53 protein-coding genes, 3 tRNA genes and 1 other annotated feature (2 of these 57 cut by a window edge) are annotated in these 55,221 nt (G+C 66.9%); of the genes, 15 read left to right on the forward strand and 41 right to left on the reverse strand.

Features of this window, described 5'->3' with window-relative positions; translation table 11 throughout:
• On the reverse strand, positions 1–533 hold the start of the coding sequence (locus ACFQRC_RS01575) for a pyridoxal-dependent decarboxylase, exosortase A system-associated (RefSeq protein WP_379957060.1). The gene continues 706 nt to the left of window position 1, outside the view; the window shows 533 of its 1,239 coding nt (coding positions 1–533); the start codon lies at positions 531–533; its stop codon lies beyond the left edge, outside the window.
• The gene (locus ACFQRC_RS01580) at positions 530–2,041 is read right to left on the reverse strand and encodes an acyl-CoA ligase (AMP-forming), exosortase A system-associated (RefSeq protein WP_379957062.1); all 1,512 of its coding nucleotides are present in this window, start codon (positions 2,039–2,041) and stop codon (positions 530–532) included. Before ACFQRC_RS01580 ends, ACFQRC_RS01575 begins: the two co-directional genes overlap by 4 nt.
• Before the next feature lie 50 nt (positions 2,042–2,091).
• On the opposite strand from ACFQRC_RS01580, the gene ACFQRC_RS01585 reads away from it, so the two are divergent.
• The 4 genes from ACFQRC_RS01585 to ACFQRC_RS01600 are packed head-to-tail and all read left to right on the forward strand — an operon-like array spanning position 2,092 to position 4,849.
• On the forward strand, positions 2,092–3,096 hold the full coding sequence (locus tag ACFQRC_RS01585) for a GNAT family N-acetyltransferase (RefSeq protein WP_379957064.1): 1,005 nt from the start codon (positions 2,092–2,094) through the stop codon (positions 3,094–3,096).
• A gap of 27 nt (positions 3,097–3,123) precedes the next feature.
• A complete protein-coding gene (locus ACFQRC_RS01590) occupies positions 3,124–3,396 on the forward strand; it encodes an acyl carrier protein (protein WP_379957066.1) in 273 nt (90 codons plus the stop codon).
• Positions 3,393–4,058 carry a hypothetical protein gene (locus tag ACFQRC_RS01595; RefSeq protein WP_379957068.1) on the forward strand — a complete coding sequence of 222 codons (666 nt, stop codon included), beginning with the start codon at positions 3,393–3,395 and terminating at the stop codon, positions 4,056–4,058. Before ACFQRC_RS01590 ends, ACFQRC_RS01595 begins: the two co-directional genes overlap by 4 nt.
• Complete coding sequence (locus ACFQRC_RS01600) at positions 4,043–4,849, forward strand: hydrolase 1, exosortase A system-associated (protein WP_379957071.1); 807 nt, start codon at positions 4,043–4,045, stop codon at positions 4,847–4,849. Before ACFQRC_RS01595 ends, ACFQRC_RS01600 begins: the two co-directional genes overlap by 16 nt.
• Here the strand turns inward: ACFQRC_RS01600 and trxB are convergent.
• Positions 4,835–5,800, reverse strand: a complete 966-nt coding sequence (trxB, locus tag ACFQRC_RS01605; RefSeq protein ID WP_379957073.1) for a thioredoxin-disulfide reductase — start codon at positions 5,798–5,800, stop codon at positions 4,835–4,837. The genes ACFQRC_RS01600 and trxB overlap by 15 nt on opposite strands.
• Positions 5,801–5,946: 146 nt before the next feature.
• On the opposite strand from trxB, the gene hppD reads away from it, so the two are divergent.
• A complete protein-coding gene (gene hppD / locus ACFQRC_RS01610; RefSeq protein ID WP_379957075.1) occupies positions 5,947–7,017 on the forward strand; it encodes a 4-hydroxyphenylpyruvate dioxygenase in 1,071 nt (356 codons plus the stop codon).
• Positions 7,018–7,145: 128 nt separating this feature from the next.
• Here hppD and ACFQRC_RS01615 read toward each other — a convergent pair whose 3' ends face one another.
• The 3 genes from ACFQRC_RS01615 to ACFQRC_RS01625 all read right to left on the reverse strand — a co-directional run bounded on the left by ACFQRC_RS01615 (position 7,146) and on the right by ACFQRC_RS01625 (position 8,642).
• Entirely contained in the window at positions 7,146–7,760 is a 615-nt protein-coding gene (locus tag ACFQRC_RS01615; RefSeq protein ID WP_379957077.1) for a flavodoxin family protein, read from the reverse strand.
• Between the two features lie 34 nt (positions 7,761–7,794).
• A complete protein-coding gene (locus ACFQRC_RS01620; RefSeq protein ID WP_379957079.1) occupies positions 7,795–8,493 on the reverse strand; it encodes a type 1 glutamine amidotransferase in 699 nt (232 codons plus the stop codon).
• 72 nt (positions 8,494–8,565) lie between these two features.
• Positions 8,566–8,642 (reverse strand) — tRNA-Met (locus tag ACFQRC_RS01625).
• Positions 8,643–8,793: 151 nt separating this feature from the next.
• Between ACFQRC_RS01625 and ACFQRC_RS01630 the strand changes: the two genes are divergently transcribed.
• A complete protein-coding gene (locus ACFQRC_RS01630; protein WP_379957081.1) occupies positions 8,794–9,228 on the forward strand; it encodes a DUF3775 domain-containing protein in 435 nt (144 codons plus the stop codon).
• A gap of 97 nt (positions 9,229–9,325) precedes the next feature.
• A complete protein-coding gene (gene trmFO, locus ACFQRC_RS01635) occupies positions 9,326–10,663 on the forward strand; it encodes a methylenetetrahydrofolate--tRNA-(uracil(54)-C(5))-methyltransferase (FADH(2)-oxidizing) TrmFO (protein ID WP_379957083.1) in 1,338 nt (445 codons plus the stop codon).
• Positions 10,664–10,809: 146 nt separating this feature from the next.
• Here trmFO and ACFQRC_RS01640 read toward each other — a convergent pair whose 3' ends face one another.
• The 4 genes from ACFQRC_RS01640 to ACFQRC_RS01655 all read right to left on the reverse strand — a co-directional run bounded on the left by ACFQRC_RS01640 (position 10,810) and on the right by ACFQRC_RS01655 (position 14,105).
• Complete coding sequence (locus ACFQRC_RS01640) at positions 10,810–11,238, reverse strand: EF-hand domain-containing protein (RefSeq protein ID WP_379957085.1); 429 nt, start codon at positions 11,236–11,238, stop codon at positions 10,810–10,812.
• A 41-nt stretch (positions 11,239–11,279) separates the two neighbouring features.
• The gene (locus ACFQRC_RS01645) at positions 11,280–11,939 is read right to left on the reverse strand and encodes a hypothetical protein (protein ID WP_379957087.1); all 660 of its coding nucleotides are present in this window, start codon (positions 11,937–11,939) and stop codon (positions 11,280–11,282) included.
• Positions 11,940–11,949: 10 nt separating this feature from the next.
• A complete protein-coding gene (locus tag ACFQRC_RS01650; RefSeq protein ID WP_379957089.1) occupies positions 11,950–12,666 on the reverse strand; it encodes a 6-phosphogluconolactonase in 717 nt (238 codons plus the stop codon).
• An 86-nt stretch (positions 12,667–12,752) separates the two neighbouring features.
• On the reverse strand, positions 12,753–14,105 hold the full coding sequence (locus ACFQRC_RS01655; RefSeq protein ID WP_379957091.1) for a sulfatase-like hydrolase/transferase: 1,353 nt from the start codon (positions 14,103–14,105) through the stop codon (positions 12,753–12,755).
• Positions 14,106–14,241: 136 nt separating this feature from the next.
• On the opposite strand from ACFQRC_RS01655, the gene ACFQRC_RS01660 reads away from it, so the two are divergent.
• Positions 14,242–14,430, forward strand: a complete 189-nt coding sequence (locus ACFQRC_RS01660; protein WP_379957093.1) for a DUF3008 family protein — start codon at positions 14,242–14,244, stop codon at positions 14,428–14,430.
• 16 nt (positions 14,431–14,446) lie between these two features.
• On the opposite strand, the gene ACFQRC_RS01665 is transcribed toward ACFQRC_RS01660, so the two are convergent.
• From ACFQRC_RS01665 to ACFQRC_RS01675, 3 genes are all read right to left on the reverse strand, one after another.
• Positions 14,447–14,626, reverse strand: a complete 180-nt coding sequence (locus ACFQRC_RS01665) for a hypothetical protein (protein WP_379957095.1) — start codon at positions 14,624–14,626, stop codon at positions 14,447–14,449.
• A gap of 121 nt (positions 14,627–14,747) precedes the next feature.
• Positions 14,748–16,082 carry a hypothetical protein gene (locus ACFQRC_RS01670; protein WP_379957097.1) on the reverse strand — a complete coding sequence of 445 codons (1,335 nt, stop codon included), beginning with the start codon at positions 16,080–16,082 and terminating at the stop codon, positions 14,748–14,750.
• A 198-nt stretch (positions 16,083–16,280) separates the two neighbouring features.
• A tRNA-Arg gene (locus ACFQRC_RS01675) sits at positions 16,281–16,357 on the reverse strand.
• An 81-nt stretch (positions 16,358–16,438) separates the two neighbouring features.
• Here ACFQRC_RS01675 and ACFQRC_RS01680 point away from each other — a divergent pair.
• Positions 16,439–16,987 (forward strand): hypothetical protein, encoded by a 549-nt coding sequence (locus ACFQRC_RS01680; RefSeq protein ID WP_379957099.1) that lies wholly within the window; start codon positions 16,439–16,441, stop codon positions 16,985–16,987.
• Here ACFQRC_RS01680 and ACFQRC_RS01685 read toward each other — a convergent pair.
• The 4 genes from ACFQRC_RS01685 to hemB are packed head-to-tail and all read right to left on the reverse strand — an operon-like array spanning position 16,974 to position 21,370.
• Positions 16,974–17,516 (reverse strand): gamma carbonic anhydrase family protein, encoded by a 543-nt coding sequence (locus ACFQRC_RS01685; protein WP_379957101.1) that lies wholly within the window; start codon positions 17,514–17,516, stop codon positions 16,974–16,976. The genes ACFQRC_RS01680 and ACFQRC_RS01685 overlap by 14 nt on opposite strands.
• Positions 17,513–18,049 (reverse strand): GNAT family N-acetyltransferase, encoded by a 537-nt coding sequence (locus tag ACFQRC_RS01690; RefSeq protein WP_379957103.1) that lies wholly within the window; start codon positions 18,047–18,049, stop codon positions 17,513–17,515. Before ACFQRC_RS01690 ends, ACFQRC_RS01685 begins: the two co-directional genes overlap by 4 nt.
• Positions 18,050–18,074: 25 nt before the next feature.
• A complete protein-coding gene (locus ACFQRC_RS01695) occupies positions 18,075–20,312 on the reverse strand; it encodes a spermidine synthase (RefSeq protein WP_379957105.1) in 2,238 nt (745 codons plus the stop codon).
• A gap of 59 nt (positions 20,313–20,371) precedes the next feature.
• Positions 20,372–21,370, reverse strand: a complete 999-nt coding sequence (hemB, locus tag ACFQRC_RS01700; RefSeq protein WP_379957107.1) for a porphobilinogen synthase — start codon at positions 21,368–21,370, stop codon at positions 20,372–20,374.
• A 191-nt stretch (positions 21,371–21,561) separates the two neighbouring features.
• Between hemB and ACFQRC_RS01705 the strand changes: the two genes are divergently transcribed.
• Both ACFQRC_RS01705 and ACFQRC_RS01710 read left to right on the forward strand, forming a co-directional pair.
• On the forward strand, positions 21,562–22,008 hold the full coding sequence (locus ACFQRC_RS01705; RefSeq protein ID WP_379957109.1) for a hypothetical protein: 447 nt from the start codon (positions 21,562–21,564) through the stop codon (positions 22,006–22,008).
• Positions 22,009–22,070: 62 nt separating this feature from the next.
• Positions 22,071–22,982, forward strand: a complete 912-nt coding sequence (locus tag ACFQRC_RS01710; protein ID WP_379957111.1) for a YegS/Rv2252/BmrU family lipid kinase — start codon at positions 22,071–22,073, stop codon at positions 22,980–22,982.
• A gap of 114 nt (positions 22,983–23,096) precedes the next feature.
• On the opposite strand, the gene ACFQRC_RS01715 is transcribed toward ACFQRC_RS01710, so the two are convergent.
• The 5 genes from ACFQRC_RS01715 to ACFQRC_RS01735 all read right to left on the reverse strand — a co-directional run bounded on the left by ACFQRC_RS01715 (position 23,097) and on the right by ACFQRC_RS01735 (position 29,306).
• Positions 23,097–25,898, reverse strand: a complete 2,802-nt coding sequence (locus ACFQRC_RS01715) for a valine--tRNA ligase (protein WP_379957113.1) — start codon at positions 25,896–25,898, stop codon at positions 23,097–23,099.
• A 204-nt stretch (positions 25,899–26,102) separates the two neighbouring features.
• Positions 26,103–26,522, reverse strand: coding sequence for a DUF2497 domain-containing protein (locus tag ACFQRC_RS01720; protein WP_379957115.1), 420 nt, complete (start codon positions 26,520–26,522; stop codon positions 26,103–26,105).
• Positions 26,523–26,539: 17 nt separating this feature from the next.
• Positions 26,540–27,985, reverse strand: a complete 1,446-nt coding sequence (locus ACFQRC_RS01725) for a TolC family outer membrane protein (protein WP_379957117.1) — start codon at positions 27,983–27,985, stop codon at positions 26,540–26,542.
• A 14-nt stretch (positions 27,986–27,999) separates the two neighbouring features.
• Positions 28,000–28,650: a protein-L-isoaspartate O-methyltransferase gene (locus ACFQRC_RS01730; protein WP_379957119.1), complete on the reverse strand. Its 651-nt coding sequence runs from the start codon at positions 28,648–28,650 to the stop codon at positions 28,000–28,002.
• A 233-nt stretch (positions 28,651–28,883) separates the two neighbouring features.
• Entirely contained in the window at positions 28,884–29,306 is a 423-nt protein-coding gene (locus ACFQRC_RS01735; protein WP_379957121.1) for a GFA family protein, read from the reverse strand.
• Positions 29,307–29,460: 154 nt separating this feature from the next.
• Between ACFQRC_RS01735 and ACFQRC_RS01740 the strand changes: the two genes are divergently transcribed.
• Positions 29,461–29,534 (forward strand) — tRNA-Cys (locus ACFQRC_RS01740).
• 16 nt (positions 29,535–29,550) lie between these two features.
• Here the strand turns inward: ACFQRC_RS01740 and ACFQRC_RS01745 are convergent.
• The 4 genes from ACFQRC_RS01745 to ACFQRC_RS01760 form a co-directional block, all read right to left on the reverse strand.
• Positions 29,551–30,528, reverse strand: coding sequence for a hypothetical protein (locus ACFQRC_RS01745; RefSeq protein WP_379957123.1), 978 nt, complete (start codon positions 30,526–30,528; stop codon positions 29,551–29,553).
• Positions 30,529–30,630: 102 nt separating this feature from the next.
• On the reverse strand, positions 30,631–31,392 hold the full coding sequence (locus ACFQRC_RS01750; protein WP_379957125.1) for a CsgG/HfaB family protein: 762 nt from the start codon (positions 31,390–31,392) through the stop codon (positions 30,631–30,633).
• Between the two features lie 153 nt (positions 31,393–31,545).
• Entirely contained in the window at positions 31,546–32,394 is an 849-nt protein-coding gene (locus ACFQRC_RS01755; RefSeq protein ID WP_379957127.1) for a universal stress protein, read from the reverse strand.
• Between the two features lie 11 nt (positions 32,395–32,405).
• Positions 32,406–33,890 carry a SulP family inorganic anion transporter gene (locus tag ACFQRC_RS01760; RefSeq protein WP_379957129.1) on the reverse strand — a complete coding sequence of 495 codons (1,485 nt, stop codon included), beginning with the start codon at positions 33,888–33,890 and terminating at the stop codon, positions 32,406–32,408.
• A 65-nt stretch (positions 33,891–33,955) separates the two neighbouring features.
• Positions 33,956–34,009, reverse strand: a sequence feature (sul1 is cis-regulatory element that is thought to sense ions involved in sulfur or methionine metabolism; They are found in Alphaproteobacteria).
• Between the two features lie 146 nt (positions 34,010–34,155).
• On the opposite strand from ACFQRC_RS01760, the gene ACFQRC_RS01765 reads away from it, so the two are divergent.
• Positions 34,156–36,087 carry a S9 family peptidase gene (locus ACFQRC_RS01765; RefSeq protein WP_379957131.1) on the forward strand — a complete coding sequence of 644 codons (1,932 nt, stop codon included), beginning with the start codon at positions 34,156–34,158 and terminating at the stop codon, positions 36,085–36,087.
• A gap of 23 nt (positions 36,088–36,110) precedes the next feature.
• Here the strand turns inward: ACFQRC_RS01765 and addB are convergent, their stop codons facing one another.
• The 8 genes from addB to ACFQRC_RS01805 form a co-directional block, all read right to left on the reverse strand.
• On the reverse strand, positions 36,111–39,101 hold the full coding sequence (addB, locus tag ACFQRC_RS01770) for a double-strand break repair protein AddB (RefSeq protein WP_379957133.1): 2,991 nt from the start codon (positions 39,099–39,101) through the stop codon (positions 36,111–36,113).
• Between the two features lie 22 nt (positions 39,102–39,123).
• Positions 39,124–39,888: a nucleotidyltransferase family protein gene (locus ACFQRC_RS01775; RefSeq protein WP_379957135.1), complete on the reverse strand. Its 765-nt coding sequence runs from the start codon at positions 39,886–39,888 to the stop codon at positions 39,124–39,126.
• Positions 39,885–40,877: an aminoglycoside phosphotransferase family protein gene (locus ACFQRC_RS01780; protein ID WP_379957137.1), complete on the reverse strand. Its 993-nt coding sequence runs from the start codon at positions 40,875–40,877 to the stop codon at positions 39,885–39,887. Before ACFQRC_RS01780 ends, ACFQRC_RS01775 begins: the two co-directional genes overlap by 4 nt.
• Positions 40,874–41,320, reverse strand: a complete 447-nt coding sequence (tsaE, locus tag ACFQRC_RS01785) for a tRNA (adenosine(37)-N6)-threonylcarbamoyltransferase complex ATPase subunit type 1 TsaE (protein WP_379957139.1) — start codon at positions 41,318–41,320, stop codon at positions 40,874–40,876. The genes ACFQRC_RS01780 and tsaE overlap by 4 nt, the downstream gene beginning before the upstream one ends.
• Positions 41,321–41,323: 3 nt before the next feature.
• Positions 41,324–43,681, reverse strand: coding sequence for a PAS-domain containing protein (locus tag ACFQRC_RS01790; protein WP_379957141.1), 2,358 nt, complete (start codon positions 43,679–43,681; stop codon positions 41,324–41,326).
• 158 nt (positions 43,682–43,839) lie between these two features.
• Positions 43,840–46,845 carry a TonB-dependent receptor plug domain-containing protein gene (locus ACFQRC_RS01795; RefSeq protein ID WP_379957143.1) on the reverse strand — a complete coding sequence of 1,002 codons (3,006 nt, stop codon included), beginning with the start codon at positions 46,843–46,845 and terminating at the stop codon, positions 43,840–43,842.
• A 178-nt stretch (positions 46,846–47,023) separates the two neighbouring features.
• A complete protein-coding gene (ahcY, locus tag ACFQRC_RS01800; RefSeq protein ID WP_379957145.1) occupies positions 47,024–48,436 on the reverse strand; it encodes an adenosylhomocysteinase in 1,413 nt (470 codons plus the stop codon).
• Between the two features lie 111 nt (positions 48,437–48,547).
• Positions 48,548–49,108 (reverse strand): YqgE/AlgH family protein, encoded by a 561-nt coding sequence (locus tag ACFQRC_RS01805; RefSeq protein ID WP_379957147.1) that lies wholly within the window; start codon positions 49,106–49,108, stop codon positions 48,548–48,550.
• Between the two features lie 82 nt (positions 49,109–49,190).
• Between ACFQRC_RS01805 and ACFQRC_RS01810 the strand changes: the two genes are divergently transcribed.
• Positions 49,191–49,673, forward strand: coding sequence for a peroxiredoxin (locus tag ACFQRC_RS01810; RefSeq protein ID WP_379957149.1), 483 nt, complete (start codon positions 49,191–49,193; stop codon positions 49,671–49,673).
• A 118-nt stretch (positions 49,674–49,791) separates the two neighbouring features.
• Positions 49,792–50,100 carry a hypothetical protein gene (locus ACFQRC_RS01815; RefSeq protein WP_379957151.1) on the forward strand — a complete coding sequence of 103 codons (309 nt, stop codon included), beginning with the start codon at positions 49,792–49,794 and terminating at the stop codon, positions 50,098–50,100.
• 74 nt (positions 50,101–50,174) lie between these two features.
• On the opposite strand, the gene ACFQRC_RS01820 is transcribed toward ACFQRC_RS01815, so the two are convergent.
• The 7 genes from ACFQRC_RS01820 to ACFQRC_RS01850 all read right to left on the reverse strand — a co-directional run.
• Positions 50,175–50,720, reverse strand: coding sequence for a YbjN domain-containing protein (locus tag ACFQRC_RS01820; RefSeq protein WP_379957153.1), 546 nt, complete (start codon positions 50,718–50,720; stop codon positions 50,175–50,177).
• 91 nt (positions 50,721–50,811) lie between these two features.
• The gene (locus tag ACFQRC_RS01825) at positions 50,812–51,207 is read right to left on the reverse strand and encodes a type II toxin-antitoxin system VapC family toxin (protein ID WP_379957155.1); all 396 of its coding nucleotides are present in this window, start codon (positions 51,205–51,207) and stop codon (positions 50,812–50,814) included.
• A complete protein-coding gene (locus tag ACFQRC_RS01830; RefSeq protein ID WP_379957157.1) occupies positions 51,204–51,458 on the reverse strand; it encodes a type II toxin-antitoxin system VapB family antitoxin in 255 nt (84 codons plus the stop codon). The genes ACFQRC_RS01825 and ACFQRC_RS01830 overlap by 4 nt, the downstream gene beginning before the upstream one ends.
• 88 nt (positions 51,459–51,546) lie before the next feature.
• Positions 51,547–53,400, reverse strand: a complete 1,854-nt coding sequence (locus ACFQRC_RS01835) for a M2 family metallopeptidase (protein WP_379957159.1) — start codon at positions 53,398–53,400, stop codon at positions 51,547–51,549.
• A 64-nt stretch (positions 53,401–53,464) separates the two neighbouring features.
• Positions 53,465–54,232 (reverse strand): alpha/beta fold hydrolase, encoded by a 768-nt coding sequence (locus ACFQRC_RS01840; RefSeq protein ID WP_379957162.1) that lies wholly within the window; start codon positions 54,230–54,232, stop codon positions 53,465–53,467.
• The gene (locus ACFQRC_RS01845; RefSeq protein ID WP_379957164.1) at positions 54,213–54,659 is read right to left on the reverse strand and encodes a GFA family protein; all 447 of its coding nucleotides are present in this window, start codon (positions 54,657–54,659) and stop codon (positions 54,213–54,215) included. Before ACFQRC_RS01845 ends, ACFQRC_RS01840 begins: the two co-directional genes overlap by 20 nt.
• Before the next feature lie 22 nt (positions 54,660–54,681).
• Positions 54,682–55,221, reverse strand: partial view of an aspartate-semialdehyde dehydrogenase gene (locus ACFQRC_RS01850; RefSeq protein ID WP_379957166.1) — the 3' portion only. It continues 489 nt past the right edge of the window; 540 of the gene's 1,029 nt are visible here — the last part of the coding sequence; the start codon falls outside the window, past its right edge — the gene reads right to left on this strand; the stop codon is at positions 54,682–54,684.

Raw genomic sequence — 55,221 nt, forward strand, 5'->3', positions numbered from 1 at the left:
ACGCCGAACGGCTTGGCGCCGCCGCCCATCCGCATGCCGCTGCCCTTGATCTCGAAATCGGGATTGACCCGCACGGCGAGCCGCGGCCGGACGCCGAGCCGTCTGGCGATGGCGAGCGCGCGAGCGGCCTCGCCTTCGGATTCGCAATTGAGCGTTACGCCGGCCGCGATCGCGCGTTCGAGGTCCGAGTCGCGCTTGCCGGGGCCGGCGAAAGAGATGTCGGCGGCCGGCATTCCCGCCGCCAAAGCAAGGTCCATCTCGCCGGCCGAAGCAATGTCGAGCCCGTCCACTTGCTTCGCGACATGTGCAAGAAGTGATCCGTAGCTATTTGCTTTTATGGCATAATGGAGCTGCGTCGACGGAAAGGCGGCGCGGAAGCGGGCGATCCTGCGATCGACCATGCCGAGATCGTAGACGAACAACGGCGTATCGCCAGCCTCGGCGATCAGCGCGTCGACGGTCCGGCCACCGACCGTCAGCATCGGACCGTCCGCGGCGAACTCCACGGGGATGGCGCCCATCGGCTTGCTCATGCCGTCAACTCTTGCCGGAGGGCTTCGCGGTCGAGCTTGCCGTTGGGGCTCTTCGGCATCTCCGCGCGCCACAATATATGAGTCGGCTGCATAAAATTCGGTAACTCGCGCTTCAGATAATTTCTGAGGTCCGCCTCGCGCCGCTCGCCGACCGGCCGCGCGATCAGCGCGATCGCCTGGCCGAGCCGGTCGTCGGGCACGCCCATCGCCACCGCTTCGGCGACCAGCCCGCTCGCCACCGCCGCTTCCTCGACCTCGGTCGGGCTGACGCGATTGCCCGACGTCTTGATCATCGCATCCTCGCGGGAGACGAAATAGAGAAGCCCCGCTTCGTCGCGTTTCGCCGTGTCGCCCGACCAGACCGCGACGCCGCCATAATGCGAACCCGGAGGCGCGGCCCTGAACCGCTCGGCGGTGCGGGCCGGATCGTTCCAATAGCCTTTGGCGACCAGCGGGCCGGCGTGGACCAGCTCGCCCGCCTCCCCCGGCGCGGCCTCGCTTCCGTCGGATCGGGCGACGATGATCTCGGCGAACGGGACAGCGGTGCCGATCGAACCGGGATGCTCGTCGACCAAAGACGGATCGAGATAGGTCGAACGAAACGCCTCGGTGAGGCCGTACATCGGATAAATTTCGGCCGCCGGGAACATCTCGCGCATCCGCCGGATGACCGAAGCGGGGAGCCTGCCGCCCGAATTGGTCAGGCGGCGGAGGCGATAGGCCGTGCCTCCCCATTCCGCCTCGATCAGCTGGACCCAGAGCGGCGGCACTCCGGCGAGCGTGGTGACGTCATGACGCTCCACCGCGCGGATCACGTCGCGCGCCGACAGATAATCGAGCGGAATGACCGATCCGCCCGCCGCCCAGGTCGAGAGCAACTGGTTCTGGCCATAGTCGAAGCTCAACGGCAGCAAGCCGAGGACGCGGTCGTCGGGGCTCAGGCGCAGATAATGCGCGACGCTGATGGCGCCGAGCCACATGTTCGCGTGGCTGAGCATAACCCCCTTGGGGCGGCCGGTGGAGCCCGACGTGTAGAGCAAGGCGGCGAGGTCGTCGGGATCGGCCGACGAGGGCGCCAGGATTTCGGAGGAGCCCAGCATTGTTGCCCCCTCCTCTTCCTCGACCGGCGCGCAATCGCCCGGGAGGTCGCCTCCCTCCAGGGTCGCCAGCCTCGCCGCGCCTGTGATGAGCAGGCCGGCGCCGCTGTCGGCGAGAATATGGGCGACCTGGGCATGTTTGAGCAAAGGGTTGACCGGAACGTGGACGAGGCCGGCGCGGGCGCAGGCGAGCGGCAGCAGGCTGGTCATCCGCGTCTTGGGCAGCCAGCCCGCCACGCGGCTGCCCGGAAGGAGCCCTTTTCCCAGCAACGCGCCCGCCAGCGCGCCAACCAACCTCTCCAGCCCGGCATAATCGAGCGCGCCCTCCCGAGTGACGAGAGCCGGCGCGTCGGCGGCGCCGCGGAGCGCCAGATGATCGAGCGGCTTCGGGGTCGGATCGGGGGCTTGCACCTTGGCTCCTCGCTGCGCCATCAAGGCGTTGGCTGCCGGGGGATAGCGCGTTGGCGCAAGAGGTAAAAGAATATGATGATCTGGACGCGGCCGGGGAGGACGCGGCCGGCGCGCTGGACCGGGAGACGCGGCCGTCGCTGTTCGACCGGCTGAGCTGGTTCCGGCTGATACAGGCTTATTGCCCGCCCTCAGGAAGGCCGCTGATCCTGCGTGCGCGGGACGGCGAGGCGCGGGCCTGGCTGTTTCTCTCGCGCCGCGGCCGCCATGCCGAGGCACTCGCGAGCTGGTATACATTGCGCTACGGCGCGATCGTCGACGGCGAGGCCCCTTCCCTGCCGGCGGCGCTCGCCGGCGCGCTTCGCGAGCGGGTCGCCACGGCCGATCTCTATCCGCTGGCGGAGGGCGACGGCCTGGCCGAATCCTTTCGGCGCGCCGGCTGGCTGACCATCGTCGAGCCCGCCGGCACGTCCTGGCGCATCGCCACCTACGGCATGACCTTCGCCGCTTACTGGGCCGGGCGCCCGTCGCGGCTGCGCAACACCGGCGAACGCAAGGCGAAGGCGGCGAAGCTCGATGTGGCGGTCCACACCGTCTTCGACGAAGCCGCCTGGGCCGATTACGAGAAAGTGTACCGGGCGAGCTGGAAGCCGGAGGAGGGCTCCGCCGCCTTCCTCCGCGCTTTGGCCGAGCAGGAAGGCGAAGCCGGGACATTGCGGCTCAGCATCGCCAGCAAGGACGGCGAGCCGCTTGCGGCGCAGCTCTGGCTGATCGAGAATGGAACCGCGACCATTCACAAGCTCGCTTATGTGGCGGAAGCCAAAGCCATGTCCCCGGGGACGGTGCTCAGCATGGCGATGTTCCGCCACGCGCTCGATGTCGACCATGTCCGGCTCATCGATTTCGGGCTCGGCGACGACGGCTACAAGGCCGAGTGGATGGAAGAAAAGCGCCCGGTCTTGCGTCTGCGCGCGTTCAACCCCGCGACGATGAGCGGCCTTTATCTGTTCGCGCGCGCCAAGGCCTCGGCGCTTGTCCGCCGACGGCGAACAGATTAGGCGCAGGGGAAACCAAGGGGGAATGAAGTGCCGCTGACGGATGCCGGAGATGTGGACGCGACCTTGCGGGCGGTGCTGGTCGATGTGCTGGGCCTCTCCCGCGAGCGCGTCGGTGCGTTCACCGAGACGACCGCCTTGTTCGGCGCGCTGCCGGAATTCGATTCGATGGCGGTGGCGGGGCTCCTGACGGAGCTCGAGGAACGGCTCGGTATCCTGATAGAGGATCATGAAGTCGATGCGGACATGCTTGAAACTTATGGGAATCTGCTGACATTCTCCAGGGCCAAGACGCTGCGGTGACGGGCCCGGGGCTCGACTACGACCGCTACCGCACGAACGGCTTCGACGAATGGCTGACGCGCGTGGGCGACGCAGCCGCTCCGCCCATCCTGTTCGTGCCGCCCTTGTTCGAGGAAATGAACCGCACCCGCGCGCTGATCGTGGCGACGATGCGCCGGCTGGCGGAGCGCGGCTTCGGATGCTGGCTGCCCGATCTGCCCGGCACCGGCGAGAGCGAACGGGCGCTCGAGGAGTGCGGCTGGGACGACTGGCGCGGCGCCGTCCGCGATGCCGCCGCCCGGATCGGCGAGGCGCCGGCGGTCGTCGCCTTGCGCGGCGGCTGCCTGATCGACGACTCGGCGGGGGGAGCGGCCTTCTGGCGCTTCGCTCCGGTGGAGGGAGCCTCGCTGGCGCGCGACCTGGCGCGCTCCGGGCTGGTCACGGCCGGCGGGAGCGCGGGCTATCCGCTGGGAGACTCGCTCTCCGCCGGTCTACGGGCCGCGACCCTGCGCCCGGTGGCCCCGCTCCGCACCGCGCGGCTGGCGACCGATCTTGGCGAGGCCGACGCCAAGCTGGAGGGGCCGGCTTTGTGGCGCCGCTCCGAGCCCGGCAGCTCCGCCCAACTCTCGGCCGCCATGGCCGCCGACATCGCGGACTGGATCAAGCGATGCGGCGGCTGCTGAGCCTTTCTTGCGAGGGCGCCATGCTCGGCGCCAGCCTCGACGAGGGGGCGGGCAGCACCGGCGTGCTGATGGTCACCGGCGGCAGCCAGACCCGGATCGGCTCCCACCGCATGTACGAGCGGCTCGCCGCCGGCCTCGCCGCCGCCGGCCACAATGCCATGCGTTTCGACCGGCGCGGCACCGGCGACAGCGAAGGCGAGGATCCCGGCTTTCGCGGCAGCGGCCCCGACATCGCGGCCGCGGCGGCGGCCTTCCGGCGGGAATGCCCGGCGGTCGAGCGGCTGATCGGCTTCGGCCTGTGCGACGGCGCCACCGCGCTCGCCTTGTTCGGCGCCGAGGCAGGGCTCGACGGGCTCATCCTGGTCAACCCCTGGCTGGTCGAGGCCGAGGCCGGCCAGCCCCCGCCCGCCGCTGTCCGCCGCCACTATCGTGATCGCCTGCTCAGCCGGAAGGGTTGGCGAAAACTGCTCAGCGGATCAATGTCGTATCGGAAGCTATTCAAAGGGATTGCGAGCATCCTGCGACCGGCCGATCCGAAAGGTCTGGCCGCCGAGACGGCCGAGGCGCTGGCTGCCTCCGGGCTTCCCGTCGCGCTGGTGCTGGCGCGGGGCGACGCGACCGCCATTGCGGCGGAGGCGGAATGGAAACGCCCGATGTTCGAGGCGATTCGCGGGCGAAGCGGTTCGCCACTTTATGTGGAGAGCGATTCGCACACCTTCGCGCGGCGGGGCGACGCGGAAGCGTTGCTCGCCGCCTGCCTCGCCGCGATCGACGCCTCAAGCCGCCGCTGACGTCTCGAAATCGGCCTCGGCGAGGAATTTCTCGGCGTCGAGCGCGGCCATGCAGCCGGTGCCGGCGGCGGTGACCGCCTGGCGGTACACCTTATCCATCACGTCGCCGCAGGCGAAGACCCCGGGGATGTTGGTGCGGGTGCTGCCGGTCTCGACCTCGATATAATTGTCGCCGTCCAGCGCGAGGTGGCCCTTGAACAGCTCCGTCGCCGGCGAATGGCCAATCGCGACGAAGCCGCCCTCGACGTCCAGGCTCGACACCTCTCCGGTCACGGTGTCGCGCAGGGACAGCGCCACCAGCCCCTCCGGCGCGCCCGCGCCGACGAACTCGGCGACCTCCTTGTTCCACAATATCTTGATGTTGGGGTGCGCGAACAGCCGCTCCTGCAATATCTTCTCGGCCCGCAGCGAATCGCGGCGGTGGATCAAAGTGACGTCATGACTGTGGTTGGTCATGTAGATCGCTTCCTCGACGGCGGTGTTGCCGCCGCCGATCACCGCCACCTTCTTGCCGCGATAGAAGAAGCCGTCGCAGGTCGCGCAGGCGGAGACGCCCTTGCCCTGGAGCCTTTCCTCGCTCGGTAGCCCCAGCCAGCGCGCCTGGGCGCCGGTCGCGATCACCACCGTGTCGCCCGAATAGACGGTGCCGCCGTCGCCGATCAGCCGGAACGGGCGCTGGGAGAAATCGACCTCGGCGATCGTGTCCCACATCATTTGCGCGCCGACATGCTCCGCCTGCTTCTGCATCTGCTCCATCAGCCACGGCCCCTGGATGACGTCGGCGAAGCCCGGATAATTCTCGACATCGGTGGTGATGGTGAGCTGGCCGCCGGGCTGGATGCCCTGGACGACGATCGGCGCGAGGCCGGCGCGAGCGCCATAGATGGCGGCGGCGAGCCCGGCCGGGCCGGAGCCGAGGATGAGCATACGTGAGGAATGGGTGGCGGCCATGCGTGTCTTTCTGCCCCGGAAGAGGAATCGAAGGCGAGATAGGGTCTGGCCCCCGCAAAGCGCAACCTCCGCCATGCATTTGCGGCGCGGCGGCGGCGCTGTTAAGGCGCGGGGACACCCCAGACCCGCATCCAGAGGCCCGCTTCATGACCGCGCACGACAATCCCCTCGGCCTCGACGGTTTCGAATTCGTCGAGTTCACCGGCCCCGATCCCGACGCGCTGGCCGCGCTGTTCACCGCGCTCGGCTTCACCCACATGAGCAACCACCGCTCGAAGAATGTGCGCCATTATGCGCAGGGCGACATCAACTTCATCCTGAACATGGAGCCGGCCGGTCAGGCATCCTCCTTCCGCAGCGCCCATGGGCCTTCCGCCAACGCCATGGCTTTCCGAGTCAAGGACGCGAAGAAAGCCTTTGAAATGGCTGTCGAACGGGGCGCCACGCCGGTCGAGATTCCGCGCGGGCCGGACGAGCTCGACATTCCGGCGATCGAGGGCATCGGCGGGTCGTTGCTCTACCTCGTCGACCGCTATGGCGCCGACCGCATCTACGATGTCGATTTCGAGCCGGTCGAGGGCGCGGTCCGCGACGCCGACGCGGCCGGGCTGCACACGCTCGACCACCTCACCCACAATGTGAACCGCGGCCGGATGGACCATTGGGCGAAATTCTACGAGACGATCTTCAACTTCCGCCAGATCCGCTATTTCGACATCGAAGGGCAGCAGACCGCCCTCGTTTCACGCGCGATGACCGCTCCGGACGACAAGATACGGATTCCCTTGAACGAATCCCAGGACGAGCACAGCCAGATCGAGGAGTTCCTGAAAGAATATAAGGGCGAAGGAATCCAGCATATCGCGCTCGCCACCGACGATATTTTCGCGACTGTCGATGCGCTCCGCGCCAATGGTATCAAGTTCCAGGACAGCCCCGACACCTATTTCGACCTGATCGACCAGCGCCTCCCCGGCCACGGCCACGATGTCGCCGAGATGCGCAAGCGCAGGATATTGATCGACGGGTCGCCCGAGACCGGCGAGGGCCTGCTGCTCCAGATCTTCACCGAGAATATGGTCGGCCCCATTTTCTTCGAGATCATCCAGCGCAAGGGCAATGAAGGCTTCGGGGAAGGCAATTTCAAGGCTTTGTTCGAGTCGATCGAACTCGACCAGATCCGCCGCGGCGTGCTGCCGGCGAAAGCGGAGGCCTAAGCGAGGCGGGACGAACGGCGGCGGCGGCGCCACCTCTTCGTCATTCCACGAAAGCTGGAATCTCCCTTCTTTGCCGACGTGAAGAGGAAGGAGTGAGATTGCGGCTTTCGCCGGAATGACGAGTGAGCTCAGGACATACCCGGATAGGGCTCCTCCTTCAGCAGCCGCGCCAGATGCGCCGCGTTCGAGGCGAGCATGTCGGCGGTCTGTTGAACCTTCTCAGGAACCTGCGGCAAGTCCTTGAAATCGATCTTGCCCATGGCCTCGCCGACCCAATAGCAGGCGCCGCCGGCCGGAATCGTCCAGCCCATGTCGCCCAGGCCCTGATAGAGGTGGGCGGTGATGCCGTGGGCGCCGTCCTCATTGCCGACGATGCCGACCACTGCGACCTTGGAGAAGCTCGGCATCCGCCCCTTGTCGTCGGTCTCGCCGAGGAAGGCGTCCATCCGTTCGAGCACCCTTTTGGCGACGCTCGACATCTGGCCGAGCCAGACCGGCGTGCCGAGGATCAATATGTCGGCTTCCAGGATGCGGCGGCGGATGTCGGGCCAGGCATCCCCCTCCCCTTCGTCCGACGTGACGCCGGGCAGGACGTTCTGATCGACGATGCGGATCGTCTCGCTCAAGGTGACGTCATGACGCCCGAGCGCCTCGGCGACGAGGCCGATCATCTCGTCGGTCGAGGACGATTCGTCCGACCCTCCCTTGAGGCTGCAATTGAGGGCGATGGCGGTGAGCGGCATATCCTTCTCCTTCGAGAAGAAGACGCGCGCGTCCTCAGATGCGTTCCGGCGGACCTTCGAGGAAGCGGCCGATCCAGCGCGCGAGGCGGAGCCGGTCGTCCGGCTCGTCGAGCGAGGCGATGGCCGCGTCGGGCTCCGGCAGGCGATCCCGCCGCGCCTCGATCAGCGCCCTGGCGAATTCCGGCTCGAATTCGGGGTGGCACTGGCAGGAGATGGCCGGCTGGTCCCCATATTCGAGGAGGCCGAACGGATTGAAGGCGCTGCCGGCGAGGGTACGGCTGTTGGGCGGCGCGACGACGACCTGGTCCTGGTGGGAGACCGGAATGGCGACGGAGGGTGCGTCGTCCATCCACGGCGCGCGGTGTCGAACCTCGTAGCGATGAAGCCCGATGCCCCACCCCTTGTCGGATTTGGCGACCCGCCCGCCGAACGCCTCCGCCATGATCTGGTGGCCGAAGCAGATGCCGACCAATTTGGTCCTGCCCTTCGCGGTCCTCAACCAGTCCGCCAGCGCGGCGATCCAGGGCCGGTCGTCATAGACGCCGGCGGGAGACCCCGTGATCACATAGGCGTCCTGCTCCTCCACCGCCGCGGGCAGCTCGCCGGCCTGGACGTCGTAGGTCGTATAGGCATGGCCCTCGCCGAGGAGCGCGCGGACCATCCCCGGATAGCGCCCGAACCGCTCCGCCAGGCCCGGCGGCGGTCCGCCCGTTTCGAGAATTCCGATCTTCATGGCGCCGCCTCTCTAACGTCGCTCCGCCGCGTGTGGAACGCTCGGCTCCGCGGCGACGGAAAAGTGAGGAAATGGTAGCGGAGGAGGGACTTGAACCCCCGACACGCGGATTATGATTCCGCTGCTCTAACCAGCTGAGCTACTCCGCCCCAAGGGCGCGGCGGCGGCCGCCGCTCTCGCGAAGCGGCGCTATAAGCAGCGCCGCTGCACCGGTCAACCGCGCCGACGGGTCCTCCGGAACCCGCCGCGCTTCCTGTCGTTCACGAGGCAACGGGCTTCGCCCCCGACCGGAGACAAGACATGGAATTGCTGACCCCATTGGAGACATTCTGCCGGCTGATCCTCCGTTCCAAGGAGAATGAGGCCCAGGTGCCGGCCGTCGATCCGGACGAGGATGCCGACAATGTCGACGACCTCGACGACGACGACGATGAAAGCGGCGAGGCCTTGTCGGTGCTGGAGGACGAGCTGAACTCCAGCGTCGAGGAGGAGATCCGCGCGACGCTGGACGATCTCGCCGACGATCAATTGGCCGAAACGCTGGCGCTCGCCTGGGTCGGCCGGGGCACCTATGATTCGAGCGAATGGGACGACGCCTTCCAGGAAGCGACCGACGGCGTCGAGGAGGATAGCGAGAGCGTCATCGACGAGCTGATGGAAATGCCCTTGCTGGCCTCGCATCTCGAAGCGGGCCTGGCAGCGTTCGACTATAGCTGCGAGGGCGCGGCCTCATAGGCGGCGGGGGCTCGCGCGTGGCCCGGTGTTGCCGCGCAGGCGCCATCGGGCACGTCCTTCTCGCATCCCGTGCGGAGACCGTATATCGGACGCCCGCATGACCTATCAGATCCAGATCATCGGCGGCGGGCTCGCCGGGTCCGAGGCCGCGTGGCAGCTCGCCGAAGCGGGCGTCAAGGTGCGACTGTCGGAGATGCGGGGAGTCGAAGGCACCCCCGCCCACCATACGGACGGATTGGCCGAGCTGGTCTGCTCGAACAGCTTCCGCTCCGATGACGCCGAGAGCAATGCGGTGGGCCTGCTCCATGCCGAGATGCGCGCGCTGGGCTCGCTCGTCATGGCCGCCGCCGACGCCCACAAGGTGCCGGCGGGCTCGGCGCTGGCGGTCGACCGCGACGGCTTTTCCGCCGAGGTCACCGCGCGCATCCTGGCGCACCCCAATATCGAGCTGGTGCGCGAGCGGATCGACCGCCTCCCCGCCTCCGGCCTTGCCATCGTCGCGACGGGGCCGCTGACCGCCGCGGCTTTGGCGGAGTCGATCGGCGCCGCGACCGGGAGCGACCATCTCGCCTTCTTCGATGCCATCGCGCCAATCGTGCACCGCGATTCGATCGACATGGACATTTGCTGGATGGCCTCGCGCTGGGACAAAGTGGGGCCTGAAGGTGACGGCAAAGATTATATCAACTGCCCGATGACCAAGGACGAATATCTCGCTTTCCACCAGGGCCTGATCGACGGCGAGAAGACCGAGTTCAAGGATTGGGAGAAGGACACGCCCTATTTCGAGGGGTGCATGCCGATCGAGGTGATGGCGGCACGCGGGCTCGACACGCTGCGCTACGGCCCGATGAAGCCGGTCGGGCTCGACGACCCCAGGACCGGGCGCTGGCCCCATGCCGTCGTGCAGCTCCGCCAGGACAATAAGCTCGGCACCTTGTGGAACATGGTCGGGTTCCAGACCAAGCTTAAACATGGCGAGCAGGTGCGGCTGTTCCGGACCATTCCCGGGCTGGAGAAGGCCGAGTTCGCCCGGCTCGGCGGCCTCCACCGCAACACCTTCATCAATTCGCCCGAACTGCTCGACGGCCAGCTCCGGCTGCGGAAGGCGCCGCACATTCGCTTCGCCGGCCAGATCACCGGCTGCGAAGGCTATGTGGAATCGGCCGCCATGGGGCTGCTCGCGGGCCGCTTCGCCGCCGCCGAGATCCAAGGCGGCGAGATGGCCCCGCCGCCGCCGGCGACGGCGTTCGGCGCGCTGCTCGGCCACATCACCGGCGGCGCCGACGCCAGGACCTATCAGCCGATGAACGTCAATTTCGGCCTGTTCCCGCCGATCGAGGGCAAGACGAAGAAGAAGGACCGCAAGGCGCTCTACACGTCGCGGGCGCGGGAGGCGCTGAGCGAATGGCGGGCGCAATCAGGGCAGCTTTGACCTGGGGAACCAGTACTTATGTTCCAAGGAATAGGGGTCAACGCGTTTCAGGGTCCACCTACCCACCCAATGTGTGGCTCGGATATGGATGCTGAAACAAGTTCAGCATGACGAGATGGTGCAATCCACTCATTATGCCCTAAGCCTTAGCACGCGCATTTCTTCGGCTTCGTGACCCGCTTTGTCGTCAGGAATTCGGCCGCGTTGAGGGCGCCCGAGCGGTCCTTGTCGGCCTCGGCGAACTTGTCCGACGTGGTCACCGCCCATTCCTCGAAATCGAGGCGGCCGTCCTTGTCGGTATCGAGCTTCTCCCACGCATTCCGGCGGCTGGCCATCATCTCGGCCCGGGTGATGGCGCCGTCCTCATTGTCGTCATAGCGGCCGAAGCGCTTCTGCTCGGCGGTCTTGTCGGCGGCGGGAGGCGCCGAGGGCGGTTGCGACAGCGGCGCGAACAGCGGCTGCGCGGAGGGCGCGGGCGGCACCGGATCGTCGGCCCCGGCGCGGCTGGTCCAGATCACGAAACCGGCGGCGACCAGCAGCAAGGCCGAAGCGGCGCCTGCGAGATAGCGGAGCATGTCCCCCTCCCCTGCGATGGAGGGCCGAGCCTAGCGCAGAATCAGCGGCCGGTGAACCGGTGGCGCAACATCCGCGCCATGCGCTTTGGCGAGCCTTGCGGCTCCATTGGCTGGAGGCCGCGCGCGGCATCGCGGCGGGCGAGCGCGTGGAGCATGCCCAGCGGCCGCAGCCGGGCCGGCCAGCGTCCCTTCCCGGCGGCGGGCAGTCGCCGCCGGGCCGCATCCAGGGCCGAGGCCGCGTCGGGCGCGCCGCTATGCCGGGCCAGATCGACCAGCGCCCAGACCTCCCCGGCCCGCTCGACCTCGACGCCAGGGCCGTCGCCGAGCAACGCAGCGGAGAAGCGGAAAAGCAACCGTCCCCGGCCGGCATAGAGATCGAGATCGTCGGACGAGAGCGGATCCTGCCCGGTCAGGACCGACCATCCTTCCTCCAGCCCGGCAAGGTCCGCGCCGGAGACCGTCGGCACCACATGCTCCGCCAGCGCCTGCAAGGTTGGTTCGGCCGGCGCCTTTTCCCGATCCAGCTTCTCCAGCGCCTCGCACCACCAGGCGAGCTTGATCCGCGCGATCAGCGGCTCGGAGCCGCCGCCCAAGGCCGCGCCGAGCGCGGCATCGAGCCGCCAAAGGGCCTCGACGGCGGCGCGGCGGCGGGCGGGAACGTAGCTGAGCGCGAGAATGCGGTCGGGGTCGAGCGGCGTCATGCGCGCGCCTTTATTCCGCGGCGCTCCAGAAGATGTCGATGGGCACGTCCATCCCGGCGATGACGCGCCCGATCGGCGTTGACGATAGCGGGCCTTCCTCGATCGCCCGTTCGAGGAGCGCGCGTTTGCCGTCGCCGGCGATGGCGATCATCACCGCGCGGGCGGAGGAGAGAGCCGGCGCGGTCAGGGTCACGCGGTCGACGGCGGCGAATTCGGGCATCGGATCGGGACGGACGCCGATCGCCCGCCGCTCGCGGGGGCCGTTCACCGCCCGGTCGAAATCGGGGCCGGGGAAGATCGAGGCGGTGTGGCCGTCCCGGGCCATGCCGAGGAGGACGAGATCGAGCGGCCAGTCGACGCGCTTCAGCCGCTCGTCGGCGAGCCGTCCGGCTTCGCGATAATCGCCCAGCGCCGATTCGTCGACCAAAGGCACGACTTCGGCGCCGACCGGATCGAACCAGCGGCGGAGCTGGCGGACCATGCTGGTCTCGTCGTCGTGGCCGACCAGCCGATCATCGGTCGGGACGACCGTCACCTTCGACCAGTCGAGGTCGTCCCTGGCGACGAGCGCTTCATGGATATGGTCGCGCCTGGGGCCGCCGGCCAGGGCGAGGCGCGCATTGCCATGGGCCTCGATCGCGCTTTCGATGACGAAGGCGATATCGCCCGCCGCCTGCTCGGCCAGGTCCTTGGGCGAATCGAACTCCCACCATTCCACTTCGTCCATCTGCGGCATCTCCAACGGCTTCGCCCCACGCGGGGCCACGCGCCCCCATAGCGGCTATGGCCGCGCGGGCAAACCGGGAGCGGCGGCTAGAGCGGCGGGCGCGGCTTGTGGCGGAGCAGGAACCAGTCGACCTCGCCGAGCCGGAACCGGCTCTTGGCCGACCGCTCCCAGAGCGGGGTGTGGTGATCGCCGACCAGCAGGATGTCGGTCGGCGGAAGCGCCGGGTCGGCGGCGATGGCGGCGACGCGGTCGAAGATATCGGCCCAATAGCCGGAGAGCTGGCAGACCGTCTCATTGTCGATGCGCGGCGCGTCGGACAGGCAATCGAGCCGCCCGCCCTGCTTCGGCACGAACGGGATGTGGGAGTTGAGCGTGAGCCAGTAGACGAGCTTCGGCCGGTCCGAGGACGCCAGCAGCTCGGCCCGCACGACCCGGGCGAGCTCGTCGTCGCACAGGCCGTCGAACACGCTGCCGCAATGCGACGGCACCAAGGCGGGATGTTCGCGGCGTATGTCCGGCTCGAAATGCGAGCGCGCGAAGCCGATCCGCGGATACCAGGCGTCGCGGCTGAACATTTGGGCGGTGAAGCCGTGATAGGAAATCGTGTCATAGCCCCGCGCGGCGAGCCGGCGCGGCAGGCAGTCATAGTCGCCCGGCGTCAGATAATGGAGATAGTCGGCGCGCCTGCCGCACAGCTCCCGGGATTCGGCGGCGGTCGTCGAGCCGGAATAACGCGTCGTGCCGGTCTCATAATCATAGCCGCCGCGAGAGGCGAGGCGCTCCAGGCTTCGCGACACCAGAGCCCCGTCCCTCGGCTCGGCGAAGGCGCCCATCCCTTCGACCATCACGATGAGCAGATTATGGCCCCGCTCGGCGACCGCGTCGGCGGTGAGGCCGGCCTTGCCGACCGCGCTCTCGAACGGGGCGGCCGTTCCCGTCTCGGTAAAAGGGAGGTTGACCTTGTAATCGAGCAGAACCAGCGCGAAGGCGAGCAACGCCGCCGGCGTCGGCGAGGCGCCGCGCAGGCTGGATCGATGGCGGATCGTCAGCCAGGCGGCGAGCAGCGCGCTCGCCGCGACCGCCGCCGCGATGAAGATGTAGAAAGCGGAGGCGGCGGGATCGATCGCCGCCATGAAGCGCAGGGAATCGACCGCGGTGGCGATCGGCAGGTGGAAGGCGATGGCGACGATGAGGCCGAGGTCGATGACCGCCGCACCGAGGAAGAGCGGCCACGCCGTCCACCGCGGCAGCGCCAGCGCGAGCAATCCGGCCGCAAGGTAGAGCAGAGGCGAGAGCAGACGCTCGGCGATGTAGAAGGGCATGGTCGCCAGGAACAAGGCGTTGGGGAGGATGCCGAGGATGAAGGCGAGGCCCAGCGACCGTCGATCGAACGGAGTGAAGCGCCGTTCGGCCAATCCTCGCATCGCCAGCTCAGCCACCCCGCCATTCTCCCCGCGCCAAGGGGGAGACCCTGGCCCGGAAAGCTTAAATTAACGATAAACCCTGGCGAGCCCGCGCCGGAACCGCCGCCCCGGGCAAGGGGTTCATCCGGGACCGGAAACACGGAGAAAAGCCATGCCCGCCAAATCCCAGGCCCAGCAGAAGGCGGCCGGCGCCGCCCTTTCCGCCAAGCGCGGCGACACCAAGAAGAGCGAGCTCAAGGGCGCGTCGAAATCGATGGAGAAATCGATGAGCGAGAAGGAGCTGGAGAAGATGGCTTCGACGAGCCGCAAGGGCAAGCCGGAGCATAAGAGCAAGGATTGAGCCGGCCTCCGGCTCCTCAATCCGGCGGGAGGATGACGCGCGGATGGGCGACGTCGTCTTCGTCTCCGCTCTTCATCCGCGCCGCGTCGCTCTCGCTTTCGGGCGGCGTGTGGCCGTCGGCCTCGGTTTCGCCCAGGATGGTCCCGCCGCGCCATGTGTGGCGCTTCGGGTCCCGATCCTTCCAGTCGTCGGTCATGATCCGCGCCTCGCCTGTTCCGGCCCCAACGAGCGCCGTCGCGCCCGCGTTCCGCCGGCCTCGCGACGCGCGAACAAAAAAAGGGGCGCCCGGAGACGCCCCTTTTCTCAGTCGAGCCCGTTCAGGCGCCGACGTGGACGACGACCTCGTTCACGGCGACGAGCGAACCGCTCACCGCGTCATAGGCGCTGATCCGCACATTGAATTCGGCGTCGCCGAAGCCGTAATGCTGCGTGCCGGCCGTGCCCGGATCGAGATCCACGAACGCGACGTTGAACGAATTCTGGAAGGTCGAGCCATCCCCGGTGTCGGTGTCATGGGGATCGTCGGTCGAATGGATGGTGACGTAGTTCACGCCGTCCGTGGCATCGATGTCGAGCTCGACGACATAGGTGAAATCGTCGTCGGCGCTGTAATCGGTCGCCGCGAAATCGAAATTCCACTCGGCCCGGTTGGGATTGCCCGGCTGGGCGCCCGCGAGCACCTCGTAATGGGCGACCCCGTCGGCATCGATCGACGCCTCGGCATATTCGTCGCCGCCGCGATGCTTGACCTTGAGCCCGAGCTCGACCCCGGCGCCCTCGTGGCGGACGACGTTCCAGTCGTCGATCGTGTTGCCGTCGCCATAATACATCTCGGCCCCGTCGCGCGCGAGCGGATCGATGTTGGCGCTGTAGCTTCGGTCGAGATAGTCGGGCCGGTCCCAGCCATGGTCATAGTCGAAGGCGCGGACGGCGTCGTGCTTGGGGCCGCCGACCTGGGACTCATTGCCTTCATACACCGGCCGCTGGCCATATTCGTCGGGCACCAGGGCCAGGAGCTCCGATTCCACGGGATCGCTGAAGCGGCCCTGGATCACCGCGTCGTTGAGATTGCCGAGCAGATTGTCGTGCATCGACTGCTCGCGCTGCGGAATGCCGTTGGCATTGCTGTCGGCCGAGAACTTGGCGGTCACGTCGGTGAACGGCTCGCCGCCGGCTTCCAGATATTCGACATATTCGACGCCAAGGCGCACGAACCTCTCGTTCAACACCGCGTCGGACGGACCCGCGCCAACATAGGCGTCGTCGAGATAATCCCAGACGGCCTTGAAGGTGTCAGCCAAGCTGCCGTTGATGGACAGATGATCCATCGTATAGGCGACGCCATGGGTCGAGATCATGGTCTCGATAAGTTCGTCCAAATCATGGCTGATCTCGAACGAGCCGCCGGCGTCGGCGCCGCTGAAAGTAACGCCCGAGACATTGACGTCGCCGCTGATTGTGGCGCCCTCGACGAAATCGAAGGCCGTGATCGCGGCATATTCGGAAGCCTTCATGACGAAGCTGTGGCCGCCATCGACCTTGATCTTGACGTTCCCCGACGGGAGATATTCGATCGTGTAATTTCCCGGCTGCGTGAAAAGAAGCGTCGTGCCGTCGATGATGACGGTCGCTTTGGATGCGGGTTTGGGCATGTGTAATCCTCCCCTCAAGATGGGTTTTCGCCAATAAAGCTAAGCAGATTACCGTAGTCGGCCCCACCGACTCATGGCGAAAAGAGAGAACAGGCCCGCCGGAGAGTCAATGGCAAGGCCGGGCATTTCAGGTATGCGCCAGAATGGGACAGCGGCCGCGCGGCGGCCGAGGTGCTTGAATCCGCAGAAGGGGAAGACTGGCGCGCCCGGAAGGATTCGAACCTCCGGCCCCCAGATTCGTAGTCTGGTGCTCTATCCAGCTGAGCTACGGGCGCGCGGTGGGCTGGCACATAGGCGACGGTTTCGGAGGGCGCAAGCCCGTTGCTCGCGAAAGCCGCCGCGCATAGGGAGGATGGATGACGCCCCCTCGCCTCCCCTTGCTCGCCGCCGTCGCCGCGCTTGCCGCCGGCTGCGCCGCGCAAGGGCCATTTCCCTCGCTCGCTCCGCGCGCGGTCGAATATGAGTTTTCGGGCGAACCGCTGCCACCCTGCCTGCCCGGCGCCGATCCGACCAGGGCCGCGCCCGCTCCACCGCCCGCCGTCGAACTCGCCCGCGATGCCGCGCTTCCCGCCCGTATCGCCCGCCTCAAGGCACAAGCCGCCGAGGGCGACAGGGCGTTCGGGGCCGCGCTGAACGGCGCCGGAGCGGCGGTCGCGGGCGCGGGCGCGGCGGGATCGGACGGCTGGATCGAGGCGCAGCTCGCGATCTCGCGAGCCGAGACGGCGCGAGCGTCCACCACCGATGCGCTGGCCGACCTTACCGCTTTGGCACTGGAGGAATCGCTGCGGCCCGCCCATCCGCTCGATCAGCAGGCGGTCGAGGCCGCCGTCGGGGAGATGCGGGCGCTCGCCGACAGCCAGGTCGCGCGGATCGAGGCGCTGAAGGATTCGCTCAGCGATCTTTGAGCGCGGCGGCGTGCGCCTTCGCCAGCGCGACATAATGGGCGACCCCGGCCCGCATCCCCTCCAGTTCCTCGGCCGTCAGGTCGCGCACATATTTGGCCGGGCGGCCCGCCCATAATTGCCCGCTCGGGATGCGGCGGCCCGGAGTCAGCATCGCCCCGGCGGCGAGCATGGCGTCGCTCTCGATCGTGCAGCCATCCATGACGATGGCGCCGAGACCGACGAAGGCGCGGTCGTGGAGGATACAGCCATGGACCATCGCCATATGGCCGATCAGCACCTCCTCGCCGATGATCGTGGGGTGACCGCCGGGAGAACCCGGCTTGGGCGAATCGCAATGGATGACGGTGCCGTCCTGGACATTGCTGCGGGCGCCGACGCGGATGCGGTTGACGTCGCCGCGCAGCACGCAATTATACCAGATGCTGGCTTCGGCACCGATCTCGACCCGGCCGATGAGGACGGCGCCGGGCGCGACGAAGGCCGTCGGATCCACGTCCGGTTCGGTTCCGCCGAACGTCACCCGGGTCATTGCCGCCATCCTTCCGCGTCGATGGCATAGACGATGATGGGATTGAGGTCTCCCCAGCGCGGCTCGTGATAATCGAGGTCCGCCCGGCGGGTCATTCCCAGCCGCTCCATCAGGCGCCAGCTCGCTTCGTTCTGCATCATCGTCAGCGCGACGACGCGCGGCGCATCAAGAGTGCCGAAAGCGAAATCGAGCGAGGCCGTAGCGGCCTCCTTCGCGTAACCCCGTCCCCAGGCGTCCTCGCGCAGGCGCCAGCCGATCTCGATGTCGCCGGCGACGCTGCTTCCCTCGCCGTCGGCGACCTTGAGGCCGCAAAAGCCGAGAAACGCCTCGTCTTCCTTGCGCTCGACGACCCAGAATGTGAAACCGCGTTCCTCCTGCCAGCGCGCCAGGCGATCGGATATCTCGCGGAGCTCGTCGGCAGTCTTGACCCCCCCGAGCCAGCGCATGACCGCCGGATTGTTGGTGTGGCGGTAGAAAAGCTCGGCGTCGCCTTCGCGCCAGTTCCTCAAGGCGAGCCGTTCGGTTTCGATCATGTCGGGCGGATTAGCGCCCGGGCACTCATTCCGTCCAGCCTTCGATCAACGGCAGGATGCTGGCATAATCGTCGGTCCAGCCGGCAAAGCCCGGGCGCGGCTCCAGCGTCTCCCAGATGCTGACCATGCTATTGGCGAAAATCATGTCGTCGAGCGAGTCGCTGCTCCGGGACATGGCGACCCAGACCGAGGCGGTGGCGTTGCCGGCTTCGGCCTCTTCGCCGGGCTGATAGCGGAGCATGGCCGCCGTCCACCCGCCGCTGCGCGCCGCCGCCGCGACCACCGGTTCGAGATCGAGATAGCGATTCGAGATGTGGACCAGCAAGATGCCGCGCGGTTGCAGGGCCCGCCCATAGACGCCGAACGCCTCGCGGGTGAGGAGGTGCATCGGCACCGAGTCCGACGAGAAAGCATCCACCGCGAGCAGGTCGAGCGCGCCGGCACGCTGCCCGGCGAGGGTCAGGCGCGCATCGCCGAGAATGATGTCCGCGTCCGGCGCGCACTCCCGAAGGAAAGTGAAATAGCCGCTGTCGCGGGCGATGCTGACCACCGCCGGGTCGATTTCGAAGAAGCGCCAGTCCTGCCCGGGCCGGGCGTAGCAGGCGAGCGTACCGGTGCCGAGCCCGACGACACCGATACGGGCGTCGGGCCCGAACAAGCGAGGCGCCAGCGTGAAGGCGCGGCCGACGCCGGATTCGCGGACATAATAGCTGGTCGGCTCCAGCCGCCGGTCCGGCTCGCTGTTCTGCAGGCCGTGCAGGGTGGTTCCATGGGTGAGCGAGACCGCGTCGCGCTCGGGCGTGGAAGCCACGGTATAGATACCGAAATAGCTGCGCGTCCGGACGTCGTGCCAGGAGAGCTTCAGCGTGCCCCAGCCGCCATGGCTCATCATCAAGGCGGCGAGACAGGCGGCGAAGACCCAGCGCCGGCCGAGGCTGAACAGGGCCATGAGCCCGATCGCGGCAATCGCGGCGTAAGCGAGCATCGGCGGCACGTCGGAATGGAAGCGCCTGTCGCCGACGAGCGAGAGCAGCAAGGCGATGACCGGCAGCCAGAGGCTGAGGCGGCGTCTCCAGGCCGGATCGGCCCAGACGCGCTCGACGGCGGCGAGGTAATTGCGTTGCGGGATCAGCAAAGCGGCGGCGAGGATCAGCAACGGATGCTCATAGGCCCAGTCGAACAGGGTCGGCGCGACGATGGCGCAGAAGGCGCCGCCGAGGACGCCGCCGACCGACATGGCGAGGTAGAAGCCGGTCAGCCGGTCCGCGGGCGGACGAAGGCGGTACATTTCGGCGTGGAGCGTCACGGCGACGAAGAAGAGCAGGCTGAGGCCGAGCGTGGCCGAGAAGAGCGGGCGCTGGGTGCCGCTGGCGAAGGCGAGGCCGCCGGCGATCAGGATGACGAGCGGCGCGACCTGGGTGATGAAGACGGCGGCGGCGCGGCGGTTGGCGAAGGCGATGGCGAAGCTCAGCAGATAGAGGCCGAGCGGCAGCGCCCAGAGCAGGGGCATGGCGACGATGTCGGTGGTGAGGTGCGTCGTCGTCGACAGCATCAGGCCGGACGGCACTGCGGCGAGCGCGATCCAGAGCGCTATCCTCGGCCGGGCGGGCGCGGGCGAGCGTTCCTCCGGCGCGGCCTCGCGCGGCCGGCGGGGGATGGTGAGCGCGCAGCCGGCGACCAGCAGCACCAGCAAAAGGAACCCGCCGGTCCAGACCCGGCTCTGCTCCTCGAGGGTGAGCAGCGGCTCGACGAACAGGGGATAGGAGATGAGGCCGGCGAAGCTGCCGAGATTGGAGGCGGCATAGAGGGCATAAGGCTCGCCCCGCGCCGTCTCCAGCGCATACCAGCGCTGCATCAGCGGCGCCTGGGCGGATATGATGAAGAAGAGCGGCCCGATCGAGGCGACCAATAGCCACGGCACCCAGAAAGTGGGCGTGGTCCCTGCCGACGGGACGGCGCCGGCGAGGCCGATCGGCAGCCACAGAGCCGCGATCGCGAACATGGCGAGGTGAAGCCCGGCCTGGGTCCGGGGCGCGAGCCGGGAAAGCCAGTGGGCATAAGCATAGCCGCCGAGCAGCAGCGCCTGATAGACCAGCATGGCGCTGTTCCACACCGCCGGCGCGCCGCCGAGCCGCGGCAGCGCCATCCGCGCCACCATCGGCTGGGTGAGGAAGAGCAGGAACGAGCCGGTGACGATGGTCGCCAGGAAGAGCGGCTTCGCGTAGCGTTCGCGGGAGGAAGCGGCACTCACGGACTGATGCAATGCCGGTCTCCAGCCTGATCCCCCGCGCCCTCGTCTAATGCGACATGGCTAATGGCGCGTTAACCGTCGATGAGCAGCCGCGCCGCGTGGGCGGCGTGGTAGGTGAGAATGCCCGAGCAGCCGGCGCGCTTGAAGGCGATCAACGTCTCCAGGACAAGGGCGTCGCGATCCCCCGCCCCGGCCGCCGCCGCGGCTTCGATCATCGCATATTCGCCCGACACCTGGTAAGCGAAGACAGGGGCTTGGAAACGATCCTTCACGCGCCGGACGATGTCGAGATACGGCAGGCCCGGCTTCACCATCACATAATCGGCGCCCTCGGCGAGGTCGAGCGCCACTTCGCGCAGCGCTTCCTCGGCATTGGCCGGATCCATCTGGTAGCTTTTCTTGTCCCCCTTCAGCAGCCCTCGGCTGCCGACGGCGTCGCGGAACGGGCCGTAAAAGGCGCTCGCATATTTGGCGGCATAGGCCATGATCGCGACGTTGACATGGCCGTCGCGCTCCAGCGCCGCGCGGATCGCGCCGACGCGGCCGTCCATCATGTCGGAAGGCGCGACGATGTCCGCCCCCGCTTTCGCCTGGACCAAAGCCTGCTCGACGAGGATCGCCGTCGTCTCGTCATTGACGACGTAGCCGGCCGCGTCGGTAATCCCGTCATGGCCGTCCGCCGTATAGGGATCGAGCGCGACGTCGGTGAGGATGCCGACCTCCGGGACCGCATCCTTCACCGCGCGGATGGCCCGGCACATCAGATTGTCGGGGTTGAGCGCCTCGCTCCCGCGCTCGTCGCGCAGCCCGAGCGGCGTGTTGGGAAAGAGGGCGATGCAGGGAATGCCGAGATCGCGCGCTTCGCGGGCGCGGTCGACGATGCGGTCGACGGACCAGCGCGACACGCCGGGCAAAGCGGAGACCGGCTCTTCCACCCCCTCCCCCTCGGTCACGAACAGGGGCCAGATCAGGTCGGACGGCGTCAGCACCGTCTCGGCGACCAAAGCCCGGCTCCACGCGGAGGAGCGGGCACGGCGAAGGCGGAGGGCGGGAAAGGAAGCGGAAGGCATGGCGGCAGGGCTTAGCGCGGCGGAGCGCGGACGCAAAGCGGATTGGGCGCGCGGATTGGCGGCGCGGATTGGGGAAGCGCGTGGGTGGAACCCGCCTTGAAGACGCAGCCGATCGGTGACATTCTCGCCCTTTCCAACTCGTACGGAAATTCGTGGCGTTCGATTCTTCCCCTGGGATGAAAGGACAGTCGATGAAGCGCATCCAGTCTTTCGCATTGGTCTCGGCGAGCCTGGCGATGGCGGCGGGTTCCACGCCCGCGCTCGCCCAAACCGCGCCGCCCAATCCGATGCTCTACTTGCTGGGGCAGGAGCCCTACACGGCGAATGGCAGGAACTTCGTCCGCTATCGCTACGACGTTCTCAACAAGGCCGATTATCCAGCCGCGATGTTCGCCGCCGCGCCCGGCCTGCCGCCCTGCGGCACCAACGCCAATGCGTCCCGCACCTGGGTCGATTTCTTCGACGAGGCCGGCCGCCGGCTTTACGGATTTTGCGCGCTGAACAGTCCCGACAATCTTGGTTCGCTCTGGTTCGCCCTTGAGGAAGGCACGGTCCCGCCTTCCTGGGTCTATGTCGAGATGACCGATCGCCAGACGAATACGAAATACAGGTCCAACCTGGCGGATTCGACGCTTTAGGTCCGCCGATCGGTCGGACAGGGCCGATGGACATTCTGACGCCACTCGGCTGTTGTCGGCGCGTGTCCATCGATCAACCGGTCCCACGCGAAGCGATTCTCGTCGTCAACGCGCATTCCCGACGGGGCCGGGAGCTGTTCCGCGAGGCCAGCGCCAAGCTTGAAATGTCGGGCGTGCGGCTGATCGCCGCCCATGCGGTCAAGGATCCGGCGCGGCTGGTCCCAACCATGCGCGAGGCGGTGGCGAGCGGCGCGCCGATGGTGATCGTGGGCGGCGGCGACGGCTCGCTTTCGTCCACGGTCGACGATTTGGTCGACAAGGATTGCGTGTTCGCTTTGCTCCCGCTCGGCACCGCCAACAGCTTCGCCCGCACATTGGGCATTCCGCTCGACCTCGACGGCGCGATCCACACCATCGCCACCGGCCGCCGCCGCCGGATCGACCTCGGCATGATCGACGACGATTATTTCGCCAATGCCGCCGCGATCGGCCTGTCGCCGATGATCGGCGATTCGGTGCCGCACGGGCTCAAGAAATATCTTGGCCGTCTCGGTTATCTGCTCTGGGCGATCCGCTGCTTCGTCAGGTTCAGCCCGTTCCGCCTCACCGTCGACGACGGCGCGCGGGTGCATCGGTTGTGGACGACCGAGGTCCGCATCTTCAACGGCCGCTTCCACGGCGGCGTCGAGCTGATCGAGACCGCCGATGTCGACAGCGGCGACATCGTCGTCCAGGCGGTGACCGGCCGCAGCCTCGCCCGGCTGGTGTGGGACTGGTACGCCAAATTCTTCAAGCTCCGCTCGCGCGGCGACACGACCCGCGAGTTTCGCGGCCAGAGCCTGCGGATCGACACCAGGCCCCACCACCGCATCTCGATCGACGGCGAGATCCTGGCGCGGACCCCGGCCACGGTCTCGGTCGCGAGCAAGGCGATCGAGGTGGTGGTGCCGCAGGAGACAGAGCCAGCCCCCTGATCCCGTTCGTCCCGAGCGAAGGCTCTCCTGAGCGACGCCGAGGGGTCGAGGGGCGCGCGTGATGAGTCCGTGCCAGCGCCCCTCGACTACGCTCGGGACGAACGAGTCTCTAGCTCATCCCAAGCGGGCCAGCGCCGCCGCGTAACGTTCCGCGTCCGATGCCTTTTCGGCATGGTCCGCCCTAGCCTTCTCAACCGCTTCGGGCTTGGCGCGTTCGACGAAGCTGGGATTGTTCAGGCGCCCCGCCAGCGAATCCCGCTCCTTCTCCGCCGCCTCGAGCGCTTTGGTCAGGCGGATACGTTCGGCGTTGAGATCAACAAACCCCTCCACACTCGAGATGAAAGTGTTGGCCCCGGCAGGGAATTGCAGCGCTGTGAAGCTAGTGCGATCGACCTGGTCGGCCATCCCATACTCGTCGGCTACCGTATCTGCCCTGAAGACGAATTCGCCATGGTCTTGGCGGACAATCTGCGCAGGGCGAAGGCGAGCCAAGCGGTTTAGGATTGTTTGATGCCGATTGATCCGCCTCAATTCCTCATCCGAACTCACGAGCAGAGCCGTAGGTAGAACCGCTGATGGCGGAATATTCGTTTCGATACGCTGCGACCTCAGCGTTTGGACCGTCTCGATTAGCCACTCGATCTCGGCGCTTGCCTCAGGATCCAGCGCCCGGGCGTCAGGCATCGGCCATTTGGCAAGGATGATCGGATAGGACCGCTCGCCCATCGCATGCCAGAGTTCCTCCGTGATGAAGGGCATGAACGGGTGGAGCATGACCAAAATCTGGTCGAGCACCCAGGCGGCGACCTCGCGGGTTTCGGCGGCTTCACTCCCCTCCCGCTTGCGGGAGGGGTCGGGGGAGGGGCTGTCGGGTTGCTGAGAATCGTCAACAGGCCCTCCCCCTGCCCCTCCCACTTGCGGGAGGGGAGAAAGGACAGGCTTGATCAGTTCCAGATACCAGTCGCAGAAGGTGGCCCAGGTGAAGTGGTAGATGGTGTTGGCGCTCTCGTCGAAGCGCAGCTCGGCCATGGCGAGGTCGAGCGCCTGGACGGTCTTCACCGTCTCGCCGACGATCCAGCGGTTGACGGGGAGCGTGGCCTCGGGCGGCTCCAGCGTCCTGCTCGCGCCGATGCCGTTCGACTGGCAGAAGCGGGCGGCGTTCCAGAGCTTGGTGGCGAAGTTGCGATAGCCTTCGACGCGCTTCTCATCCAATTTGATGTCGCGGCCCTGGCTCTCCATCGCGGCCAGGGTGAAGCGCAGCGCATCGGCGCCATATCGGTCGACGAGTCCGAGGGGATCGACGGTATTCCCCTTCGACTTGGACATCTTCTGCCCCTTGGCGTCGCGGACGAGGCCGTGGAGGTAGAGCGTGTTCCACGGCTTCTCCTTCATGAACTGGAAGCCCTGCATCGCCATGCGGGCGTCCCAGAAGAAGATGATGTCGAAGCCCGAGATGAGGACGTCGTTCGGATAATGGCGCTTCAGAAGCTCCGTCTCGTCCGGCCAGCCGAGCGTCGCGAAGGGCCAGAGAGCGGATGAGAACCAGGTGTCGAGCACGTCCGGATCGCGGCGGAGCGGCCGATCGCCAGTCTCGCGCCGCGCCTCCTCTTCCGTCTCCGCGACGAAGACGTTGCCTTCGTCATCATACCAGGCCGGGATCTGATGCCCCCACCAGAGCTGGCGGGAGACGCACCAGGGCTGGATATTCTCCAGCCAGTTGAACCAGGTCTTCTTCCAGGATTCCGGCACGACGCCGATGTCGCCGTCGCGGACGGCGGCGATGGCTGGCTTGGCCAGGGTCGCGGCGTCGACATACCATTGGTCGGTGAGCCATGGCTCGATGACCGCGCCGGAGCGGTCGCCGAACGGCGTCTGGACGACGCGGTCCTCGACGTTCTCCAGGAAGCCTTCCGCCTCCAACCGGGCGACGACCTTGTCGCGCGCCTCGAAACGGTCGAGGCCGAGCAGCTCTTGCGGGATCAGCCCGTCCGCCGTCTGCACCACACGCGCCTGAGCGTCGAACATGTTGAGCATGTCCACCGGCTTGAAGCCGGCGCGCTTGCCGACCTCGAAATCGTTGAAATCGTGGCCGGGCGTGATCTTGACCACGCCGGAGCCCAGCTCCGGATCGGCATGCTCGTCGGCGACGATGGGGATGAGGCGGCCGGTGATCGGGTGCTTCAGCTTCTTGCCGACGAGAGCGGTGTAGCGCGCATCCTCGGGATGGACCGCGACGGCCATGTCGGCGAGCATCGTCTCGGGCCGCGTGGTGGCGACGTGGATGAAGCCGGAGCCATCCTCCAGCGGATATTTGAGGTGCCAGAATTTGCCCTGCATCTCGCGCGTCTCGACCTCCAGGTCGGAGATGGCGGTGCCGAACTTGGGATCCCAGTTGACTAGCCTCTTGTCGCGATAGAGCAGACCGTCGCGGTAGAGATCGACGAACACCTTGAGGACGGCGCGGGAGAAGCCCTCGTCCATGGTGAAGCGTTCGTTCGCCCAGTCCATCGAGCAGCCCAAGCGGCGGAGCTGGCGGGTGATCTGGCCGCCGCTTTCATCCTTCCACTCCCAGACCCTGGCGACGAACTCCTCGCGGCTCATGTCGGCGCGGCTTTTTCCTTCGGCTTCGAGCTGGCGTTCGACCACCATCTGGGTGGCGATGCCGGCATGGTCGGTGCCGACCACCCACAGCGCATCCTTGCCCTGCAAGCGGGCATGCCGCGTCAGAATGTCCTGCAGCGTGTTGTCGAGCGCATGACCGATATGGAGCGAGCCGGTGACGTTGGGTGGCGGATTGACGATCGTCCAAGGCTCGGCGTCGGGCCGCTCGGGGCGGAACAGGCCATTCTCCTCCCAATAAGGATACCAGCGGGCCTCGATGGCGCCCGGATCGAAAGTTTTCGGCAATTCGGTCATAGGGGCGCGCTTAGACGAAGCGCGGGCGACGGGCCAAGGAGAAATGCCGAGCGCGGGTGGACGTGGTTCCGACTGAAGCTGGAGGTCGTCATTGAAGCTGAGAGGGAGTCGTCATTCCAGCGGAAGCTGGAATCTCACTTGTTCTTCATCGAACTCAGACAAGGCAATGAGATTCCAGCTTTCGCTGGATTGACGGGTTTTGCCTCAGAGGCTCTTGCCGGTGATCCGGGCGATTTCGCGGGCGACCATGTCCTCGACCATTTCGGGGAGGCGCTGGTCGAGCCAGTCCTTGAGCATCGGGCGGAGCATCTCGCGGACGGCGGCGGCCAAAGCGGCGTCGGAGACAGCGGGCATTTCGCGCCCCTCCGGCTGATGCATCGCCGCCAGCGCGGCCAGTTTCTGGCGGGTGGCGGCGGTCGTATCCTCGGACGTCAGGCCGTCCGCTTCGGAGACGGGATCGCTGAGTTCGAGGACATCCTCCTCGACGCGCTCCTCGGACGGCGGCTCGGCCCGCCCGCCGCCGCGCGCTAGACGCGAGGGCGACGCGCGGCCATCGTCCGCGATGACGCGTTTGATGGAAGCGAGTATCTCCTCCATCGACGGATCCTGGTTAATATCCCCCATGATGAGGGCCTTATTACCTATTCGCTCGGCGGTGTCACGGGGGTCTGTGCGACCGGACCGTAGACCGTGCGCGTCGCCACCGGCTGCGGCACCGGATCGTCCGACCAGTCCGAGGCGCGGCGCGACACGCGGTCGTAATTCGCCACCGGGTCGTAGATGTAGCCGCCGTCCAGGTTCAAGTCGCCGACCTCGGCCTGGCCCATCGCGTTGAGCAAGGCGAAGCCCGCGACATAGGCGTCGCGGCGCGCGGTGACGAGCAGGACCTGGCTGTTCAGTAGTTCCTGTTCGGCGTTGAGCACGTCGAGCACGTTGCGGGTACCGACGCTCTGTTCGGCGCGGGTTCCTTCGAGCGCGAGGCTGTTGGCGGCGACGGCGACCTCGTTCGATGCGATCGCGTCGAGCGACGCCTGATAGCTGGAGAAGGCCGCGCGGGTGTTGGCGACCACCAAACGCTCGACCGCGACGCCCTGTTCGAGGAGCTGGCTTTGCAACGCCTGCGCCTGGCGCACGCGAGCGCCGACGAGGCCGCCCTGATAGAGCGGGATGCTCGCCTGGACGCCGATGCCGGTGGTGGTCTCGGTATTGGGGAGCGTGCCCGGATCGGCGCCAAAGCGCTCGTCGTTCGAGCCGAGGAAATTGGTGTAGCGGCCGGAGCCGATGGCGTTTACGCTTGGCAGGCGGTCGGCGCGCGCGACCGAGACGTCAAGGCCGGCGGCGCGGACCTGCGCCGCGATCGAGATCAGATCGGCATTGTTGGCGAGCGCGATGTCCACAGCCTGCTCGGGCGTCGTCGGCAAGGGCGGCAAGGGCGGCGGGGGCTGCAGCTCGCCCGGCAGATCGCCGATCACGCGGCGGTAATTCTCTTCGCTCCCCGTAAGCGCGCCCTCGGCGAGGGCGAGATTGCTCTGGGCGAGCGCGAGGCGCGCTTCGGACTGGGCGACGTCGGTACGGGTCAGGTCGCCAACCTCGAACCGGTCGCGGCTCGCCTGCAAATTGGTCTCGAGCACCTCGACCTGGTTGCGATTGAGGGTGACGATCGAACGGTCGCGGATGACGTCCATATAGGCGCCGACGGCTTCGGTGAAGATGTCGCCCTGGGTGGCGCGGAGGTCGGCGCGGCCGGCGAGGACGCGTTCATCGGCGGCGCGGATCGAATTGCGGACCCGGCCGCCCTGGAACAAAGGGTAGCTGACGTCGATCCCGGCATTGAGGTTGCGACCATTGCCGCCGCCGGTACGGGTCAAATCCTGGTTGACGCCGGCGGTGGCCGAGATTTGCGGGCGGCCCAAAGCGCGGGCGATCGCCACGCCCTCGTCGAGCGTGCGGACCTGCGCGCGCTGTCCAGTGATGGTCGGATTGCTCCGATAGGTCTGGACCAGCGCGTCGCGCAATGTCTCGGCCTGTCCCGCGCCGGCGACAAGCAGCGCCCCCAGCCCCGCCGCAGCCAATAACCCTCCCCGCATTACGCCCTACTCCGTTAGAATGTGAATGTGCGGGGCCTGACGAACCCCGGAAGAATGGCCGAAGCGACGTCCGCCACCGCCACCGTGCCGAAGCCGCCGCCCCCGCGCCGGCCGATCGAAATGCGCGCCACTCCATTATCGAGGATGGCGGCGACGAGCCTGCCGTTGTCGGCGAGCTGCTCGACGATCGCGTCGGGCACGAACTCGACCGCGCCGTCGATCAGGATGAGGTCGTAGGGCGCCCCGCGCGCATAGCCCTTGGCGGGCGGGCCCTCGATCAGCTTGACGCTTGTGCCCTTGAGCGCCGACATCGCTGCCGAGGCGAGCGCCGGATCCTGCTCGACGGCCACGACCGAGGCCACCAGCCGCGCCAGCACCGCCGCCGCATAACCGGTGGCGGCGCCGAGCACCAGCGCGCGATCCTCCCCGCGCGGCCGCGCCTCGGTGAGCATCCGGCCCAGCGACATCGGCGTGTTGAGATCGCGGCCGCCGCCGAGCGGCACCAAAGCGTCGGCATAAGCCGTGGTCGCACGATCCACCGGCACGAACCGCTCGCGCGGCACGGCGCCCATGGCGGCGACGACGCGGGGGTCGCTGACGCCAGTCGTGCGCAGCTGGCTGGCGACCATCGCGCGGCGCATATGCTCGAAATTCTGTTCCGTCATGAGAGCCCTATTCGCACAACTGTCTTAGTAGCGCAATACACCAAGTTCCGTCCCCGGCTTCTAGCCACTAGGCAGCCCGAGGCCAAGCGGGAAGTCCCGCCGCCTCATCGGTTCGGGAGGAGCAAGAGCCGTGCCACGCCGGTCGCGGGGACTGGAGCCGCTTTTCCTGCGGGCGCACCCGCCGCCGATTGTCCGATTCCGGACAGTCGTTGTTCGCTGCCGGACAGCGAGGTCTATCCGGCCGGGGTGAAGCGCAGAATTCCGGCGAGACGGGGCCCCTCGCCGTCCGAAGGATGGTTGATGCCGTCATTCACCGGCACCTCGTCGAAGTCGAAGGGGCTGATCCCGGCGAGGCAGGCGACGTTGACGCCATATTGGCTGGAGTCCGAACGGCGCTGGTGGTGCGTGTAGATGCCGCAATGCGCGCAGAAATAATGCTTCGCGGTCATTGTGTTGAAGCGATAGACGCTGAGCGCGTCCTCGCCGGCGTCGATCGTCAATCCGTCCAGATCCGCCGATACCGCGATCGCGCCGCGCATCCGGCAATAGGAACAGGTGCAGCGGCGGGCGCTGTGAAGCCCGTCCGTCAATGTCACGCTGAATCGTATGCGGCCGCAATGGCAGGCACCGCTCATCCGCTCGATATCCTTGTCCATCCGCCTTCGCCTCATCTTTTCCCCGAGAGCCCGGCCCGCCGCCCGAAAGCCGATGGGACGAGCCGCCGCGGGGGCTTTTACAGGGCGGGACCGAGCCGGCCACGCCTTTTAGACATTGACCCTTCCGCCAAAACCGCACAAATGCGCGGCCGGCGGCCCGATGGCGGAGTGGTTACGCAGAGGACTGCAAATCCTTGCACGCCGGTTCGATTCCGGCTCGGGCCTCCATCCTATCGCCGGCGATTCAGTCCCGCGTAAGCGAGCCGCCGAAGATGATCGGAACCGTCGCCTCGGTAACGCCCTCCCCCGCGTCGAAACGAAGAGCACCGATCCGCTCCATGAGTCCGTCCGCGAACGTCCGGACGCAAGCGCCGTCGGGGCGGACGAGGCGATCGACGAGTATACACGCGTCGCGCGTTTCTCCCGAGGGCGCGATATCCAGCCGCACCGTCAGCGGCCCATGGAGATTGTCCGCTCCGTCGGTCCCGGCGAGCGTTTCCGCGACCGCCGCCTTCACGGCCGTCGAGACGATTGCCGCCGGCACCGGACCGGTCGCGAAAGCGCCGCCTTCGCCGATATGGCCGTGGAGGACGATGCGGCACTCGGCCGGGTCCATCGACCCTTCGACCCGCTGGACGCCGTGCGGCATGCGATCGTCGAAGATGGCGAGCCGGTTGAAATTCGGCGCGATGAGGTCGTAGAGCCCGCGCCCCGCCGCCGCGTTGGCCAGATTGGTCCGGAACAGGTCGCCCTCGCGCAGCACGATCGTCTCGCCGCCCCGGCTCCGGCGGTCGTCGAAGGTGAGCGAATAGACATAGCCGAAACGGCCATTGGTCGAATCGTTGTGCAGGCCCTGAACGCAGCCATCGACATAGAGGCTGAGATAGGGCCAGGTGACGTGGGCGAGTCCGAGCGTGCGGCGCGCCCAGCCGGTCAGCGTTTCGTGGAAGCGGACGAGGGACTCACGGTCGATCACCTTCTCCGGCGCGGTGCGCAGATAGGTGTAGAGTTGCGGGACGTGCCAATAGTTCCAGATCTGATGACGGTCCGCCTGGTGCTTGTGGGGGTCGGCGAAATGGGCGTCTACGTCCTTGCGGAGCCGTTGCGCCTCAATCGCGGGAAGGAAGTCGTCGATCGCGAGATGCGGCGCACACATCGGCCCGGCCGGCGCCTCGCGCTTCATGTTCGCCGGTGCCGCGCCCGCGCCCAGCCATTGCCGCATCGCCCAACCCTCTGCCTGTGGCGGTGATATTCCTGTTCTGGGCACAAAAAAAGGGGCGACGCCGCTGGTCCACGACGCCGCCCCCCTCAGGACCGGCAAACCCTAGCGCGCTTGGGGGGCCGCCGCGCTCGGGTCCGCCGGAAGGCCGCCCAATTGTGTCACCATGTCGGTGTAGGCGTTCAAATAGGCCAGCACGATCACCTGGCCGATGTCGGTATCGGTGTAGCCGCCGCCGCCGATGCCGGCGAAGCCGCCCCAGAAGCCGCCGGCGCCGCCGCCGAAGCTCCAGTCGGAACGGCGGGCATAGCCCTCGGTCATCCGCTCCTGCTCGGTGGTGCGGGAATTGACGAGCGTGAGAAGGACGTTGGCTTCCTTCTTGTTGACGCTGAGGCCGCCGACGATGCCGCCGAAAAAGCCGCCGCCGAGCGCGCCGCCCAAAGCCGCGCCGAGGCCGCCGCCGCCCGACCGCTCGTTCTTCGAGACGATGTCGGGGACGATGAAATAATCGGCGGCCTTGACCTGCGCGCGCCCGATATTGGAGCCGTCCTGCAATTCGCCCGAATCGGCCAGCGCCCGCTCGATATTGCGGTTCTGGAGTCCCCGGCCGCGGTCGACCAGGCCGAAGCAGCCGGATTTCATCACGAACAGCTTGATCACCGCTTCCGGGCTGCCGAGGCCCAGCGACTGCCACCAATTGTTGTCGGGCTCGACGATCGCGATGGTGCCGAGCTTGCGGGTGCAGACCGGAATCTGCGCCTGGCCCTTCTCCTGCGCCTTGCGGCCTGAGGACTTGCCTTGGGCAAGCGCCGGCGTCGAGGCCAAAGCGATGGCCGAAGCCGCGATAAGCGAAACGATCTTGCGCACGTTCATTCCCCCAGTCGAATATTGTTGTTGCGATGATGGGGATGCGAACGATGCCGCCGCGTGTCGCGGGCGTTGCGCCCGAACCGGCCTATGCCGCTGCCAATCGGCGCTGGCGCGACGAAAGCCGCGATTTTGTCGACGAGGGGACGGCCGCTATCGGAACAGCAGCACCGGCACCTGGCAGGTGCGCATCATCGCCGTGGTGGTGCTGCCCACGATCATGGCCCGCAATGCCGAATGGCCGTAAGCGCCCATCACCAGCATGTCGCGCTCGCGCATCGCATCGGCGATGCCATCCTCGGCCGAGCTCTGGACCAGAGCCGAAGACGTTTCGATGCCGCCCGTCCGCAGGGCGCGCACAGCCCCGGCCAGGCGCTCCTCGTGGCTCTCGTCGGCCGCGCCCGCCATCACGACATGGACCTTTGCGTCGCGAAAGAGCGCCGAGCCGGCCATGAAGTGCACCGCCTTTCGCGCGCTCTCGCCGCCGTCATACGCAAGGACGACCTCGCGGATCGGCCGGAAAGCACGCGAGGCGACGAGCACGGGCCGGGTGCTGGAACGGACGACGCGCTCGACCTTGCTGCCGAGATGCCCCCTGGCGAAATCGGCGGATGCGCCGCGCTTGCCGATGACGACCATGTCCGCCTCGGCTTCGCGCTCGACGACGGTCTCGACGATGCCGCCGTGGCGGTGGACCACAGTGACGTCCTCGACGCCCGCTTCGCGGAGCCGCTGCTCCGCCGCGCCGAGCAGCGCCTTTCCCTGCTCGCGGGCGAGCCGCCCCTCGCTCTCGCCGATGCGGGTCAGCTCTTCCAGCAGCGTGCTCTTGGCGCCGAGCCCGACCGCGCCGCTGAGGTCGTGGCGGGCGGCGACCGCGTCCTTGCGCTGGATGACGTGCAGAATTTCGACCGAGGCGAACAGCCGCGTCGCCACCCAGGCGGCATGGTCGCAGACGCTGGTGGCGTAAGCGGAAGCGTCGATGCAGGCGAGCAGCTTGGTCATTCCCGTCTCCGTCAGTGGCTCCCGAGCGCATCCTCCGCGCCGGGTTTATCGTGGATTCCGAAGCGGTCGATCATCGTGGCGCTGGCTTCGTTGAGACCGATAATCTCGACGCTGGTGCCTTCGCGGCGGAATTTGAGCACCGCCTTGTCGAGCGCGGCGACGGCCGAAATGTCCCAGAAATGCGCGCGGCTGACATCGATCCGCACGGTATCGAGCACCTCGCGGAAATCGAAGGCCGCGGCGAATCGCTCGACCGACGCGAAGAAAATCTGGCCGGTGAGGACATAGGTGCGGGTGGCGCCGTCGTCGGAGAGGCTGGAGGCGACGGCGAACAGGCGCCTGACCTTGCTGGCGAAGAACACGCCGCTCAGCAGCACGCCGGCGAGCACTCCCTGGGCGAGATCGTGGGTCCAGACCACGACTATCACGGTCGCCGCCATCACCACCGAGCTGTGCCAGGGATGGCTGCGAAGGTTCCTGATCGAAGTCCAGCTGAACGTGCCGATCGAAACCATGATCATCACAGCGACCAAAGCTGGCATCGGAATCCGGGCAACCCACGGGCCGAGCACCACGATCAGGAACAGCAATACGCAGCCGGCCGTCATTGTCGAAAGCCGCGTCGAGCCGCCGGATTTCACGTTGATGACCGACTGGCCGATCATCGCGCAGCCGCCCATGCCGCCGAGGAAGCCGGTCGCGAAATTGGCGATCCCCTGCCCCTTGCACTCGCGGCGCTTGTCGCTGGGCGTGTCGGTCAAGTCGTCGACGATCTGGGCGGTGAGCAGCGATTCCAGCAGGCCGACGGCCGCCATGGTCAGCGAATAAGGAAGGATGATCCCCAGCGTCTCCAACGTGAACGGCACGTCGGGGATGAGCAGATAGGGCAATGTCGAAGGCAGCTCGCCCATGTCGCCGACCCTGTTCACCGGCAGGACCAGCCACATGGACAAAGCGGAAAGGATGACGATCGCGACCAGCGGCGACGGCACCGCGCGGGTGAGGCGCGGGAACAAATAGATGATGGCGAGGCCGCCGGCGACCATCGCATAGGTGTGCCACGAAACGCCGGTCAGCTGCGGCAATTGGGCGATGAAGATGAGGATGGCGAGCGCATTGACGAAGCCGGTGATCACCGAGCGCGAGACGAACTGCATCAGCAGGTCCAGCCGGAGATAGCCGGCGGCGATCTGGATGATGCCCATCAGGATCGTCGCGGCGAACAGATATTCGAGCCCGTGATCGCGGATCAACGGCACGACCAATACGGCGATGGCGGCGGTGGCGGCGGAGATCATGCCGGGCCGCCCGCCGACCAAAGCGGTGATCACCGCGATCGAGAAGGAGGCGTAGAGGCCGACCTTGGGGTCGACGCCGGCGATGATCGAGAAGCCGATCGCCTCCGGGATGAGCGCGAGCGCGACGACGATGCCGGCGAGGATGTCGCCTCGCGGATTGGACAGCCATTCGCGGCGAAGCGCGGCAGCGGAGACCATTGTTGTAAACCTGAACCGAAATCCCGGCGCGAGCGATACGGATGCTCGAAGCGCCGAAGAGATGCAATTGTCCGGGGGATAGGCGCCCGGCCGAGCCACCCGGAACATCCGGGTCCGACGGAAGCCGGACCTATGGCGAAGGCGGGCGTTGGCCGCAAGCGTCAATGACCGGCGACGATCGCCAGCGGCTAGCTCGTAATCACCGCACTATTCCTCACCCGTCGGCCATGCCAAGCTGGCGAGGTCCAGCTGGAAGGGAATCCCGATGCGCCAAGCCTTGTTCGCCGCTCTGTTGCTCGCCACCGCCGCGCCTGTCCTCGGCCAGACCGCAACGGTCGCGACGCGGCAGGTTGGATCGGCGACCTTGGAGAATGTGCCGGCGATCCCCGACGATGTGCGCGCGGCGGTGCAGCTCTACCAGAATTACCGCGACGCCACCTTCCGCGATTGGCTGCCCGACGGATCGATGCTGGTGACGACGCGCTTCGGCGCTACCAACCAGCTCCACCGCGTCGCGGCGCCGGGCGGGGCGAGGACGCAGATCACCTTCTTCGAGGAGCCGGTGGCGGGCGCTTATGCGATTCCCGGGTCGGACAATTTCCTCGTCCGGCGCGACACCGGCGGCGACGAATGGTTCCAGCTCTACGCGATGGGATTGACCGGCGCACCGACGGCGCTGACCGAGCCCGGCACCCGCAACCAGTCGCCGGTGTTCAGCAAGGACGGCGCCTTGGTCGCCTGGTCGCGGGCGACGAAGGGATCGCCCGATTACGCGATCCTTGTCGCCGATCCTTCCGATCCGGCATCACGGCGCGTGGCCTATCAGGGCACGGGCTCGATCGCGCCGGTCGACGTGTCGCCGGACAAGACCCGGCTTCTGCTCGCGCGCACCCTCTCCAACCGCGAGACGCGGCTTTCCTTGCTCGACCTCGCCAGCGGCAAGGCCGAGGAGCTCGCCTTCACGCACGAGCCGGCGCGGTACGAGGAGGCGCGGTTCACGCCCGACGGCAACAGCATCATCGTCATCACCAACGCCGACGCCGATCTGCGACGGCTGGTCGAAATCGACCTGGCGAGTGGCGAGAGGCGTGTGCTGGCGCCGGACCTGGAATGGGATGTCGAGACGTTCGATCTTTCCGACGACGGGCGCATCCTTGCCTATTCGATCAATGAGGACGGTTACTCGCGGCTCGTCGTGCAGGATCGGGTGACGAGGCGGGCGCTGCCGCAGCCCGATCTGCCGAAAGGCGTGCTGACCGGCCTTGGCTTCTCGCCGGACGGAAAGCGGCTGGCGCTGAGCCTGTCGACCGCGACTTCGGCCGGCGACATATGGTCCTGGGACGTGGCGGACGGGGCCCTCGCGCGCTGGACGCAATCGGAACTGGGCGGCCTCGATCCCGCCACCCTCGCCGAGCCGCGCCTCGTCCGCTTCGAGTCGTTCGACGGGCTGTCCGTGCCCGCCTTCGTGTATCGGCCGACCAACGTCGCCGCCGGTGTGCGCACCCCGGTGGTCATGGACATTCACGGCGGCCCCGAATCGCAGACTCGGCCCGGCTGGAATCCCGGCGCGCAGCTGATGGCGGACACATTGGGCGCGACCATCATCCTGCCGAACGTGCGCGGCAGCGACGGCTACGGCACGCAATATCTGAACCTCGACAATGCCGAGAAGCGCGAGGACAGCGTCAAGGATATCGGCGCCCTGCTCGACTGGATCGCGGCCCAGCCCGATCTCGATAAGGACAGGGTCGCCGTCTACGGCCAATCCTATGGCGGCTATATGTCGCTGGCGGTGATGACCCATTATTCGGATCGGCTGGTCGGCGGAGTCGAGCGCTACGGGATCAGCGACTTCACCACCTTCCTCACCAACACGGAGGCCTATCGCCGCGACAATCGCCGCGCCGAATATGGCGACGAGCGCGACCCTGCCATGCAGGCCGTGTTCGCGCGCATCAACCCGCTCGCCAACGTCTCCAGGATTTCCAAGCCGATGCTGGTCATGCAGGGCGCCAACGATCCGCGCGTGCCCCAATCGGAAAGCGACCAGGTCGTCGCCGGCATCAGGCGCAACGGCGTCGAAGCCTGGTACGTCGTGTTCGCCGACGAAGGCCATGGCTTCCAAAAGAAGCCGAACAACGACCTCCGCCGGGAGGTCGAGACGGTATTCCTGCGCCGTCTGTTCGGGGCCGACTGACGTTCAGCCCGTCGGGCAACCACTTATTCCCCCGGAGGAAGCTGCCCGTCTCCCCGGGACGCTGGCGAGGATTCGCGGCCATACCATTCGTCGAGGCGCATCAGCTGGTCGTAATCGCCATAGGGCGCATATTCGGGGTGGAGCTTGGCGGTGAAGGGCGCGGCCCCGGTGAGCCAGGCATTGGCGGCGGCGACGAAATGGCCGGCGGCGACGTTGGTGAAGTCGCCTGCGTCCAGGCCGGTCCGGCCGCCAACCGGGCTGGCGACGTGCCCCAGTTTCCCCGCCTTCTTCGCCAGCGACCAATATTCAAATGCTGCGGGGATCCCCTCGACCTCCTTGAAACCTCCTTCCCGGGCGATAAGCCCGAGCAGGCCGAGCTGCATCGAATAGCCTTGTGCCACCGCCTTGTTGGCCGGTGGCATTCCGGTCTTGTAGTCGACGATGACGAGGCTGCCGTCGGCGGCGCGGTCGATGCGGTCCGCCTTGCCGCCCAGCTTCACGCCGGCAATGTCGATCTCGCCCCACGCCTCGGCGGCGGCGGGAAGGCGGCCGGCCTCCTTGTTGGCGGCGACCTCTTCCGCGATCCAGTCGATCGCCTCCAGCAAACGCGGCTGCCAGAGCGCCCGCATCAGCGGATGGGCGTCCGCGCCGGCGAAGAAGGCTTCCGCGCGGGGCCGCAGCTTCGCGGGATCGCAATCATCCTCCTTCATCCAGGCCTCGAGAACGGAGTGGACCGCGCTGCCGCGCCAGGCGGGGCTTGGATCGGCGTCGATCACGTCGAGGGCGGACACGCGCAACATCTTGCGGGCGTAGAAAGCGAACGGGTCGGCCTTCAGGCGGTCGACCTCGGTCACCGAAATCGTGCGGGGGCGAAGCGCGACGTCCGGAACCGGCGCGGGCTGGACCGCCGGCCGATAGCCGGCCGGCCGGTCGAGCGCCTGCGCCCAGCGGCGATGATAAGGCGACCGGGTGAGCCCCCCCGTCATCGCCTCCAGCCGGAGCCAGAAGCGCGAGGCGACGGCGGGCGCGCGTCCGTCGCGGCGAGCGCGGGTAACGAGCACCTGCCGGCCCCCGAGCGCTGTCGCGAAATCGTGGGCGGCAAGGCCGATGCGGCGTTCGAGGCCGGGCAAGCCGAGCTCCGAACGGACGCGCGGCGCGAGCCACGGGTCGGGCGTCGGCAAGGCCGGCCAATTGCCTTCGTTGAGGCCGGCGAGGATCATCAGGTCGGCATGCTGCAACCGGGCCTCCAGCAGGCCCCAGATGAAGATGCGGGGATGCTGGCCGTAAGGCGGACGAATCGCGACGCCGGCCAGCATTTGCTCGAGGATCGACGGAAGGCTGGCCGCGGTCGGCCGGACGGGTCCGGCGGCGGCGGCCTGCTCCAGCGACGCGAACAGGTCGGCGGCGGCGCGGCCGGCCGGGCCTGCCCACACATGATCGGCGGTGAGCCGCGACGCTGCTTCGCGGATCGTCGCGAGCAGGCCCGCCAGCGTCGGGCGATCCGAGCCGAATTCGCGCTCCAGCGGCGCAAGCAACGGGGCGACCGATGACCACCAATATCCCGCTTGCTTGCGCAATGCGCCGTCGCGACCGCCGGTGTCGGCGAGGAAGGCGGCGACTCCTTCGAGCCCGGCCGGCGGGCGCGGGCCGCGCAGCGCAAGGTCGAGGACGCGGGCGCCTTCCAGCCAGGCGAGACGCGCGTCGCCCTTCATCACCAGCGGATGCTTGAGCAGCGCTAACAGAGCGACAGGCGCGAACTTCTCCGCCGCCGCGCCGGCCAGCGCCAGCAATAATGTGCCGGCCGGCGTTTCGGAGAGCGGCCGGCCGGCGCTGTCGTCCGCCTCGATGCCCCAGCGCTTTAAGTGCGCCGAGACTCGCCGCGCGAGGCTGCGATCGGGCGTGACGAGCGCGGCGGTGCGGCCCGGTTCCTCCAGCGCCTCCCGCAACGCGATGGCGATGGCCTGGGCCTCTTCGGCGGGATCGGCGAGTTCCAGCGCGCGGACGCCGGTGAGGCGGCGCTCGGCAGGTCTCAGTTCCTGCCAGAGGCCGGTGAAGCGCGCCGGCTTCATCGCGTTGGCGATGGCGCGGGTACGGACGGCGGGGGCGTCGCGGCCCCCGCCCCAGCGCCAGCGCTCCACCTCGTCGCGGCCGACGCTCATCCGGTCGAGGAGGAGTTTCAGGTGGAATTGCGGATGGGTCTCGATCGAGCGCGGCCGGCGGCCGCTGACGGGATCCGGCTCGTGCGGCCCCAGCGCCCGCCATTCCGGCTCTTCCATCGCCACATCCAGCGCGGGAAGGACGACCATTGCTTCCGGCAGGCGGGCGACGACGCCGAGCAGCTCGGCGACCGCCGGCGCGGCGGTGGTGATTCCGGCGGCCACGACGAAGCCGCCGGGCGGGTTCGCCCGCCAGCGCCGGGCCAGGGCGCCGAGGAGGCGATTGCGGCGTTCGGCCAGATCGATCCGCCCCCGCTCCTTGAGCAGCCTGGGCCATTCGGACAGGATCACGCCCAGCCGGTCGAGCGACTTTAGCCAATGGAGCGAGAGGTCGGGCAGCTCCGCCGCGACATCGCGCAGCCGGGCCGGATCGATCTCCTCGATCAGCAGCTGGTCGAGCGTGCGCGCGAGATCTTGCGCCACGCGCAAGGCCTCCGCGGCGTCTGCTTCGCCTTGGTCCTGGACGAGGCGGGCGAGCAGCATCAGCCGTTCGACTGGATCGATCGCCGGCGGAACCGATTCCCCCTCCCCCATCGGCTCCAGCGCGCCGCCGATCCGCTCGTCCAGCTCCGGGTCGCCGACCGGAACGAGGCGCGGGAGCAGCAGCCCGCCACCTGATCGCCGCACGAACGCGTCGGTGATGGCGCGCGCGGCGCGATTGTTGGGGACCAGGATCAGGCCGCGCGCGAGGCCCATCTTGTCCTTCCCGTAGCGGGCGATCAGGCCGGCGGCGAGCGCGTCCGCGAAGGCGCGGTGCGGGGAAATGGTATAGACGGAAGGGCGCTGGGCGACGGTCACGAACCGAGCCTAGCCGTTCGGACTAGGCCTCGCCAAGCAGCGCTTCCGCTTTCTTGATATTGGCGGGGGCGCCGATGTCGAACCAGAGGCCCTGATGGACGGCCCCGAAGCAGCGCCCCGCCTCGATCGCGCGGTCCCACAGGATGTTGGTCGAGAAGGGGCCGGAGGGCATGTCGCCCTCGAAGAGCCGCTTCGACACCATCTGGATGCCGGTATAGACGAAGGGCGCCACGGCGCCCGGCTTGCGGCGGCGAAGGGTTCCCGCGGCGCTCATGTGGAAATCGCCCTGGCCCGCATGGCAATTGGCGCGGGCCAGCGGCACCAGCAGCAGCAACGCGTCCATCCGCGCATCGTCCCAGGCGGACGCGAGCAGGCGCAACGTGTCGACCGGGCCGTCGATCCACAGATTGTCCGAATTGACGACGAGGAAGGGATCGGCGTCAATCAAAGGCAGCGCCTTGACCAGGCCCCCGCCCGTTTCGAGCAATAATGCGCGCTCGTCCGAGATCGCGATCTCAATGCCTTCGACGCGGTATTTCAAATGCGCTTCGAGCGCATCGGGCAGATAATGGACATTCACCACCGCCTTCCTCACTCCCGCCGCGCGGAGCCGGTCGAGGCTGTGGTCGAGGAGCGCGCGGCCGGCGACCTCGACCAGCGGCTTGGGCCGCGTCGCGGTCAGCGGACGCATCCTTTTGCCGAGCCCCGCCGCCATCACCATCGCGACTTCGGGTATCTCCGCCATGGGGTCGGGCCTGAGCGCGAGCGGCGCCTTGGTGCGGCTCATGCGGCGGCGTCCCGCGTCCAGGCGGCGGCGCGCTTGTCGGCCGGCACATTGCGGTCGAACCACTCACGGACGGGGCCGAGCGCCGGATGGGCGAGGTTGCGCTCTAGATAGCCCCAGACGCGCGACTGGAGCGGCAGGTAATGCGGCTTGCCGTCCCGCTTCCACAAGCGGGTGAAGATGCCGAGTATCTTGGTGTTTCGCTGCGCGCCCAGGATTTCATAATGGCCGCGGAACGCGTCGGCCTCGGCGATTCCGGCGGCGGCGCAATAACGCTCGATCATCGCCTCCTCCAGCGCCGGCGCCACGTCGCGGCGCGCGTCCTGGAGGAGCGAGACCAGGTCATAGGCCGGATGCCCGGCCAGCGCGTCCTGGAAATCGAGCAGGCCAAGCTCGCGCCGCCCGGGCAGGACCATCAGATTGTCGGCGTGATAATCACGCAGCACCAGCACCGGAAAGCGTTCGACCGCCGTGAGCACATCCTCCCATACCTGCCGCCACGCCTCGAAGAAGCCCGCCTGATCGACCTCCAGGCCGACGGCGGGCGCGTAATATTCCGACAGAAGCGCAACTTCGCGGGCCATGGCGGCATCGTCATAAGGCGGGATGTCGCAAGGCGCTGGATCGCGGCCCAATGCGACGAGCGTGTCGACCGCGCTCTCGTAGATGGCGCGCTCCCGGCCTGGTTCGCGCAGGAGCAAAGGTCCGACCCGGTCGTCGCCGAAATCCTCGAGGAGCAGGAGTCCCTTCTTTCGGTCGATCGCGAGCGGGCGGGGCGGAAGGAAGCCGCGATCGAGCAAGTGGTCGGCGACGGCCAGAAACGGGCCGATATCCTCATATTCGGGCGGCGCGTCCATCAGCACGGCAGTCTTGTAGCCCAATTGGACGCGGAAATAGCGGCGAAAGCTCGCGTCGCCGGCGAGCGGGCGTATCTCGGCGCCTGCCCAACCATGGGCGGCGAGGAAATCGGGCGCGGTGGGGGGCGGAATCATGGGGGAGGCCATCGCCCCTCCCAAGCGGGCGGCACCGTGGCTGTCAAGGCGCGCACGCCCTCCCCGGCGATGGAGAGGTGCAACCGCAGGGCGTCGGGCCACAGAGCGGAGCCCAGCCGCTCGGGCCATTCCAGGACCAACGCCCCGTCGCGCTTCGCCTCGTCGAGCGCCAACTCCTCCAATTCTTGAGGATCCTCGATGCGATAGAGATCGACATGCCAGAGCGGCAGGCGGACATCCGGCGGATCGTAGGCCAGGACGATGGGAAAGGTCGGACTGGCCACTTCCCCCGAAAAGCCCAGGCCGTGAAGGATGCCGCGGCTGAGCGTCGTCTTGCCGGCGCCGAGATCGCCGAACAGGGCGACCGCGTCGCCGCGCCGGATCTGCCCGCCAAGGCGCACGCCCAGCATTTCGGTCGAGGCGGGGTCGGGCAACGTAATCATGGTTTATTCCGCGCGCGGCAGGCGGAGCGTGACGGTAGTGCCGATTCCTACCTCGGATTTGAGCTCGATCCGGCCACCATGCGCCTCGATAAACTGGCGAGCGAGCGGCAGGCCGAGGCCGAGCGCCGCCTCTTCGCCGGTGCGCGGCGCGAGCGTGCGCTGGAAACGGTCGAACACGCGGGCGCGGTCCGCCGCGGCGATGCCCTTGCCATTGTCGGAGACCGCGATCTCGGCTTCCCCGGTGTCGCCACGGGCATGGAGCAGGATGCGCCCCCCCTCACCCGTATAGGCGACCGCATTCTTCAGGACATTGTCCAGCGCCTGGTGCAGCCGGCTGCGGTCGCCGACAACCGCACCGACCGAAGCATCGATGTCGAGGGCGAGGTCGATGGATTTCCCGCCGGCGGCCTCCCGGATGGCTTCGGCCGCTTCCCCGCACAAAATCGCGAGATCGACCTGTTCCTCGGCCAGCAGCAGGCTGCCGCTGTCGCTCTGGGTCAGATCGAGCACGTCGTCGATCAGCGCACCCAGGCGGCCGACCGATTCGATGATCGCGAAGACATATTCGGTGGCGGCGGGCGCCAGCTCGCCGGCATAGCCGTTGGCCAGCATCTCGGCGAAACCGGAAATGGAGGTGAGTGGAGTCCTCAGCTCATAGCTCATGTTCGAAACGAAAGCGGTCTTCAGGCGATCCGCATCCTCCAGCGCGTCGTTGCGCTCCCTCAGCGCCGTTTCGATCTTCCGGCTGTCGGTGACGTCCAGCATGGTGAAGAGCGCGTTGCCGTCGGGAAGCGGCACGGCGGCGAACTCGAAATCGCGGCCGTCGATCAGCGACACCCGGCCGCTCCTCTGCTTGCGCTCGACGGTGGCGCTGCGGACCAGCTCGCGCACCAGGCCGGCATGGTTCGGATTCTTGAGCTTCCTCGCCAGATGCGGAGTCATCGCGTCGACGCGCGGATGGGCGGCGAGCTGCTCCTCCTCGAACTGCCACAGCTCGCGGAAACGATTGTTCCACAGATGGAGGCGGCCGTCGGAGGCGAAGACGCCGATAGCCTCGAACAGATTGTCGAAGGTCGCTGTGCGGACGCGAAGCAGGGTGTCGCGCGCGCTGGCGAGCTGGATCTGCTCGGTCCGGTCCTCGAAGATCAGCAGCAGGCCGCCGTCCGGAAGCGGCTGGGCGACGACCCGCAGATGCTTGCCGCCCGGCAGCAGCCAATCCTCCTCGTCGGCGGCGAGGCCCGCCGTGAACCAGCTGCGCCGAGTTTCCTTCCAGTCGGGGAAGTCGCGCACCTCGGGCAGGTTTCCGCTTTCACGCATGGAATCGATGACCCGGTCGAATTCCGGCCGGTCGCCGAGGAAATCGGCCTTGAGCGAGAACAAACGCGCGAAAGGTTGATTGAAGAAGATGAGGCTCCGGTCCCGGCCGAACTGGGCGACGCCCGCGGAGAGGCGGTCGAGCATGTCCCGCTGCGCGCGCACGAAACGGGAGAGGTCGGCGCGGGCCTGCTCCCGGTCCTCGACGTCGATCGCGTAGCCGGCGACGCCGGTCGCGCCCATGGGCACCTCGACCACCCGCATCATCCGGCGCTCGCCGGCGATGGTGGCGGGAACGGTGCGGGCGATCGCTTCCCCTGTCTCGCGCACCGCCGCTGCCTGGCTCAACGGGCTGCGCTCCTCGCTCTCGTCGACCAGCTCGATGCCGGCCTCGACGACCGTCATCGCGTCCTCGGCCTCGACGGCGGCGACATAGGCGCTGTTGACCATGGCGAGCCTCAAATCAGGGCCGCGATGCCACATCGGAAAGGGCGCCGCCTCGATGAGCGCCGACAGCGCCTCGATCGCGGTGGCGAGGCTGCCGACCTCGCCCCGCAGCGCCGCCATCTGTTCCTCGCTTTCGGTGGCGTCGATGAACCAGAGGATGACGCTGGAAGGGGGATAAGGGTGCGGCGCGGGCGAACCATGGACTCGGTGGACACGCGCCGATCCCGCAGCGCGGACGGCCATTGAAAAGCTCCCGCCCGACGCGGCCGCCATCGCCACCCGCTCGGAAAGGAGCGCGGCGTCCTCTGCGGCGAGCCCCGCATCCTCGGCGGAGAGGGCGGCGATGTCCTGCGGTTCGCCCGAAAGCCCCAGCGCGCCGGAGAGGCGATGCCCGCCCTCGATCCGCCCATCCGCCAGTACCAGCAACGGCATGGCCGGTCCGCTCCCGAGCAGGGCTTCGGCCCGGAGCGCGCCCTCGCGCCCGGCAGCCGCCTCCCGGCCGCGCCGGGCCGCGCGTATCGTCATCGCCATGCCGAGGCAGAGCCAGGCGCCGCAGACCACAGCGATGAGAGCGACGGCGTTGCGCGAAAGCTCGATCATTCACCCAGGGTCCGGCGCCGATCGCCGCAGCAGGAGAAGCCGGGATGCATGACGATTGTCTAGACGGCACCGGGCGATAGCGAAAGCCTTCCCGAAGCCGATACCAAAAAGGCCCGGACCTGGGGTCCGGGCCTTTCGGTGTGTCTTGGCCAAAGCGCTTAGAAGCTCGGGATCTTCACGCGCGCGCCGGCGTAGAAGAAGCGCCCCACCGAACTCACCGGATAGGTGTTCGCCCCGATGTCCGGCTTCTCGCCGAAGATGTTGTTGACGCCGCCGTAGAACTGGAAGTCGTCGTTCACGTCGATGCTTCCATAAAGGTCATGCGTCCAACGCTCCTTATAGTAGAGATATTCCGGCGCCACGATGTCCGGATTCCCTTCGGTTTCCTGGTTGGTGAAGCGCAATGTCTTGTCGAACCAGGAGAGGCCGTAGTTGAGCGTGACCGGCCCCTTCTGCCAGGTGAGATCGAAGTTCACCTGATATTTGGGAGCGAAGGCCTCGCCGCGGGAGTCGGTGACGGGCGCGCCGGGCGTGCCGATGAACTCCAGCTTGTCCAGGTAATTGCCGAGCAGGTTGAGGTTGAACGTGCCGAGGCTGTCCGTGCGGAGGCGATAATTGACGTTCACATCCAGACCCGCCGTGGCGAACCGGGCGACATTCTGCGGGCCGACGCGGAATCCCGTGATGATGCCCGCATTTTCTCCGCCATTCTGACGGTCGATGGAGTCGCAGAACGAATTGTCGAGGCTCGCCTGGTCGACGCAGAGCTCGGCAAGCTGCTCGGGCTCGACGAAGTTCACCGCATTCTTGAGCTCGATATCATACCAGTCGGCCCGGACGGTGAGGCCGGGAACGAAGCGCGGCTGCAGGACGGCGCCCGCGGTCCAGGTCGTCGCCTCCTCCTCGCTGAGGTCGGGATTGCCGCCCTGGAAGCCCGGAATGTTGGACGACCGCTCGTCGCGAAAGCTCGAGGGATCGTCGACGCCGAGCGAGGTCAGCAGGGCCTGGCAGTTCTCGGCCCTGAACGCGCTGCCGTTCTGGATCTGGTTGAAGTTGCACGGATCGGTGATGAATTCGAAGGTCTGTGACTGACCCGCGAACAGCTCGCCGATGTTCGGGGCGCGAACCGCCTTCGAATAGGTGCCATTGAAGGTGATGTCGCGGACCGGCGCGTAGCTGCCGTCGACCTTCCAGGTCGTCGTGCTGCCGATGGTCGAATAATCGGAATAGCGCGCGGCGCCGCCGATCTCCAGCCGGTGGGCGAACGGCCGGTCGGCCAGGATGGGGATGCGAAGCTCGCCGAAGACTTCCTTCACGTTGAACCTGCCTTCGTCGACGGCAAGCGCGTTGGTGAAGGTGAGGCCCCGCGCGGCGATCGGGTCGGGGGTGAACCGGCTCTTTTCCTTCCGATATTCGGCGCCCACCGCGAACCCGACGTCACCGCCCGGCAGCGTGAACAGGCTGCCGAGATCGCCGCTCAGCACACCGCTCACGACATGCTGCTCGATCGATGAGCGGTCCTGGGTGTCCACGCGGATGAAGTCGAGCGCCGCCTGCGACGCCACGCCTTCACCGAACAGGTTGAGCGGGACGCAGTCGCCCTGCCCGAACGTGGTCGGGTTGAAGATGTCGCGCGTATAATTGAACGGCTGGTCGGGGCGCCAGTTGGGGTCGAGATTGGCGCGGCAGGTTATCTGGCCCGTCGCCGGATCGACGACCGCATCGAGCGCCGCGTAGAAGCGGTCGTCGTAAATGTCGTTGACGTAATTGTTACGGATCTTCGACTTACCATAGACGTAGGACAGTTCGTAATTGAGGTCGTCCGAAATGTCGCCGCGGAAGCCGAGGACGCCGCGATAGGTCTCGCGGTCGATCGTCTCGCCGCGCTGACCGAGGTCGAAATTGTCGCGGTTGAGCAGCGCGCCCTCATTGGCCGCGACGGTATCGCGCAGCTCCTCCGGAATGAACGGATTGTCGGGCTGGATCAGCAGATAATAATCGAAGGTCGGCTGACCGAGCGAGAAGGACTTGATCTTCGCATATTTGGCTTCGGCGAACACTTCGAACGCCGGCGATATCTCGACATGGCCGATCGCGTTGACGACGTGACGCTCGACGCTCGGCAGCAGATCGTTGCCATAGTCCGAAACCAGCGTGCCGTTGCCGCCCTGCTGGTAGAAATCGGGAACGAAGCTGCCCGGATCGTAGCGCACCAGATTGCCGTCGCGGCCGACGAAATAATCGGGGAAGCCGTCGAAATCGAGATCGATGCCACCTTCGCGGTTCGTGTCGAAATAGCGGACGTTGCTGAGCGGAACGTTGTCGGGAATGCCGTCATTATTGTTGCCGCCGGTCTCGCCATCCTCCGGGTTGAGGTAGAAGCCGACGAGATTCTCGCCCGTCAACCGGCGCCGGTCGCGCGTGGTGAGGCGATCGTCCTTGCCATATTCGTAGGCGATGGCGATGTTGGCCCGGTCGTCCAGCAAATTGGTGCCGGCGGTGACGGTGACGAAGCGCTGGCTGGCGTCGCCACGTTCGGAAATGCCCTGCTGCGCGCGGGCGGTGATGCCTTCGAAATCCTTCTTGAGGATGAAGTTCACGACGCCGGTGACGCCGTCCGCGCCGTAGATCGCCGAGGCGCCGCCGGTGAGGACTTCGATCCGCTCGACGAGATCGGTCGGGATCGTGTTGACGTCGATCGCCTGCGAGCCGGGAACCGCGGCGACATGGCGACGGCCGTCGACCAGGACCAGGGTACGGTCGGTGCCGAGATTGCGCAGGTTGAGCAGGTTGAGGCCGGTGAAGCCGATGCCCGCGCCGCTGCCCGAATTGTCGGCCGAGGTCGAGGAGCCGACGAGAGCCGGATAGCCGGTGAGGAAATCGGTGAGGTTGGTCGTGCCCGAGGCCTGCAACGTTTCGGAATCGAGGGAGATGACCGGGTTGGGCGCTTCGAACTCCTGACGCCTGATGCGCGAGCCGGTGACGACGATGGCGTCACCCTCTTCTTCCGACGCCTGGGGCGCGACGGTCGATTCAGGGAGATTGTCCTCCGTCTCGCCCGGCGACGCGGTCTGCGCCAGCGCGAGGCCCGGCAGGCCGGTGACCGCGAGGGCGAACAGGGAAACGGACGCCGCGGCGTGGCGGATCGACTTCATACGACGCATCAATGACTCCAAAAAAAGAACCGAACTTCAAGGAAGGCGCCGCGTTAGCAGCCAAACTTCCGAGGGAAACCAGCGGGTTTCCCGGTATTCGGCCCATTTTCCAATACCGTCACCAAAAAGCCACAGCCGCCGGCGCGGGCGCGCCGACGGCTGTCATGATACGCCGAACCGGAAAGAATCAGTAGCGGTAATGGTCCGGCTTGAACGGCCCTTCGACCGGGACACCGATATAGCCGGCCTGCTTGTCGGTCAGCTTGGTGAGCTTCACCCCGAGCTTGTCGAGGTGGAGCGCGGCGACCTTCTCGTCGAGATGCTTGGGCAGGACGTAGACGTCGTTCTTATATTTGTCGCCGCCTTCCCATATCTCGATCTGCGCCAGCACCTGGTTGGTGAAGCTCGACGACATGACGAAGCTCGGATGGCCGGTGGCGTTGCCGAGATTGACCAGGCGGCCCTTGGACAGGACGATAATCTTCTTGCCGTCGGCGAATTCGACCTCGTCGACCTGCGGCTTGATCTCGGTCCATTTGAGGTTGGAGAGCGCGCCGATCTGGATCTCGCTGTCGAAATGGCCGATGTTGCAGACGATCGCCATATTCTTCATCGCCCGCATGTGATCGAGCGTGATGACGTCGGCATTGCCGGTCGCGGTGACGAAGATGTCGGCGCGGGTGACGGCCTCTTCCATGGTGATGACCTCGAAGCCCTCCATCGCCGCCTGCAGCGCGCAGATCGGGTCGACTTCGGTGACGAGGACGCGGGCGCCGCCGTTGCGCAGGCTCTGGGCGCTGCCCTTGCCGACATCGCCGAAGCCCGCGACGCAGGCGACCTTGCCGGCGAGCATGACGTCGGTGGCGCGGCGGATGGCGTCGACCAGCGACTCCTTGCAGCCGTAGAGGTTGTCGAACTTCGACTTGGTCACCGAATCGTTGACGTTGATCGCCGGGAACGGGAGCTTGCCCTGCTTGGCCAACTCATAGAGGCGGTGGACGCCGGTGGTCGTCTCTTCCGAGACGCCCTTGATATTCTGAACGGTCTTGGTGAGATAACCCGGACGCTCCTTCAGGAAGCGCTTCAGCGTCGCCGCGAAAATCTCTTCTTCCTCGTTGGTCGGGGTGAACAGCTCCTCCCCCGCCTCGACCCGCGCGCCCCACAGCGCGAACATGGTCGCGTCGCCGCCATCGTCGAGGATCATGTTGCAGGTTTCATCCTGTCCCCAATCGAAGATGCGGGCGGCATAATCCCAATATTCCTCGAGCGTCTCGCCCTTGACGGCGAACACCGGCACGCCGGTCGCCGCGATGGCGGCGGCGGCGTGGTCCTGGGTCGAGAAGATGTTGCACGAGGCCCAGCGAACCTCGGCGCCGAGCGCGGTCAGCGTCTCGATCAGCACCGCCGTCTGGATGGTCATGTGGAGCGAGCCGGTGACGCGCGCGCCCTTCAGGGGCCTGGTTTCGCCGAATTCGGCGCGCAGCGCCATCAGGCCCGGCATCTCGGTCTCGGCGATCTCGATCTCCTTGCGGCCGTAGCCGGCGAGGTTGATGTCGGCGATCACATAATCGTCAAAACGGGTCTGGGCCTGGGTTGCCACAAGGAGCTCCTTCGAGGTGGTGTATGAACGGCCGCATCCCAGCGGCGATCGCGGGCTCCCTAGCCGGAACCGCGCTCAATTACAAATATAAAGATATCTTTATATGTGAACTCAGGCCGTGCCGAAATCCGCCGTCAGCAGGCGCGGATCGACGCCGGCGCTCCGGAAGGCGGTGGACCAGCGCGAATTGACGTCGCAATCGTAGAGCAATTCGTCATTGACCGGTGTCGTGAACCAGCCGTTGCCGCACATTTCCTGCTCCAGCTGCCCGGTGCCCCATCCGGCATAGCCCAAAGCGGCGACCCAGCGGGTCGGGCCGCGCCCTTCGGCGATGGCGCGCAGGATATCGAGCGTCGCGGTCAGCACCCACCGATCGGCGACGTCGACGCTTCCCTGCCCGCCCCAGTCGCGCGAATGGAGGATGAAGCCGCGCTGCGGCTCGACCGGCCCGCCGACATGGATGGCCGCGTCGGGCGCGACGCCCGGAGCGATGCCGAGCTGCTTCAGGAGCGAATGGAAGCCGATGCGCGGCATCAGCCGGCCGAGACCGATGCCGAGCGCGCCGCCATCATCATGAACGCACATCGCGATCACCGCCTTGTCGAAGCGCGGGTCGCTCATGCCCGGCATGGCCAGCAGGAACTGGCCGACGAGATATTTCGGTTCTTCCATCGTCTTCCTGCCTATAGGCGCGGGGTTCGGCCCCTGCTAGAGCGCGGCCGATCGAACAGCCCCAAAGCGAAAGGTACAGGCGATGAGCATCAGTGTCGGCGACAAGCTTCCCGGGACCACTTTCATCAAGGCAACCGCCGACGGGCCGCAGCCGGTCAATTCGGAAGAGTTTTTCGCAGGCCGCAAGATCGCGCTCTTCTCGGTGCCAGGCGCCTTTACGCCGACCTGCTCGGCGCGGCACTTGCCCGGCTTCGTCGACAAGGCGGACGAGCTGAAGGCCAAGGGCGTCGACGAGGTCGCCTGTACCGCCGTCAACGACGCCTTCGTGATGGGCGCCTGGGGCAAGGGCGCCGGCGCCGACGACAAGGTGACGATGCTCGCGGACGGCAATGGGGAATTCGTGGAGGCTCTCGGGCTTACGATGGACGGCTCGAAATTCGGCATGGGGACGCGCGGCCAGCGTTTCTCGATGATCGTAGACGATGGCGTCGTCGAGCAGCTCAACGTCGAGGAGCCGGGCGCGTTCAACGTCAGCAGCGCCGATTACATGCTCGAACGGCTCTAGCCGAAGGTCGCGTCGGAAGGAGGGCGCCCCGCCTTCCCCTCGCCTCGCCGCGACGACGCAACCATAAGGCCGGCCCCGCATTGACCCCATCCGTGCACGCGCGTTTCAGGAGGTCGTCATGACCGGCAGCCATTTTCCGGAAGAGTCCAGCCGTCCCGGCGACACGCCGGCGGAGTGCGTCGCCGGCGGCGCCCAATGGAGCCCGATGGCGACGGCCGCGCTCGTCGGCGGTGCGATCGCGGCCACGGCGGGCGCCTATCTCGGCACCAGAGCCCTGGCCCGCCGCAATGCGACCAAGGATGGAAGACCAGTCAATTCGGTGATGGCCAACGCGATCACCGCCTGCGACCTCGCCCATTCGTCGCCGGCTGAGCAAGAGCCCGCGGTTCCGGCGGAACCCACGGTCGAGACCGAACCACGCATCTGAAAGTCGTGTTCCCCGGCGAAGCCGGGGTCCAGTCGGGACGGAGCAGCTGGACCCCGGCTTCCGCCGGGGAGCGGTCAATTTGGTCGCGCCGTCTCGAGCGGCCCCAGCACTTCGCGGGCGAAGCGCTCCGCCTGATTGGCGAAGACCAGCAGGTTCACCGCGAGATTGCCCCGGACATAGCCGTAATCGGCGGTCAGGTAGCGTTGCAATGCCGGGCGGCCATCTTCGGCCAGGAAGGCCTTGGCGAACGAGTAACGCTGGTTGAACTGCTCGATCGCCTTGGCTGTTCGTTCCGGGGGCGCGTTGGCGATCTTCGTCCAAAAGGATTGGATGCTGAGCGCCTTGCAGGCGCTTGCGTCGGCGTTGCACGAACCGAATATGAGCACCGCCTTGCGGTTATTCGGGAAGGTGACGAGCAAGGCCGGCTTGCCCGCCTGCCCAGCCCTCTGGTGCCGCGCGCCGATCCCGTTCAGCACGGTCTCGACGCCGCCATAGTTGAAACTGGCCAGAACTTGGCTGTTCTCGGGCGCGCGCGGGTTGAACTGGGGCGGGACCACGCCGGGCGCCGCCGCCGCGCCCGTGGCCGTGAACGCCGCAAGGGCGATGATCGCCATTCTCATGACGGCTCCTTCATGCTGATATCAGGGATGGAGCGTCCCCTGCCCCATGCCACCTGTATCCGCGATTTACCGCCTGCGCTCCTCAAGCAAGTCACTCGAGAGCCCTCCTCACGTCGGTGCGCGAAAAATCGTCACCCTTGAACAGGAGCGGATAGCTCGTTGCCTTGGCGAGCGCGTAGGCGAAGCAGTCGCCGAAGTTCAATCCGGCCGGGTGCCGGCTCCTGCCATATGCGTCGAACGCGGCTCGTGCCGCGGCGAGTTGGTCCGTCCCGAACGGCTCGATGCGAAGAGCGAGTTCCGCCACGAGGAGGTCGAGCTTCGAGAGATGGTCCGGAATTCCGCGCCGCGCGGCGACGAGATGCATTTCGAGCAGATTGCCCGCCGACATGATCGCGCCGTCAGACATGGCGATCGCCTCGATATAGCGGTCGCTATCCTCTTCCCGCAGCATAATGGCCGCAAGCGCCGAAGTATCGACGACGATCAACGAGCAATCCCGTGCTCGTCGTACATCCAGTCGTCGATTTCCTTGACGCTCGGCCCGTCCGGAACGGGACCGAAGGAGTCCAGCAGCGCTTTCACGCGCCGGATCCTGGCGTCCACCCCCCGTTCGACGCGCAGCCGCGCAAGCCGTTCCTCCGCGGCGCGTTCGATTGCTTCGCTGATAGACTCGCCCGTGGCGCGCGCCAGCAGCCTCACCTTGCGCTCGGCGGCCACGCTCTTGATATTCAAAGCCATCGCCCGGCCTCAAAGAATAGGAAGAAATGTAACAGATTTCTTCCTACCGCATCGGCGCGGGGATGACAACGATCAGCGATTTACCGACCTACTTCCAGCCGCATTGCCGGCCCTTATTCTGCTGCTCCAGCCAAGCCGAGAGCGGGCGGAAATATTCGAGCAGCGCCTCACCGGACATCTCGCGGGTGCCGGTGAAGGCTTCGAGGGCATCGGGCCAGGGCCTGGAGGCGCCCATGGCCAGCATGGCGTTCAGTTTCTGGCCGACTTCCTTGTTGTTGTAGAAAGAGCAGCGGTGGAGCGGGCCGGTCCAGCCGGCCTGGTCGCACGCCGCCTTGTAGAATTGGAACTGGAGGATGCGGGCGAGGAAATAGCGCGTGTAGGGCGTGTTGCCCGGCACGTGGAACTTGGCGCCCGGATCGAAATTCTCCTCGCTCCGCGCCACCGGCGGCTCGATGCCCTGATATTGGAGGCGGAGGTCGTTCCAGGCCGCGTTATAGCCTTCGGGCTCGATCGTGCCGTTGAAGACGCCCCAGCGCCATTTGTCGACCAGCAGGCCGAACGGCAGGAAGGCGACCTTGTCCATCGCCTGGCGCAGCAGCAGGCCGATATCCTTGTCCTCGCCCGGCACCTGCGCCTGGTCGAGCAGGCCGACCTGGACGAGATAGTCGGGCGTCACGCTGAGCGCGATCATGTCGCCCACCGCCTCGTGGAAGCCGTCATTGGCGCTGTTCAAATAGAGATAAGGCTGATCGTTATAGGCGCGCTGGTAATAATTGTGACCAAGCTCGTGATGGACGGTGGTGAAATCGTCGGCATTGACCTTTGTGCACATCTTGATGCGCAGATCGTCGACATTGTCGACATTCCAGGCGGAGGCGTGGCACACGACCTCGCGATCCTCCGGCTTGGTGATCATCGAGCGTTCCCAGAAGGTCGCGGGCAGCGGCGCGAAGCCCAATGAACTGAAGAAGCCCTCGCCGGTCTTGACGATCTTCTCGGGCGTATAATCCTTCGCGACCAGCAGGTCGGTGAGGTTGTAGCCGATATCGCCGGCGCCCTCGGGCGCGACGATGGGATAGATGTTGCCCCATTCCTGCGCCCACATATTGCCGAGCAGGTCGGCGCGGATCGGGCCGTTCGCGGCCTGCACCTCGTCGCCATATTCCTTGTTCAATTCGGCCCGGGTGAAGCAGTGGATCTGCTCATAGAGCGGCTGCACCTGCGTCCAGAGCTTGTCGGTGAGGGCGGCGAATTCGTCGGGCTCCATGTCGTAGCCGGAACGCCACAAGGCGCCGACATCCTTGAAGCCCAGCTCCGTCGCGCCCTGGTTGGCGATCTCGACCATGCGCACATAATCCTCGCGCATCGGCGAACCGACATTGGTATGCCAGCTCGCCCACATCTCCTTGAGCTCCTCGGGATTGCGGTTGGTACCCATGGCCGCTTCGATGTCGCTGCCGCTGATCGGCTGGCCGTTGAGCGTGCCCTTGCCCTTGCCGTAGGTCGACTGGAGACGGGTCGCGATCTCGTTCAGCTCGGCCGCGGCGCCGGGCGTGGTCGGCGCCGGAAGGACGAGGCCCTGGCGGAGGAAATTGAGCTTGCGGTTGGTGTCGTAGCTCAGGCCCTCGACATTCTGGAACCTGGCGGCCTCGTTGGCGAGGCGGACGGACATTTCGGTGCCGATGGTGCCGAAATGGGCGGCCAGCGCGTCAGTGTCGTCGGTGATGTAGGTCGAATTCACCCATTGCGCCCGCGAATTGGTGATCGAGAAATCGAACAGCTCCTTTTCCGCCTTGGCGACGAACGCGTCGGCCTCGGCGGCGGTCGGAGGGGCCTGTTTCGCCGCCGGCTGGGCCTGCTGACCGCTTTGGCTCTGGGCGATGGCGGTGGTGCCGGCGACCAGGAGGGCGGCGACGGCGAGCGCGGAAACACTGGCTTTCATGAAGAAGCATCCTCGGCATGGTTCTGGGATTGCCCGGCACTTTGAACGCCGGGGCGTGCCCGGGTCAAGCGGCAAGGAAATCCGCGATGGCGCGTCCGAGGTCCGGCTTGGTCACCGCGCTCATGTGATTGCCGGGCACTTCGACATAGCGAGCCCCCGGTATCGCGTCCGCGAGCACCGCGCCGGAGCCATTGTCGTCGTCCTCCGCCCCCGTCACCACCAAAACGGGCAGGTCAATCGCCGCCAGCGCCTCGCGGTTCGTGTCCGCGAAGGTATTGAGGATCAGCAGCAATGCTTCGGGATCGCCCCCAGTCGTCTTGAGAAAGGCTTCGGTCATCCATTCGGACGAGCCGCGCGGGAAGCTGCCGAGATGGGTGAGGACATGGCGGAAATAGCCGCCGCGCCCTTGCGTATCGAGGATGCCGTCGAGGCCCATGCCGCACAGCACCGCGCGCCGCGGCTTGGCGCCCCTCGCCAGCATCCGGACGGCCGTGCGGCCGCCGAGCGAATAGCCGGCCAAATCGTAATCAGTGAGGCCCAGATGCCCGACGAGGTCGAAACCGTCGTCGGCGAGGACATCCGGCTTATAGGCGGCGGGATCATGCGGCTTGTCGCTGTCGCCATGGGCGCGAAGGTCGGGCATGATGACCCGGAATCCGGCGGCGGCGATGGTCGCGGCGTGGCCGTAGCGGATCCAGTTGACGAACGCGTTCGAGAAATAGCCATGGATCAGGACGAGCGGCCGGCCCTGCCCCGTCTCGCGCCATGCGAGGCGGGTGCCGTCGCGGGCGGTGAAATGCCGGATCGGAAGGTCAGCCGGGGAGCTTGCCAATTGTCTTCATCCAGCGGTCGACCAGGGGCTGATGCTCGTCGGTGCGATATTCGGGCAGCCCCTCGGTATTGATCCAGGCGCGGTGCATGCTCTCGACGCCGAAATGGTGGACCGGGCGAAAGCGCGAGGGATCGTCGAACGAGCCCACGGTGAGGTCCATATTCTCGCTCTCCTCATCCGAAAACTGGAAGGTGAGCGTGGTGCCGCATTCCGCGCAGAAGCCGCGCTTGGCGATTGGCGACGAATGATAATGTTCCGGCTCGCGCTCCCAACGGACGTCCGCTCGTTTCATGTTCCGATAGGCGATCGATACGCCGCCGGTGGCGCGCTGGCACATCCGACAATGGCAGAGATAGGCTTTGTCGTCCCGGACCTCCGCCGTGTAGCGAATGCGACCGCACATGCAGCCCCCGGTCATCTCCGTCATGCCGTCTCTCCCCTGACGAAAGTTAGGCCGCCTTCTGGAGGTGCTTGCGGCCGAGCAATTCGGCGATCTGCACCGCGTTAAGGGCGGCGCCTTTCCTCAGATTGTCGGAGACGCACCACAAGGACAAGCCGTTCTCGACCGTTGGATCCTCGCGGACGCGGCTGACGTAGGTGGCATATTCGCCCACGGCCTCGACGGGCGTGACGTAGCCGCCGTCCTCGCGCTTGTCGACCAGCATGATGCCCGGCGACTCGCGCAGGATGCGCCGGGCGTCCTTCGCGGAAATCTCGTTCTCGAACTCGATGTTGATCGCTTCCGAATGGCCGACAAAGACGGGGACGCGAACGCAGGTCGCGGTCACCTTGATCCTGGGATCGAGAATCTTCTTGGTCTCGACCACCATCTTCCATTCCTCCTTGGTCGATCCGTCGTCGAGGAAGGCGTCGATATGGGGGATGACGTTGAACGCGATCTGCTTGGTGAACTTGACCGGTTCGTTAGCGTCGCCGACGAAGATATTGCGGCTCTGCTCGAACAATTCATCCATGCCCTGCTTGCCGGC

Origin of the sequence: Enterovirga sp. GCM10030262 (genome assembly GCF_042666435.1) — a bacterium.
In the GTDB taxonomy this organism is placed as follows: Bacteria; Pseudomonadota; Alphaproteobacteria; order Sphingomonadales; family Sphingomonadaceae; genus Allosphingosinicella.

Coding starts and splice junctions, on each gene's coding strand:
- ACFQRC_RS01645 (WP_379957087.1), bottom strand. CDS start 11,939: ATGACGCCGCTCGACCCCGACCGCATTCTCGCGCTCAGCTACGTTCCC.
- ACFQRC_RS01760 (WP_379957129.1), bottom strand. CDS start 33,890: ATGGTCTCCGCTGCCGCGCTTCGCCGCGAATGGCTGTCCAATCCGCGA.
- ACFQRC_RS01745 (WP_379957123.1), bottom strand. CDS start 30,528: ATGCGGCAATGGCTGGGCGCGGGCGCGGCACCGGCGAACATGAAGCGC.
- ACFQRC_RS01620 (WP_379957079.1), bottom strand. CDS start 8,493: ATGAAGATCGGAATTCTCGAAACGGGCGGACCGCCGCCGGGCCTGGCG.
- ACFQRC_RS01730 (WP_379957119.1), bottom strand. CDS start 28,650: ATGACGGAACAGAATTTCGAGCATATGCGCCGCGCGATGGTCGCCAGC.
- ACFQRC_RS01820 (WP_379957153.1), bottom strand. CDS start 50,720: ATGAGAATGGCGATCATCGCCCTTGCGGCGTTCACGGCCACGGGCGCG.
- ACFQRC_RS01780 (WP_379957137.1), bottom strand. CDS start 40,877: ATGATTCCGCCCCCCACCGCGCCCGATTTCCTCGCCGCCCATGGTTGG.
- ACFQRC_RS01650 (WP_379957089.1), bottom strand. CDS start 12,666: ATGGACGAAGTGGAATGGTGGGAGTTCGATTCGCCCAAGGACCTGGCC.
- ACFQRC_RS01685 (WP_379957101.1), bottom strand. CDS start 17,516: ATGACCCGGGTGACGTTCGGCGGAACCGAACCGGACGTGGATCCGACG.
- ACFQRC_RS01765 (WP_379957131.1), top strand. CDS start 34,156: ATGCGCCAAGCCTTGTTCGCCGCTCTGTTGCTCGCCACCGCCGCGCCT.
- ACFQRC_RS01615 (WP_379957077.1), bottom strand. CDS start 7,760: ATGCCGCTCACCGCCATCGCCCTCAATTGCAGCCTCAAGGGAGGGTCG.
- ACFQRC_RS01670 (WP_379957097.1), bottom strand. CDS start 16,082: ATGCCCAAACCCGCATCCAAAGCGACCGTCATCATCGACGGCACGACG.
- ACFQRC_RS01600 (WP_379957071.1), top strand. CDS start 4,043: ATGCGGCGGCTGCTGAGCCTTTCTTGCGAGGGCGCCATGCTCGGCGCC.
- ACFQRC_RS01805 (WP_379957147.1), bottom strand. CDS start 49,108: ATGGAAGAACCGAAATATCTCGTCGGCCAGTTCCTGCTGGCCATGCCG.
- ACFQRC_RS01705 (WP_379957109.1), top strand. CDS start 21,562: ATGAAGCGCATCCAGTCTTTCGCATTGGTCTCGGCGAGCCTGGCGATG.
- ACFQRC_RS01830 (WP_379957157.1), bottom strand. CDS start 51,458: ATGGCTTTGAATATCAAGAGCGTGGCCGCCGAGCGCAAGGTGAGGCTG.
- ACFQRC_RS01680 (WP_379957099.1), top strand. CDS start 16,439: ATGACGCCCCCTCGCCTCCCCTTGCTCGCCGCCGTCGCCGCGCTTGCC.
- ACFQRC_RS01810 (WP_379957149.1), top strand. CDS start 49,191: ATGAGCATCAGTGTCGGCGACAAGCTTCCCGGGACCACTTTCATCAAG.
- ACFQRC_RS01690 (WP_379957103.1), bottom strand. CDS start 18,049: ATGATCGAAACCGAACGGCTCGCCTTGAGGAACTGGCGCGAAGGCGAC.
- ACFQRC_RS01735 (WP_379957121.1), bottom strand. CDS start 29,306: ATGGACAAGGATATCGAGCGGATGAGCGGTGCCTGCCATTGCGGCCGC.
- ACFQRC_RS01815 (WP_379957151.1), top strand. CDS start 49,792: ATGACCGGCAGCCATTTTCCGGAAGAGTCCAGCCGTCCCGGCGACACG.
- ACFQRC_RS01640 (WP_379957085.1), bottom strand. CDS start 11,238: ATGCTCCGCTATCTCGCAGGCGCCGCTTCGGCCTTGCTGCTGGTCGCC.
- tsaE (WP_379957139.1), bottom strand. CDS start 41,320: ATGATTACGTTGCCCGACCCCGCCTCGACCGAAATGCTGGGCGTGCGC.
- ACFQRC_RS01630 (WP_379957081.1), top strand. CDS start 8,794: ATGGAATTGCTGACCCCATTGGAGACATTCTGCCGGCTGATCCTCCGT.
- ACFQRC_RS01790 (WP_379957141.1), bottom strand. CDS start 43,681: ATGATCGAGCTTTCGCGCAACGCCGTCGCTCTCATCGCTGTGGTCTGC.
- trxB (WP_379957073.1), bottom strand. CDS start 5,800: ATGGCCGCCACCCATTCCTCACGTATGCTCATCCTCGGCTCCGGCCCG.
- ACFQRC_RS01845 (WP_379957164.1), bottom strand. CDS start 54,659: ATGACGGAGATGACCGGGGGCTGCATGTGCGGTCGCATTCGCTACACG.
- hemB (WP_379957107.1), bottom strand. CDS start 21,370: ATGCCTTCCGCTTCCTTTCCCGCCCTCCGCCTTCGCCGTGCCCGCTCC.
- trmFO (WP_379957083.1), top strand. CDS start 9,326: ATGACCTATCAGATCCAGATCATCGGCGGCGGGCTCGCCGGGTCCGAG.
- ACFQRC_RS01715 (WP_379957113.1), bottom strand. CDS start 25,898: ATGACCGAATTGCCGAAAACTTTCGATCCGGGCGCCATCGAGGCCCGC.
- ACFQRC_RS01720 (WP_379957115.1), bottom strand. CDS start 26,522: ATGGGGGATATTAACCAGGATCCGTCGATGGAGGAGATACTCGCTTCC.
- ACFQRC_RS01755 (WP_379957127.1), bottom strand. CDS start 32,394: ATGACCAAGCTGCTCGCCTGCATCGACGCTTCCGCTTACGCCACCAGC.
- ACFQRC_RS01660 (WP_379957093.1), top strand. CDS start 14,242: ATGCCCGCCAAATCCCAGGCCCAGCAGAAGGCGGCCGGCGCCGCCCTT.
- ACFQRC_RS01725 (WP_379957117.1), bottom strand. CDS start 27,985: ATGCGGGGAGGGTTATTGGCTGCGGCGGGGCTGGGGGCGCTGCTTGTC.
- ACFQRC_RS01775 (WP_379957135.1), bottom strand. CDS start 39,888: ATGAGCCGCACCAAGGCGCCGCTCGCGCTCAGGCCCGACCCCATGGCG.
- ACFQRC_RS01795 (WP_379957143.1), bottom strand. CDS start 46,845: ATGCGTCGTATGAAGTCGATCCGCCACGCCGCGGCGTCCGTTTCCCTG.
- ACFQRC_RS01665 (WP_379957095.1), bottom strand. CDS start 14,626: ATGACCGACGACTGGAAGGATCGGGACCCGAAGCGCCACACATGGCGC.
- ACFQRC_RS01835 (WP_379957159.1), bottom strand. CDS start 53,400: ATGAAAGCCAGTGTTTCCGCGCTCGCCGTCGCCGCCCTCCTGGTCGCC.
- hppD (WP_379957075.1), top strand. CDS start 5,947: ATGACCGCGCACGACAATCCCCTCGGCCTCGACGGTTTCGAATTCGTC.